The sequence below is a fragment of the Synechococcus sp. UW69 genome (assembly GCF_900474185.1).
Lineage (GTDB): Bacteria > Cyanobacteriota > Cyanobacteriia > PCC-6307 > Cyanobiaceae > Parasynechococcus.
Genome location: NZ_UCNW01000008.1, coordinates 552573 through 608190 on the forward strand (window position 1 = coordinate 552573; position 55618 = coordinate 608190).

At 60.8% G+C, this 55618-nt stretch carries 61 protein-coding genes (2 of these 61 only partly in view); 29 read left to right on the plus strand and 32 right to left on the minus strand.

The window, feature by feature from the left end; all coding sequences use genetic code 11:
• The 3 genes from DXY29_RS06695 to DXY29_RS06705 form a co-directional block, all read left to right on the plus strand.
• On the plus strand, window positions 1-2 hold a 2-nt sliver of the coding sequence (locus DXY29_RS06695; protein ID WP_115023920.1) for a Tab2/Atab2 family RNA-binding protein. The gene continues 880 nt to the left of window position 1, outside the view; only 2 of the gene's 882 nt are visible here; its start codon lies beyond the left edge, outside the window; its stop codon straddles the left edge of the window (only 2 of its three bases are visible, at window positions 1-2).
• 11 nt (window positions 3-13) lie between these two features.
• A complete protein-coding gene (gene pgeF, locus DXY29_RS06700) occupies window positions 14-802 on the plus strand; it encodes a peptidoglycan editing factor PgeF (protein ID WP_115023921.1) in 789 nt (262 codons plus the stop codon).
• Window positions 803-885: 83 nt separating this feature from the next.
• Window positions 886-1482, plus strand: coding sequence for a hypothetical protein (locus tag DXY29_RS06705; protein WP_115023924.1), 597 nt, complete (start codon window positions 886-888; stop codon window positions 1480-1482).
• A gap of 19 nt (window positions 1483-1501) precedes the next feature.
• Here the strand turns inward: DXY29_RS06705 and DXY29_RS06710 are convergent, their stop codons facing one another.
• The 6 genes from DXY29_RS06710 to hemH are packed head-to-tail and all read right to left on the minus strand — an operon-like array spanning window position 1502 to window position 7993.
• The gene (locus DXY29_RS06710; protein WP_115023926.1) at window positions 1502-3169 is read right to left on the minus strand and encodes an NAD(P)/FAD-dependent oxidoreductase; all 1668 of its coding nucleotides are present in this window, start codon (window positions 3167-3169) and stop codon (window positions 1502-1504) included.
• Window positions 3170-3191: 22 nt separating this feature from the next.
• The gene (locus DXY29_RS06715) at window positions 3192-4379 is read right to left on the minus strand and encodes an amino acid ABC transporter substrate-binding protein (protein ID WP_244279336.1); all 1188 of its coding nucleotides are present in this window, start codon (window positions 4377-4379) and stop codon (window positions 3192-3194) included.
• A 33-nt stretch (window positions 4380-4412) separates the two neighbouring features.
• Window positions 4413-4637, minus strand: a complete 225-nt coding sequence (locus tag DXY29_RS06720; protein ID WP_115023929.1) for a GIVxVP protein — start codon at window positions 4635-4637, stop codon at window positions 4413-4415.
• Window positions 4630-4977 carry a nuclease gene (locus tag DXY29_RS06725; protein WP_115023931.1) on the minus strand — a complete coding sequence of 116 codons (348 nt, stop codon included), beginning with the start codon at window positions 4975-4977 and terminating at the stop codon, window positions 4630-4632. Before DXY29_RS06725 ends, DXY29_RS06720 begins: the two co-directional genes overlap by 8 nt.
• On the minus strand, window positions 4974-6761 hold the full coding sequence (ilvB, locus tag DXY29_RS06730; RefSeq protein WP_115023932.1) for a biosynthetic-type acetolactate synthase large subunit: 1788 nt from the start codon (window positions 6759-6761) through the stop codon (window positions 4974-4976). The genes DXY29_RS06725 and ilvB overlap by 4 nt, the downstream gene beginning before the upstream one ends.
• A 56-nt stretch (window positions 6762-6817) precedes the next feature.
• Entirely contained in the window at window positions 6818-7993 is a 1176-nt protein-coding gene (hemH, locus tag DXY29_RS06735; protein ID WP_115023934.1) for a ferrochelatase, read from the minus strand.
• Window positions 7994-8065: 72 nt separating this feature from the next.
• Here hemH and DXY29_RS06740 point away from each other — a divergent pair, with 72 nt between their 5' ends.
• From DXY29_RS06740 to cobO, 3 genes are read left to right on the plus strand one after another with little or no spacing between them, the layout of a single operon-like run.
• Window positions 8066-9217: a site-specific integrase gene (locus tag DXY29_RS06740; protein WP_115023935.1), complete on the plus strand. Its 1152-nt coding sequence runs from the start codon at window positions 8066-8068 to the stop codon at window positions 9215-9217.
• 25 nt (window positions 9218-9242) lie between these two features.
• Window positions 9243-9875 carry a class I SAM-dependent methyltransferase gene (locus DXY29_RS06745; protein WP_115023937.1) on the plus strand — a complete coding sequence of 211 codons (633 nt, stop codon included), beginning with the start codon at window positions 9243-9245 and terminating at the stop codon, window positions 9873-9875.
• A gap of 23 nt (window positions 9876-9898) precedes the next feature.
• On the plus strand, window positions 9899-10564 hold the full coding sequence (cobO, locus tag DXY29_RS06750; RefSeq protein ID WP_115023938.1) for a cob(I)yrinic acid a,c-diamide adenosyltransferase: 666 nt from the start codon (window positions 9899-9901) through the stop codon (window positions 10562-10564).
• 18 nt (window positions 10565-10582) lie between these two features.
• On the opposite strand, the gene DXY29_RS06755 is transcribed toward cobO, so the two are convergent.
• On the minus strand, window positions 10583-10777 hold the full coding sequence (locus DXY29_RS06755; RefSeq protein ID WP_115023940.1) for a hypothetical protein: 195 nt from the start codon (window positions 10775-10777) through the stop codon (window positions 10583-10585).
• A gap of 83 nt (window positions 10778-10860) precedes the next feature.
• Here DXY29_RS06755 and pyrH point away from each other — a divergent pair, with 83 nt between their 5' ends.
• The 3 genes from pyrH to DXY29_RS06770 are packed head-to-tail and all read left to right on the plus strand — an operon-like array spanning window position 10861 to window position 13306.
• Window positions 10861-11574 (plus strand): UMP kinase, encoded by a 714-nt coding sequence (gene pyrH / locus DXY29_RS06760; RefSeq protein ID WP_115023942.1) that lies wholly within the window; start codon window positions 10861-10863, stop codon window positions 11572-11574.
• A gap of 41 nt (window positions 11575-11615) precedes the next feature.
• Window positions 11616-12164, plus strand: a complete 549-nt coding sequence (gene frr / locus DXY29_RS06765) for a ribosome recycling factor (protein WP_115023943.1) — start codon at window positions 11616-11618, stop codon at window positions 12162-12164.
• Window positions 12161-13306, plus strand: a complete 1146-nt coding sequence (locus DXY29_RS06770) for an NAD(P)/FAD-dependent oxidoreductase (protein WP_115023945.1) — start codon at window positions 12161-12163, stop codon at window positions 13304-13306. Before frr ends, DXY29_RS06770 begins: the two co-directional genes overlap by 4 nt.
• On the opposite strand, the gene DXY29_RS06775 is transcribed toward DXY29_RS06770, so the two are convergent.
• The 7 genes from DXY29_RS06775 to DXY29_RS06805 form a co-directional block, all read right to left on the minus strand.
• Window positions 13303-14781, minus strand: coding sequence for a deoxyribodipyrimidine photo-lyase (locus tag DXY29_RS06775; RefSeq protein WP_115023947.1), 1479 nt, complete (start codon window positions 14779-14781; stop codon window positions 13303-13305). The genes DXY29_RS06770 and DXY29_RS06775 overlap by 4 nt on opposite strands.
• Window positions 14782-14834: 53 nt before the next feature.
• Complete coding sequence (locus DXY29_RS06780; protein ID WP_115024333.1) at window positions 14835-16223, minus strand: MFS transporter; 1389 nt, start codon at window positions 16221-16223, stop codon at window positions 14835-14837.
• Between the two features lie 58 nt (window positions 16224-16281).
• Window positions 16282-16665, minus strand: a complete 384-nt coding sequence (locus tag DXY29_RS06785; RefSeq protein WP_115023948.1) for a Crp/Fnr family transcriptional regulator — start codon at window positions 16663-16665, stop codon at window positions 16282-16284.
• 100 nt (window positions 16666-16765) lie between these two features.
• Window positions 16766-17938 (minus strand): transaldolase, encoded by a 1173-nt coding sequence (locus DXY29_RS06790; protein ID WP_115023950.1) that lies wholly within the window; start codon window positions 17936-17938, stop codon window positions 16766-16768.
• Window positions 17939-17986: 48 nt separating this feature from the next.
• Entirely contained in the window at window positions 17987-19792 is a 1806-nt protein-coding gene (locus DXY29_RS06795; RefSeq protein ID WP_115023952.1) for a penicillin-binding protein 2, read from the minus strand.
• Entirely contained in the window at window positions 19792-20280 is a 489-nt protein-coding gene (locus DXY29_RS06800) for a hypothetical protein (RefSeq protein ID WP_115023954.1), read from the minus strand. Before DXY29_RS06800 ends, DXY29_RS06795 begins: the two co-directional genes overlap by 1 nt.
• A gap of 3 nt (window positions 20281-20283) precedes the next feature.
• On the minus strand, window positions 20284-21546 hold the full coding sequence (locus DXY29_RS06805) for a CPBP family intramembrane glutamic endopeptidase (RefSeq protein ID WP_115023955.1): 1263 nt from the start codon (window positions 21544-21546) through the stop codon (window positions 20284-20286).
• A gap of 81 nt (window positions 21547-21627) precedes the next feature.
• Between DXY29_RS06805 and DXY29_RS06810 the strand changes: the two genes are divergently transcribed.
• Complete coding sequence (locus tag DXY29_RS06810) at window positions 21628-22956, plus strand: histidine phosphatase family protein (protein ID WP_115023957.1); 1329 nt, start codon at window positions 21628-21630, stop codon at window positions 22954-22956.
• Between the two features lie 4 nt (window positions 22957-22960).
• A complete protein-coding gene (locus DXY29_RS06815) occupies window positions 22961-24226 on the plus strand; it encodes a dihydroorotase (protein WP_115024336.1) in 1266 nt (421 codons plus the stop codon).
• On the opposite strand, the gene lepB is transcribed toward DXY29_RS06815, so the two are convergent.
• Window positions 24216-24881 (minus strand): signal peptidase I, encoded by a 666-nt coding sequence (gene lepB / locus DXY29_RS06820; RefSeq protein WP_115024334.1) that lies wholly within the window; start codon window positions 24879-24881, stop codon window positions 24216-24218. The genes DXY29_RS06815 and lepB overlap by 11 nt on opposite strands.
• Before the next feature lie 78 nt (window positions 24882-24959).
• On the opposite strand from lepB, the gene DXY29_RS06825 reads away from it, so the two are divergent.
• Entirely contained in the window at window positions 24960-26465 is a 1506-nt protein-coding gene (locus DXY29_RS06825) for a hypothetical protein (protein WP_115023958.1), read from the plus strand.
• On the opposite strand, the gene DXY29_RS06830 is transcribed toward DXY29_RS06825, so the two are convergent.
• The 4 genes from DXY29_RS06830 to DXY29_RS06845 form a co-directional block, all read right to left on the minus strand.
• A complete protein-coding gene (locus tag DXY29_RS06830; protein WP_115023960.1) occupies window positions 26428-26790 on the minus strand; it encodes an arsenate reductase family protein in 363 nt (120 codons plus the stop codon). The two genes, DXY29_RS06825 and DXY29_RS06830, sit on opposite strands and share 38 nt — an antisense overlap.
• A gap of 3 nt (window positions 26791-26793) precedes the next feature.
• Window positions 26794-27153, minus strand: coding sequence for a 2Fe-2S iron-sulfur cluster-binding protein (locus DXY29_RS06835; protein WP_115023962.1), 360 nt, complete (start codon window positions 27151-27153; stop codon window positions 26794-26796).
• Between the two features lie 69 nt (window positions 27154-27222).
• Window positions 27223-27732, minus strand: coding sequence for an inorganic diphosphatase (locus DXY29_RS06840; protein ID WP_115023963.1), 510 nt, complete (start codon window positions 27730-27732; stop codon window positions 27223-27225).
• Window positions 27733-28021: 289 nt separating this feature from the next.
• Entirely contained in the window at window positions 28022-28426 is a 405-nt protein-coding gene (locus DXY29_RS06845) for a resolvase (RefSeq protein ID WP_226398787.1), read from the minus strand.
• 207 nt (window positions 28427-28633) lie between these two features.
• Between DXY29_RS06845 and DXY29_RS06850 the strand changes: the two genes are divergently transcribed.
• The 4 genes from DXY29_RS06850 to DXY29_RS06865 all read left to right on the plus strand — a co-directional run bounded on the left by DXY29_RS06850 (window position 28634) and on the right by DXY29_RS06865 (window position 33321).
• Window positions 28634-30415 (plus strand): proline--tRNA ligase, encoded by a 1782-nt coding sequence (locus DXY29_RS06850; RefSeq protein ID WP_115023966.1) that lies wholly within the window; start codon window positions 28634-28636, stop codon window positions 30413-30415.
• Between the two features lie 24 nt (window positions 30416-30439).
• The gene (psb27, locus tag DXY29_RS06855) at window positions 30440-30865 is read left to right on the plus strand and encodes a photosystem II protein Psb27 (protein WP_115023968.1); all 426 of its coding nucleotides are present in this window, start codon (window positions 30440-30442) and stop codon (window positions 30863-30865) included.
• A gap of 81 nt (window positions 30866-30946) precedes the next feature.
• Window positions 30947-32266 (plus strand): adenylosuccinate synthase, encoded by a 1320-nt coding sequence (locus DXY29_RS06860; protein WP_170952146.1) that lies wholly within the window; start codon window positions 30947-30949, stop codon window positions 32264-32266.
• A gap of 41 nt (window positions 32267-32307) precedes the next feature.
• Window positions 32308-33321 carry an adenosine kinase gene (locus tag DXY29_RS06865; RefSeq protein ID WP_115023969.1) on the plus strand — a complete coding sequence of 338 codons (1014 nt, stop codon included), beginning with the start codon at window positions 32308-32310 and terminating at the stop codon, window positions 33319-33321.
• Here DXY29_RS06865 and cutA read toward each other — a convergent pair.
• Together cutA and DXY29_RS06875 are read right to left on the minus strand one after the other, a co-directional pair.
• Entirely contained in the window at window positions 33290-33616 is a 327-nt protein-coding gene (cutA, locus tag DXY29_RS06870; RefSeq protein ID WP_115023971.1) for a divalent-cation tolerance protein CutA, read from the minus strand. The genes DXY29_RS06865 and cutA overlap by 32 nt on opposite strands.
• Window positions 33617-33626: 10 nt before the next feature.
• The gene (locus DXY29_RS06875; RefSeq protein ID WP_115023973.1) at window positions 33627-34418 is read right to left on the minus strand and encodes a precorrin-6A/cobalt-precorrin-6A reductase; all 792 of its coding nucleotides are present in this window, start codon (window positions 34416-34418) and stop codon (window positions 33627-33629) included.
• Window positions 34419-34447: 29 nt separating this feature from the next.
• Here DXY29_RS06875 and DXY29_RS06880 point away from each other — a divergent pair, with 29 nt between their 5' ends.
• Window positions 34448-34906: a single-stranded DNA-binding protein gene (locus DXY29_RS06880; protein ID WP_115023974.1), complete on the plus strand. Its 459-nt coding sequence runs from the start codon at window positions 34448-34450 to the stop codon at window positions 34904-34906.
• 29 nt (window positions 34907-34935) lie between these two features.
• Here DXY29_RS06880 and DXY29_RS06885 read toward each other — a convergent pair whose 3' ends face one another.
• Window positions 34936-35124 carry a hypothetical protein gene (locus tag DXY29_RS06885; protein ID WP_115023976.1) on the minus strand — a complete coding sequence of 63 codons (189 nt, stop codon included), beginning with the start codon at window positions 35122-35124 and terminating at the stop codon, window positions 34936-34938.
• A gap of 69 nt (window positions 35125-35193) precedes the next feature.
• Between DXY29_RS06885 and DXY29_RS06890 the strand changes: the two genes are divergently transcribed.
• The 3 genes from DXY29_RS06890 to DXY29_RS06900 are packed head-to-tail and all read left to right on the plus strand — an operon-like array spanning window position 35194 to window position 37683.
• Entirely contained in the window at window positions 35194-35736 is a 543-nt protein-coding gene (locus DXY29_RS06890) for a DUF2854 domain-containing protein (protein WP_115023977.1), read from the plus strand.
• A gap of 3 nt (window positions 35737-35739) precedes the next feature.
• Window positions 35740-36621, plus strand: coding sequence for an acetylglutamate kinase (gene argB, locus DXY29_RS06895; protein ID WP_115023979.1), 882 nt, complete (start codon window positions 35740-35742; stop codon window positions 36619-36621).
• A gap of 3 nt (window positions 36622-36624) precedes the next feature.
• A complete protein-coding gene (locus DXY29_RS06900; RefSeq protein WP_115023981.1) occupies window positions 36625-37683 on the plus strand; it encodes a DUF3153 domain-containing protein in 1059 nt (352 codons plus the stop codon).
• Here the strand turns inward: DXY29_RS06900 and priA are convergent, their stop codons facing one another.
• Window positions 37684-39930, minus strand: coding sequence for a primosomal protein N' (priA, locus tag DXY29_RS06905; protein ID WP_115023982.1), 2247 nt, complete (start codon window positions 39928-39930; stop codon window positions 37684-37686). It abuts the gene before it with no gap.
• Window positions 39931-40234: 304 nt separating this feature from the next.
• Here priA and rpoD point away from each other — a divergent pair, with 304 nt between their 5' ends.
• On the plus strand, window positions 40235-41608 hold the full coding sequence (gene rpoD / locus DXY29_RS06910) for an RNA polymerase sigma factor RpoD (protein ID WP_115023984.1): 1374 nt from the start codon (window positions 40235-40237) through the stop codon (window positions 41606-41608).
• Window positions 41609-41806: 198 nt separating this feature from the next.
• Here the strand turns inward: rpoD and DXY29_RS06915 are convergent, their stop codons facing one another.
• Window positions 41807-42274, minus strand: a complete 468-nt coding sequence (locus tag DXY29_RS06915; protein ID WP_115023986.1) for a hypothetical protein — start codon at window positions 42272-42274, stop codon at window positions 41807-41809.
• Between the two features lie 138 nt (window positions 42275-42412).
• On the opposite strand from DXY29_RS06915, the gene hemC reads away from it, so the two are divergent.
• Entirely contained in the window at window positions 42413-43366 is a 954-nt protein-coding gene (gene hemC / locus DXY29_RS06920; protein WP_115023987.1) for a hydroxymethylbilane synthase, read from the plus strand.
• Here the strand turns inward: hemC and DXY29_RS06925 are convergent, their stop codons facing one another.
• Window positions 43367-43888, minus strand: coding sequence for a L,D-transpeptidase (locus tag DXY29_RS06925; protein ID WP_226422972.1), 522 nt, complete (start codon window positions 43886-43888; stop codon window positions 43367-43369).
• A gap of 133 nt (window positions 43889-44021) precedes the next feature.
• Here DXY29_RS06925 and DXY29_RS06930 point away from each other — a divergent pair, with 133 nt between their 5' ends.
• The gene (locus DXY29_RS06930) at window positions 44022-44900 is read left to right on the plus strand and encodes a hypothetical protein (RefSeq protein WP_115023990.1); all 879 of its coding nucleotides are present in this window, start codon (window positions 44022-44024) and stop codon (window positions 44898-44900) included.
• A gap of 57 nt (window positions 44901-44957) precedes the next feature.
• On the opposite strand, the gene DXY29_RS06935 is transcribed toward DXY29_RS06930, so the two are convergent.
• The 3 genes from DXY29_RS06935 to DXY29_RS06945 form a co-directional block, all read right to left on the minus strand.
• Entirely contained in the window at window positions 44958-45545 is a 588-nt protein-coding gene (locus tag DXY29_RS06935) for an inorganic diphosphatase (RefSeq protein ID WP_115023992.1), read from the minus strand.
• Window positions 45546-45592: 47 nt separating this feature from the next.
• Entirely contained in the window at window positions 45593-47116 is a 1524-nt protein-coding gene (locus tag DXY29_RS06940) for a carboxypeptidase M32 (protein WP_115023994.1), read from the minus strand.
• 196 nt (window positions 47117-47312) lie between these two features.
• Complete coding sequence (locus DXY29_RS06945) at window positions 47313-47720, minus strand: thiol-disulfide oxidoreductase DCC family protein (RefSeq protein ID WP_115023995.1); 408 nt, start codon at window positions 47718-47720, stop codon at window positions 47313-47315.
• 52 nt (window positions 47721-47772) lie between these two features.
• On the opposite strand from DXY29_RS06945, the gene DXY29_RS06950 reads away from it, so the two are divergent.
• Genes DXY29_RS06950 through DXY29_RS06970 form a run of 5 tightly spaced genes read left to right on the plus strand, consistent with a single transcriptional unit; the run spans window position 47773 to window position 50259 of the window.
• Window positions 47773-48390 carry a secondary thiamine-phosphate synthase enzyme YjbQ gene (locus tag DXY29_RS06950; protein ID WP_115023996.1) on the plus strand — a complete coding sequence of 206 codons (618 nt, stop codon included), beginning with the start codon at window positions 47773-47775 and terminating at the stop codon, window positions 48388-48390.
• An 11-nt stretch (window positions 48391-48401) separates the two neighbouring features.
• Complete coding sequence (locus DXY29_RS06955) at window positions 48402-48611, plus strand: hypothetical protein (protein WP_115023998.1); 210 nt, start codon at window positions 48402-48404, stop codon at window positions 48609-48611.
• A 43-nt stretch (window positions 48612-48654) separates the two neighbouring features.
• Entirely contained in the window at window positions 48655-48945 is a 291-nt protein-coding gene (locus DXY29_RS06960) for a 4a-hydroxytetrahydrobiopterin dehydratase (RefSeq protein ID WP_115023999.1), read from the plus strand.
• 19 nt (window positions 48946-48964) lie between these two features.
• Window positions 48965-50059, plus strand: a complete 1095-nt coding sequence (locus DXY29_RS06965; RefSeq protein WP_115024001.1) for a GTP-binding protein — start codon at window positions 48965-48967, stop codon at window positions 50057-50059.
• 17 nt (window positions 50060-50076) lie between these two features.
• The gene (locus tag DXY29_RS06970; protein ID WP_115024002.1) at window positions 50077-50259 is read left to right on the plus strand and encodes a hypothetical protein; all 183 of its coding nucleotides are present in this window, start codon (window positions 50077-50079) and stop codon (window positions 50257-50259) included.
• An 87-nt stretch (window positions 50260-50346) separates the two neighbouring features.
• Here DXY29_RS06970 and DXY29_RS06975 read toward each other — a convergent pair whose 3' ends face one another.
• A complete protein-coding gene (locus DXY29_RS06975) occupies window positions 50347-51414 on the minus strand; it encodes an ABC transporter ATP-binding protein (protein WP_115024339.1) in 1068 nt (355 codons plus the stop codon).
• 252 nt (window positions 51415-51666) lie between these two features.
• Here DXY29_RS06975 and DXY29_RS06980 point away from each other — a divergent pair, with 252 nt between their 5' ends.
• A complete protein-coding gene (locus DXY29_RS06980; protein WP_371411073.1) occupies window positions 51667-53229 on the plus strand; it encodes an ABC transporter permease in 1563 nt (520 codons plus the stop codon).
• Here the strand turns inward: DXY29_RS06980 and DXY29_RS06985 are convergent.
• The 3 genes in view from DXY29_RS06985 to larC are tightly spaced (at most 34 nt apart) and all read right to left on the minus strand, a layout consistent with a single transcriptional unit that may run on beyond the window.
• Complete coding sequence (locus DXY29_RS06985) at window positions 53206-54177, minus strand: metallophosphoesterase (protein WP_115024341.1); 972 nt, start codon at window positions 54175-54177, stop codon at window positions 53206-53208. The genes DXY29_RS06980 and DXY29_RS06985 overlap by 24 nt on opposite strands.
• A gap of 34 nt (window positions 54178-54211) precedes the next feature.
• Window positions 54212-55126 (minus strand): lysylphosphatidylglycerol synthase domain-containing protein, encoded by a 915-nt coding sequence (locus tag DXY29_RS06990; protein ID WP_115024004.1) that lies wholly within the window; start codon window positions 55124-55126, stop codon window positions 54212-54214.
• A protein-coding gene (larC, locus tag DXY29_RS06995; protein ID WP_115024005.1) for a nickel pincer cofactor biosynthesis protein LarC crosses the window boundary here: on the minus strand, window positions 55126-55618 show its final stretch. The gene runs 716 nt beyond the window's last position; 493 of the gene's 1209 nt are visible here — the last part of the coding sequence; its start codon lies beyond the right edge, outside the window; the stop codon is at window positions 55126-55128. Before larC ends, DXY29_RS06990 begins: the two co-directional genes overlap by 1 nt.

Sequence of the window (55618 nt, forward strand, 5' to 3'; positions counted from 1 at the left end):
GATCGCAAGGCTGATGCACGACGGGCCTTTTGATCGACCAGACAGCAGCTTCAACACGTTGAAGAACTGGACCTGGATCGGTTGTTACGGGGGCTACTACCTCCAGAGCGATCTGCTGCACGAGCACGGCTTTGAGCACGGCTTCTTCACCCGGCGCTGGCAGGGCCGCGGACCCGACCAACTGGCGGGCTACATCAGTGCGGGCATCAGCGTCCATCGTCCCCAGCAGGTCCATAGCGGAATCGTTCTGAAGGCCAGCGAAGCTCGTCAGGATCCCTGGCCCGAGGCCGACGGCCTGGTGAGTGATCGCGGAGGCCAGAGCCTCTGGGTGTGCGGTGCGGACTGCACGCCAGTTCTGATTGCCGATCCCGGCACCGGGCATGCCGCTGCCTGTCATGCCGGCTGGCGTGGGGTGGCCGCTGGAATCCTGATGTCGGCCCTCGATCAGCTGTTGGAGCTGGGAGCCCGTCGAGAGGATCTGGTCATTGCCCTGGGCCCTGCCGTGAGCGGCAAGCGCTATCAGGTGGGAGAAGACGTGGTGGAGGCCATCACTGCCGCGATTCCAAGGGATGCTGATCTCCAGGAGAGCGAAGCCCTCCTGCCGGATGAGCAGCCTGGAAGGCATCGCCTGGACATCCGCGCCGCTGCCAGGGTGCAACTCCAGAGCGCAGGAATCGCCGGCGAACGGATCGCCCACTGCCCGCTCTGCACCGTCAGTGAACCCGAGCTGTTCCATTCCTGGCGACGGGATCAGGTAAAAGCCGTGCAATGGAGCGGAATCGTGGCGCAAGCCCCAACCTGAGCCACGCCAATCACGGCTAAAGGGCTAAGGCTGACGAATTTCCAACCACGAGCCAATTTGAAGAAAGCATTTCAGCTTTCACGATGTTCCAATCGATCCTTCGCCTGGGTTTGGCGAGTGCAGTCTCCCTCGCCCCCCTGATCGCTTGTGCCGGTGCCGCTGATGCCAAGCCTTCGGTGATGTCGGAAACCATCAGGGTGAGCGAAGTCAAGGCTGCTCAGGAGGCCTGGTGTGAGGCCCTCATCACCATCAGCAAAACCCACGATGAAGGAGGTCTGGCCCAATCCAAACCCCTGGCCGGAGAGATCATCGATGCGGCCTACGGCTACCAGTTCGGTCCTGTGGCCTTCAAGCCGACCTGGGCCAAGGGTGACGTCACCTTCCGCGACACTCGCAGTGGCGCTGTGTCCTATTTCGTCGGGGACGATCCCGCCTTTGGCGACTCCGGCTTTGCCATTGGCACCCCCGGCACCACGCGCAGCCCCTGGGTGAAATGTAAGCCTGAAATTTTCGTGATTCAGAGCTTTGGGAACACCGCCAATGCCATGGGCTGGGTGCATCTGGAAGCGGCCGATGGCACCACCAGCAAGGTCGATAAAACCTTCGGTTACGTGCGTGATGACGAAGGTGCTCTACGGATCGTGGTGCATCACTCCTCCACCCCCTTTGCCGGGTATTAATCGCCTGGACGGGTGAGGGTCAACGGGACTGGCGGCCGGTCCCCAGGATTTGAATGGCTAGGGCTTCAGCGGCCCGAATGCCATCGATTCCTGCGGAAAGGATGCCACCGGCGTATCCCGCCCCCTCACCCGCCGGCACCAGCCCTCTCACATTGAGCGATTCCAGCGCGTCATCCCTGGGTATGCGAACGGGCGATGACGTGCGGGTTTCGACGCCCGTCAGTACGGCATCGGGGTGGTCGTAGCCCTTCAGCTTGCGGGCAAAGGCTGGCAGCGCCTCCCGCAAGGCCTCAACAATGGGAACCGGCAGCAGATCGTTCAGGTCGGCCGGATGCACACCCGGTTGATAGGACGCTGGGATAGCACCAAGACGTGTTGACGGACGGTCAGCAAGGAAATCCTCCAGCCGCTGTGCCGGCGCGGCATAGCTTCTGCCTCCCAGTCGAAAGGCACGCTCTTCGAGCTCACGTTGAAGGGCAATCCCCGCCAACGGATCCCCGGGAAAACGTTCAAACGGTGCAAGGTCGTCTGCCTCCAAGGCCACGACCAAACCACTGTTGGCGTTGCGTTCGTTGCGGGAATGCTGGCTCATGCCGTTGGTCACGACCCTGCCCTCTTCTGAGGTCGCACCCACGACAAATCCACCGGGACACATGCAGAAGCTGTAGACGCAGCGTCCGTTCTCTGCATGGTGGACCAACTTGTACTCAGCGGCCCCGAGGCGAGGATGGCCGGCCGCCTCCCCCCATCGGGCTGCATCGATCAGGTGCTGTGGATGCTCAATCCGCACGCCGACCGAAAACGGTTTGCGCTGCAGTTGCACGCCGATCTCTTCCAGCATTTCAAAGCAGTCCCGCGCCGAATGCCCCGGGGCCAACACCAGATGGCGGCAGGGGATCTCCGTGCCATCCGCCAGCACCAATCCCTCAAGTTGATGCGGCTTGTCACCGGTGCTGGCACTGAGCTGGAGACGTGTCATGCGACTGTCGAACCGCACCTCGCCTCCCAGGGCTTCAATGCGCGCCCGTAGACCGCGCACCACGGTGGCGAGCTTGAACGTGCCGATATGGGGCCGATGCAGCGTCAAGATCTCCTCGCTGGCGCCACAAGCCACCAGCTCCTCCAGCACCTTGCGCCCGTAGTGCTCAGGATCGCTCACCTGGCTGTAAAGCTTGCCGTCCGAAAAGGTGCCAGCGCCTCCCTCACCGAATTGGGCGTTGGATTCCGGGTTGAAGGGGCTGGTTCCCCGCCAGAAGCCGAAGGTCTGCAGGGTGCGCTGCTTCACCGACTGCCCCCGTTCCAGCAACAGCGGCTGGAAACCCATCTGCGCCAAGAGCAGGGCAGCGAAATAGCCGCAGGGGCCTGCGCCCACCACCACCGGCCGATCAACCGAATTCAACGGGAAGCCCTCAGGGGCATCGCCGACAGGCCAGTAACGAGTATCCGGTGCAAGACGAACGCGTCCTTTATTGCCGATGCGCCGCAACAAGGCAGCTTCACCCTTCACCTGCACATCCACGCTGTAAATCAGCTGAATCCGATCGCGGCGACGCGCATCGACACTGCGCTTCACCAGGGTCTGGCCTAGGAGTTGATCCGGCGGAATCCGCAGGCGCTTGAGCACCGCCTCCCGCAGGGCCTCCTCCCCATGATCCAGGGGCAGCTTCAACTCACTCAGGCGCAGCATCTCGAGGTCGTATCCCCAGACCTCATTCGATCAGACCGGCAATGGCCTGACCTGACGGAGCCTGGCCGGCACGAAATCGGGAATCACTGGCAACTGCCTGAAGACGCAGGCGCTCACCGCGGCGCCGCTGATCGAAGGCCTCGCAAATCGGGACTGCCTCCTGATCGGGATCGAGCCAACCCATGGCATCGTTGGTTCCATCATCGGACAGCTGCAGCGGTGCTGCATCCGCCAGAGCCAACAGCCTCGCCGTATCGAAGCCGGCACCGGCGAGCAGAGAGGGAGCCGTGCCGGTGTGCTGCTGGAAATTCTCCTGGAAGTCAGACCAGGCGTCCCCACGCGCTGGGTGCTGCAGGCCAAGCTGTTGCCAAGGAACCTCGGGAGCATCCTGCAGACCTTCAGCCTCAGTGAGCCAGATCCAGTTCGGCGTTCGCGGTGCCCCACCACCGAAGCGTCCCTGCTGCTGCTCAGCCCGCAGCTGTTGCGAGAGAGGGCCATCGGGGGCATCAGCCACCACAACAGTGGGCACCCACGACCAAGCCATGTCGTCCTTGAACCGTTGCAGACGCCGGTCGTTGCTGGGATCCACCCGCTGAACCGGCTCGGCTTCGTAGCTCTCAACAATGCCGCCAGCGGCCTGGAACAGTTCGACAAAACCCTTGGAGCTTGTGGACTCCAGGGCTGACGGGGCCTCCACCACCATGGCCCGTCCCCAGCCGGCCTCCATCGCCGCCGCCACCATCGCTTTCAGATCCTCCTGTTGGGAGGGAACCAGCGGCCAGAGCCGTTCACGGCCTTCGAGGCCACGCAAGGTGTCCAGAGACTGCCCCCGCTGAAAGGGCAACAGCACGGTGAGATCCCGCTCAACCGCCAAAGCAGCAAAGGTCCGCAAATCCGCGGATGGGGGTGCCACCAGCAGCTTGAGTTCGCTGGAAGGCATCAACTGCGCCTCAGGCGCCTCGCCGGAGTTCAGTCCATGCCAGGCCACCGGGGGGAAAGACTCACCACAGGCCTCCACCGAAGACTGGCCGAGACGAAAGCCCTGCAAGAAGTCCTGCCGCAATGCAGCATCGCGATGGCCCATCGGCAGCAGCACCGCCAGCCGTGGGCGACTGAAGCCACTGGCGACCATGGATTGGCAGCCAATCAACGTCGCTGCAACAACAGACCATGACAGCCAAGGCCAGCATCGCCACTCAGGCTTCGACATGGAATCGGAGGGAAGCAACCCGATTCCCGAAAGTTAGGGAGAGGGATCGGAGTCGTCTGGTTTTGTCACAGAGGTCTCAGACCCGCCTCCCAACTGGGACAACCAACCGGCCAATAGCAAGCCAACGCCGAGTCCGATGGCCAGGGGGCGATTTTCGGCGGCGGCTCCCTGACCCCACACGGCCGTTGCCAGAAAAGCACCGCCCAACAGAAGGCAAGGCACCAGCACAATGCCTCGGGCGACTCTGTTATCAGCCATCGACCCCACAGCTGTTGACAGCCAAACCTGCGGCAATCAAGCCACTGCTGAGGTCACGCTCGGCACCGATTGGCGTCACCCGAGCCATGAGCTGACCCTCGCTGGAACCGACCGGTCGGAGATTGACCCTGCGCCGGCGCGGCAGTTCTTTACGCAACCAGGCGGTCGCTTCGGCTTCGTGGCTCAGATCAACGGATGTGCAGGCCAGGGAAACGGTGTAGGTGCGGTTGTGATCGCCGACCTGAAGCAGGGAGCTGCTGCGCACCTGAAGCACCTCAGCGGCCTGAACCGGAACTGCCCAAAGCAGCAGCAGCAATCCGGTTAAGACAAGTCGAATCAAGGGGTCGTGGCATTGAGAACCGGCATAGGGGCCGGGAGGCCCACCATTTCAGCATTGCTTTTGCCGGGGGGAACCATCGGATAACAGTTCTCACCGCGGCGCACATGGATATCAATCAGCATCGGGCCGGGGGCCTTCAAAGCGGCCTCCAGGTCAACGCGCAAGGTCTCCCGCTCGCGGATGTGCACACCGTCCACACCGAAAGAGCGGGCGAGAGCAACGAAGTCCGGCATGCCATTGAGCATGTCGGAAGCTGAATAGCGCTCGTCGTAGAAACTCTCCTGCCATTGGCGCACCATGCCCTGCCAATGGTTGTTGACGATCACCACCTTCACCGGGAGGCTGTAGGCCGCCAGTGTTCCCAGCTCCTGAATGTTCATCAGGATGCTGGCGTCACCGGCAATGCACACCACTTGACGATCGGGGCAAGCCACCTGGGCGCCCATCGCGGCCGGCATGCCGAAACCCATGGTGCCGAGACCAGCACTGCTGATCCAGCCGCGGGGACCATTGCGTAGGTACTGGGCGGCCCACATCTGATGCTGCCCCACATCCGTGGTGACGATGGCATTTGGAGCCAGGTCGCGAACAGCCAGCAGCACCTCCTGGGGATACAGGGGACCCTCCGCAGGAGGAACGGTGAGTGGATAGGTCTGTTTCCACTCGGCAATGCGCGCAAGCCAGGGAGCGGTGCGTGGTTGCACCTGCTGTTGCAGGCTCAGCTCCACCAACCGCGCCACGCTCAGGCCCAGATCACCCAGCACCGCCACCTCAGGACGACGGGTCTTGCCAATCTCAGCCGGATCAATCTCAAAGTGGATCACCTGGGCCCGAGGGGCAAAGGTATCGAGCTTGCCGGTGACCCGATCATCAAAGCGGGCGCCGACGGCAATCAGAAGATCGCATTCGGTGACGGCGAAATTGGCGTAGGCCGTACCGTGCATTCCGAGCATCCCTACGGATAAGGAGTCGTTCTCATCGAAGACACCCTTGCCCATCAAGGTGCTGGTTACGGGGATCTGGAAGCGCTCTGCGATGACGCGAAGGCTGTCGTGAGCACCAGCAGAGATCGCACCACCCCCCACGTACAGCAGGGGGCGCTCCGCCTCCATGATCAGCTCAAGAGCTGACAGGATCGGCTCATCCCGCGGTGGCTGCGGCTTGCGAAAGCCCTGGGGAACAATCGACCCAGGCTCAACGGGCACATAGTCGAACATCTCCTGACCGACATCCTTCGGGACGTCGATCAGGACCGGACCCGGACGACCACTCGCTGCGATCAGAAAGGCCTGGGCAACGATGGACGCAAGATCGGCTGGATCCCGCACCACCCAGGAATGCTTCACGATCGGCAGGGTGATGCCAAAGATGTCGGTCTCCTGGAAGGCATCGGTGCCGATCGCCGGACGGGGCACCTGACCGGTGATCACCACCATGGGCACCGAGTCCATCTGGGCGGTGGCGATGCCAGTCACCAAGTTGGTGGCACCGGGACCGGATGTGCCAAAGCAAACGCCCACCTTGCCGGTGGCGCGGGCATAGGCATCGGCAGCATGGGTTCCAGCCTGCTCATGTCGCACCAGGATGTGCTTGACCCACCCCTCGCTCTCGGCGATATGGAGAGCGTCGTAAATGGGAAGAATCGCCCCGCCGGGGTAGCCGAAGATCGTGTCGACGCCGTGACGTCGCAGTGCATCCATAAGGGCTGTGGCCCCGGACATTCTCTGCCCACCGTTACCGGCCTGCTGCCCAGTGACGGCCGAGGACGCGGAGGTGAGAGTCACAGGGGCGACAGGTCAATGACCCTCAAGATTAAGGGCCGGAAGCGCCCCTGGCTCAATCAGAGCAATCCGAGGGCATGAAGCGGCCCTTGACCACTGATCAACTCGAGCAGAAAAGCCGAAAAACCAACCATTGCCAGACGGCCGTTCCAGACTTCTGAACTGTTGTTCCAACCCCATTCCCACTTCTCCTGGGGATACAGCTTCACCTTGGTGGGCAGTTCCGCCGCCGCATCCAGGCTCACTTCAGGACCCTTCAGGCTGGTCGCCACGAGATCAGCCAGCCCTTCGATGAAGGGAACATAGGTATCGAGAGCCCGCACGCGGCGGAAATTCACCACACCAGCTTCAGTGGCCAACTCCCGGTATTCGATATCGATTTCCTCGAGCGTCTCGATGTGTTCGCTGACGAAGCTGATCGGCACCACCACGAGATCATTGGTCTTGGCTTTGCCTAATTCTTCAAGCGCCTCCTCCGTGTAGGGCTTCAGCCATTCAACCGGGCCCACACGGCTTTGATAGGCCAGGGTGAAGGGGTTGTCGTGGCCCATCTGAACGGACAGTTCCTTCATGATCAAACCCGTGCAGGCTTCGATCTCTTTTTGATAGGGGTCGCCAGCCTCTTCCACGTAGCTCTTCGGCACACCGTGGGCGCTGAAGAACACATGGGCTTTGCCGGGATCATCGCTATTGCGGACTTCTTCAGCGATCAGCTCGGCCATAGCTTTCACATAGCCCGGGTGATCGAACCAACTGCGGATGCAGCGAATCGGCAGCTTCTCAAAGGAGGGATCTGCCTGGCGCAGGCGCTGCAGCTCACGGAAACTGGAGCCACTCGTGCTGATCGAGAAGTGGGGATAGAGGGGGAGCACCACCACCTCATCCATGCCGTCAGCCTTGATGTCCGCTACAGCGGATTCCGTGAACGGGTGCCAGTAGCGCATGGCCACATAGCTGGTGGCATCGATACCGCGCTGCCGCAACATGCTCTGAAGTTCTCGGGCCTGCTGCTCTGTGATCCGGCGCAGCGGTGATCCGCCACCGATGGAGCGATAGGCCTCCTGCGACTTGCCACTGCGCAGGGTGCTGATCAACCAGGCCAGTGGCTTCTGCAGCGCCGGGCTAGGCAGCCGAATGATCTCAGGATCGGCGAACAGGTTGTAGAGGAAAGGCCCAACATCCTGGATACGCTCCGGGCCACCCAAGTTCAACAGGACGACACCGACGCGAGACATACCGAGCAGAACGGTTTTAGGGGGTTGAGCGTAGCGGCCATCGACGCGATCCTTGACGTCGACGACACATTTATGGAGCTCAAAAGTGCGCTGGAGACCGCCAATGCGCAGCTGGCGGAACGGGGGACACGACTGCGCATCGAACAGCGGGGTCGACGGCTGAACCTGCGCGGGGCTCTGCCTCTACGCGGGGATCCGAACCGCAGCAGCTTGCAACGGATCAGTCTGGGGCTGACGGCAGATCCAGCCGGGCTGAGTCAAGCCCTCAGCACCGCAGCCCTAGTGCAACTGCAATTGGAGCAGCGCAGTTTTGATTGGACGCTCTGGTCGGCCCCAACGTCAAGCAAAGCCAAGAGCCAATCCATTGGAATTCAGGCCGCACTCAAGAGCTTCGAAACAGCATTTTTTACCGACCCGCGTCGACGTCGCTCCCCAGCGAGCAGCCGCACCACCTGGACAAGCGCCTATCTGCCCTACCTGCGGCGCCTGGCCCATCAGAGCGGTAATCAGCAGCTGGAGCCAGCGCTACTGATGCAGACGTTGACCAGCTACGACGACGGCAGCCGCAGCCGCCAGCAGTGCGCCACGGCCCTGGCGGCCCTTGCCCGGCATCTGGAGCTGCCCTTACCGGAGGACTGGCGCCAAGAGGCCGGCGGCTATGGCCTGCACCGGGCCCGCTTCCGCCAACTGCCCACCGACCCACAGATCCTGGAGGCCGCAGGCCGCATTCCCAATCCCCAGTGGCGCCTGGCCTATGCCTTGATGGCCACCTACGGCCTGCGCAACCACGAGGTGTTCTTCTGCGATTGCTCCTCCCTGGCACCGGGTGGCGATCAGGTGTTGCGGGTGCTGCCGACCACCAAAACCGGTGAACACCAGAGTTGGCCATTCCACCCCGACTGGGTCGAACGCTTCGGCCTGCAGGAGCTGGCGGAGAATCCGGCCGCCCTGCCGGCGATCCAGACCGATCTGCGCCGCACCACCCTGCAGCAGGTGGGACGGCGTGTGAGTGAACAGTTCCGCCGCTATGACCTGCCGATTACGCCCTACGACCTGCGCCATGCCTGGGCCGTGCGCACCATCCATGTCGGCCTGCCGGACACCGTCGCCGCCAGGATGATGGGCCACTCGGTGGCGATCCACACCCGCACCTATCACCACTGGATCACCCGGCGTGACCAGCAGCAGGCGGTGGATGCAGCCCTCGCCCGTCAACCGGCCTGACCACACACCTGACTGAATTAAGACGATGACGTCGTTTCTAAGGCCACTGGCCTACCGCTACCGCTGGATCTACGACGCGGTAACGGCGGTGTCATCCCTGAGTGTGGGAGGGGTGGACCGCCTGCGGGGTCTAGGGCTTGATGCCTTGCAAGCCCAGCTCAAGCCCGGAGCTGCAGTGCTTGATCTCTGCTGCGGCAGCGGCGAAGCAGCAGCTCCTTGGCTGGCGGCAGGCTATGCCGTGACCGGCCTGGATATCTCTCCTCGCGCCCTGGATCTCGCTGCCCAACGGCACCCAGGCCTACGGAGAGTGGAGGGGCTGGCCGAAGATCCGCCGCTGGCCGATGGCAGCTTCAACGCGATCCAGATGAGCGTGGCCCTGCACGAATTTCCCCGCAGCGATCGGGAGCAGGTGCTGCGCAGTGCCCTGCGGCTGCTGAAACCCGGCGGCTGGTTGGTGGTGGTGGATCTGCACCCGGCTGGGCCCTGGCTGAAGCTCCCCCAACAACTGTTTTGCGCCCTGTTTGAAACCGACACCGCTACCGCCATGCTGGAAGACGACCTCCCCGCTCAACTGGAGCAACTTGGGTTCAGCGGAGTGACCCAGGAGCTGCTGGCGGGACGGGCCCTGCAGCGCATCACCGCCACTCGCCCTCGATAAGTTCCAATCAACACCCCCCTTCCATGAGCAACCACGACCTCGATCAATCCGCCGCGGAACTGGGCATGGGGGGCAAACTCGCCCCCGAAGCGGACGACGCCGGCTATCGCAAACGGATGGAACGGCGGCAACAGGTGCAGAAACAGCGGGTGGAGGAGCGAAACAAGGAAAAAGGCTTGGTGCTGGTGTTCACCGGCCAGGGCAAGGGCAAAACCACCGCGGGCCTGGGGCTGGTGCTGCGCACCTTGGGCCATGGGGAACGGGTGGCAATTGTTCAGTTCATCAAGGGGGGCTGGGAGCCCGGCGAGGCGCGGGCGCTGAAAAGCTTCGGCGAACAGGTGAGCTGGCATGCCCTCGGGGAGGGCTTCACCTGGGAGACGCAGGACCGGGAGCGGGATCAACAGCTGGTGGAGGCGGCTTGGCAGACAGCCCTCGGCTATCTCCGCGATGCCAGCGTGAAACTGGTGCTGCTTGATGAGCTCAATGTTGCCCTGAAGCTCGGCTACATCGAGGCCGACTCCGTGATTGCAGGATTGAACGAACGACCGGAGCTCACCCACGTGGCGGTGACCGGCCGTGGAGCACCGGCAGCACTAGTGGAGCGAGCCGATCTAGTGACCGAGATGACCCTGGTGCACCACCCCTTCCGCGAGCAGGGGGTGAAGGCCCAGGCGGGCATCGAGTTTTGAAGGGCTGTTCAGCCCACCTCAGGCCGCTTCAGCAGCCTCGAGATCGTCCTGCAGACAACGGGTGGCCGCGATGAGCACGGAGAGTCCACTCACCAACAGGGCGCGATGCACCACGGGTTCCCGCCAGCAGTCGGGATCATGGCTGGCTCGTTCCAGAGCCGAGAGGGTGAGACGGGCCATCACACCGCTCTGGGTGGCATCGGTCTCTGGCATCAAGCGGCCGCAGTTCACCCATCCAAGCGGCGATCTGAGGACTGTGCCAGTGCTTGCTACTGTCAGAAGGATCTGGACCGTTGATGACCTACACACGCGTCCTGCTGAAACTCAGCGGCGAAGCTCTGATGGGATCTCAGGGCTACGGAATTGACCCCGCCATTGTTCAGTCAATCGCTTCCGACGTCGCCAAGGTGGTTGCCAATGGCACTCAGTTGGCCATTGTCGTGGGCGGTGGCAACATTTTCCGCGGGCTCAAGGGTTCTGCAGCAGGCATGGAACGGGCCACAGCCGACTATGTCGGCATGTTGGCCACGGTGATGAATGCCATCACCCTCCAAGACGGCCTAGAGAGAGCCGGCGTGCCCACCAGGGTGCAGACCGCCATCGCCATGCAGGAAGTGGCGGAGCCCTACATCCGCCGTAAAGCCATCCGGCACCTAGAAAAAAACCGGGTGGTGGTGTTCGGCGCGGGTTGCGGCAATCCTTTCTTCACCACCGACACCACAGCCGCCCTCAGGGCTGCTGAGATCAACGCCGATGTGGTGTTCAAAGCCACCAAAGTGGATGGGGTCTACGACAAAGATCCTGCCAAACATGCCGATGCCGTTAAACACGAGCACCTCAACTATCAGGATGTGCTTAGCGGTGAACTTGGCGTAATGGACAGCACAGCCATCGCCCTCTGCAAAGACAACAACATCCCGATTGTTGTTTTCAACCTGTTCGAACCTGGCAACATCGGCAGAGCCGTGGCCGGGGAACCGATCGGGTCCCGCATCGGCGCCCCCGCCTAACAACACACCCCCCAGCACGCACGCCTCCACCCCCAGCAACCATGTCGACCCAGGACCTCGAAGCCAGCATGCGCAAGTCGTTGGAGGCCACCCAGCGCAACTTCAACACCATCCGCACCGGCAGGGCCAATTCCTCGCTTCTGGATCGAATCAGCGTGGAGTATTACGGCGCCGAAACTCCGCTGAAATCGCTTGCCACCCTGTCGACACCGGATTCACAAACGATCCAGATCCAACCGTTCGACATCAGCGCCCTCGCCTCGATCGAGAAGGCAATCGCCATGAGTGAACTTGGCTTCACTCCCAACAACGACGGCAAAATCATCCGGATCAACGTGCCGCCCCTCACAGAGGAGCGCCGCAAGGAGTTCTGCAAGCTGGCGTCCAAGTACGCCGAGGAAGGCAAGGTGGCCCTGCGCAATCTGCGGCGCGACGCGATCGACAAGATCAAGAAGCAGGAGAAGGATGGAGACTTCTCTGAAGACCAGAGCCGCGATGAGCAGGACAGCGTTCAGAAAACGCTCGACAAGTTCATCAGCGAACTTGAGAAGCACCTGGCCACCAAGGAAGCCGACATCCTCAAGGTGTGAGCAACGGAGTGGATCGGACCCGCGATGTTCTGATCATCGGGTCCGGTGCAGCCGGTGGTGCCGCAGCGGCCCATCTAGCGGCAGCTGGTCATGACGTGCTGGTGCTGGAGCGCGACGACGAGCCAAGGATCAAACCCTGCGGTGGTGGTATGGCTGCTTCGGTGCAGGAGTGGTTCCCGTTTTCCCTGGAACCCGCGGTGGAACAGGTGATCCGCCGCGTTGACTTCAGTTGGTGCCTGAAAGATCCGGTGGTGGCTGAGCTGCCGGGGGATGCGCCGTTCTGGATCGTGCGCCGGGAAACGCTGGATCAACTACTCGCGGATCAGGCGATTAAGGCTGGAGCCGAACGCCTTACAGGCGTTGAGGTCAATGACATCCGTCGTCATGAAGACGTCTGGCACGTAACGGCAACCAATGGTCGCCGTTGGAACGCTCGGGCCGTGGTGATCGCCGATGGTTCTGGCTCGCCCTGGCCCCAACGACTCAGTCTTGGTGCCAAACAACCCCAGATGGCCAGCACCATGTCTGTACGGCTGGAGGGGCAAGGCAACCTGGCCGATGGAACCACCCGCTTTGAATTCGGCCTGGTGAAGCAGGGCTTTGCCTGGGCATTCCCAATTGCCGGTGGCGTGAACATTGGCGTGGGCAGCTTCATCGGCAGGCAGGACGCTGACCCAGAGCAGGTGCTGGCTCAGTTGCTGCCGGATCTGGGCTTCGCTGCCGATGCTGGCATTCGTCAGCGCGGCCAACTGCGGGTGTGGAACGGCCATCACCGCCTCGATGGCGACGGCATTGTTGTGGTGGGCGATGCAGCCTCACTATCCGACCCCTTTTTGGCGGAAGGCCTGCGCCCGGCGTTAATGAGTGGCTGCGAAGCAGCACGGCATCTGAGCCATTGGCTCAACGGGGAGAGCAAGGATCTGCGGGGCTACAGCCGCGCCATGCGGGAGCGCTGGGGGGAGTCGATGGCTTGGGGCCGGCGCATTTCACAGGTTTTTTACAGATTTCCAGGAGTGGGCTATCAACTCGGCATCAAGCGGCCGACAGCACCACAAAGGATCGCTCAAATACTCTCCGGGGAGATGGGCTATGGAGACATCGCCCAACGGGTGATTAAACGGCTACTTCTGCAGCGCAACTAGAGACCGAGGCTGAGCTGCTGGCTGCCGTTGTCGGGTTGCTGAGGTTTGCGCCGGCGGCGGGTGGTTACCGGTTTTAAGCCCGCCTTGCGGGAGCCATGCTTACGCTGAATCGCATCGGCATGGCGCTCAAAACCGGCTGAGCGGCGAATCTCCCAGATCCGGTCTTTGGCCTGCTGCATCGATGCGGTCACATCCACGATCGGGCACGGCCTGCCGCCGCCGAGCATCCAGGGCTCATGGATGTGAATCGTGGGCACGTCCTTCAGTTCCGGGCACCACTGCCGGATGAACAGCCCCTGCGGGTCGTGGTCCACGCCCTGCTTGATCGGGTTGTAGATCCGAATCGTGTTGATCGAGGTGCTGCCCGACTGCATCTGGCACTGGCTCCAGTGAATCCCCGGTTCGTAATCAACAAACTGGCGCGCCAGATGCAGGCCACTGTCCCGCCAGGGAAGCCAGAGGTTGTAGCTGGCAAACGACATCAACATCGCCCGCATGCGGAAATTGATCCAGCCGTGGGCCCGCAGAGCGCGCATGCAGGCATCGACAAAAGGAACACCGGTGCGGCCTTCCCTCCAGGCCGTCAAACGCTCGGCATCCGCCTCGCGAATGCCCCGCATGAACGGATGGAAATCGCTGAATTCAATCGCCGGTTGATCCTCCAGCTTTTGGATGAAGTGGCAGTGCCAGTGCAGCCGTGATTCAAAGCTGCTGACGCCGCGGCCGCTATGGCTGCGGCTGGTCTGCAGCACCTCCCGCATCGAAAGGCAGCCCCAGGTGAGATACGTCGACAGGCGCGAACAACCCGTGAACGCCGTGTTGGGACTCGACATGGCCCGTTGATAGCGCGGCGCTCGGTGCTGCAGAAAATCGCTCAACTCCCCCAGGCCAAAGCTCCGTCCGCCGTGCTGACGCTGCGGACACCGATCCGAAAGCAGGTCTGAACAGGGGCGCTCGGGGATCACGCCGGGATCAATGCCCTCCAGTGGTTGCAACGTGGCCGGAGCTGAAGTGATCGGCTCCGCCATCTGCGCCTCCCAGCGCTTGGCCCAGCCATTGCGGCTGCGCATCCGGCGCATCACGCCGAACTGCGGAATTTCACTCCACTGAATGCCGTTCGCTCGTGCCCAGACCCCCACACGTTTGTCGCGCTGATAGGACCAGCCGTTACCGGTTTCCTCATGGCTCCACAGCCCATCGATGCCGAACTGGCGCCGGGCCCGCTCCAGCACCTGCACCACTTCACCTGAGCGCACCACCAACGGTTGGCCCAAATCCGTCAGGGCCTGGCGCAACTCCAGCAGGGACTCTCGACAGAAGAGCCACTGCCGCTCGGAGGCATCGGGCTGTTGCCACCAGTCCGGCTCCACCACATACAACGGCAGCACCAGCCCCCGCTCCGCAGCAGCCGTCAAGGGCCGGTGATCAACGATGCGCAGATCACGCTTGAACCAAACGATCTGCAGCGCTGCCATTCACTGCAATTCAAGGAAGCCGGTTCTAGTGGATCCGGCCCTTCATCCAACGTTCAATCCACCGCCATCTCGATCACGTCGCTGAAGCGAGTTTTCACCGTGTTGCGGAAACCGACCACATCCAAACGGCGCGTCATCAATGCAGCTCCCAGGAAACAGACCATCTGCAGGGCAAACACACCGCTATAAGCACCGAACAGATCCCCGCCATTCCAGGCCCGGAACAAGGTGAGCAGCCCGCCGCCACTGATGGTGGCCAGGCCGCAGGAATAGGCATAGCCCGCACCCCAGATGCCAAGAAGAAAGCCCGTGCGCCCGGGTTGCACAAAACTGAACATCAAGGTGAGGCAGGCATTCATGCACACCCCAAGCGACAAACCAAACAAGGCAACAGCAGCCCGCAACAGGGGGATCGACTGCTCAGCCCCGGCCCACAAGATCAGCATCAAGGCCAGTGCGGCCAGCACCGCACCCACCCGGGCGGTGCGGATGTTGCCGACGCGCTCAATCAACCAGAAACCACTGACCCCCAAGCCACCGAAGAAGCCCAGTGCGATCAATACATTCAGCGATGTGGTGGCGCAGACACTCATGCCAAAGACAGCGGCGCCGTAGGGCTCAAGCACCGCATCGTTGAGGAACATGCTGAAGGTGAACAGGCAGAGCACTCCGAGGAAACGACCGGCCTGGGGGATGGACCGCAGTTTCAAGAGCAATTGGGGCAAGGCCAACCGCTGTGGAACATCGGGGGGGGGCGACCCCACAGGCGCCATCAAGCCTGTGATGCGGCGTTCCACGCCGAACACCGACGCCACCCCCAGCCCCAGCAGCACCAACGGCGTCACCAACGACAACCGCTGCAGTCCAGCCAGAACAGCAGTGCGGCTGGCATCGGCCGCGCAGGCACTGCCGAACACCTGATTCACCAGAACACTTCCCAGCAACACCCCCATAAGACGCATCCCCCACACCACCGACAGCACCCTCGGCCGCTCGGCTTCCGTGGTGCGATCAGCGATCAAGGCCGAAAACGCTGTTCCACCAGCGGCAATGGCCGTGCCAATCGCCACAAACACGAGGATCAGCAGGCCAATCAGCAGCCCATTGAGCTCACCGCCGGAGGCCTCCATGCTGGTGGCCAACCGCAGCACCAGCTGACAGGCCACACCGAACAACAAAGCAATCGCCAACGAGCTGATGACGATGAAAGGCGTACGCCGCAGCCGGCTGGGGGGGATCCGATCAGAGCGATGGCCGAACCAGGCGCGGGTGAACCCCATCAGCTGCTGACCACCTACGGCCAAGGCCGCCAGCACCGCCGGCAACTGGATGTCTTGAATCAGGAGACGGTTCAGCAGGCCAAGGATCAGGACACCAAGAATCCCAAGACTGAGCTGGAACAAGCCCAGTTGCAAAGCCAGACGCAGGGGATGGCTTTGCAACGAGCCAAACAAAAACTTGCAGGATTATGCCCTTTTCGCATAAAAAGCGGCCCGGAGCTCATCCGTCGGCCAACTTGATGTCCCGCAAACGGGCATCGATCGACGCGAGAAGCTGCACCGCAAACATCGGTGTCTCCTGAACCGCAAACAGAAACTTGTCGCGGTTCATGGCAATCAGCCGGCAATCACTGGTGGCCGTGGCTGTGCTCAGACGCTCATGGTCCTCTATCACGAGGGCACCTGCGCCAAAAACATGGCCAACAGGGATGTCTTCATGCCCTTCATGGCCTGTCGAATCGATCCAGGTGAGACGCACGGATCCTTCCAATAACCCATACATGCAGGTTCCGGTTTCCCCAGTGCGAAACAGAATCTGCCCCTGCTTCAGATGGATCACTTCGGCCTTGCTTGCCAAAGCGCGCATGGTGTCTAGCGCATGCATTGGAATGAATCGTTGACCGAAAAATCAAACGTGAATGAAAGGAGAAGCGATGCAAGCTTCTCCTCAGCAACAGATCAGACGACGGACTTAGACGGCGAACTCAGACGGAGGTCAGTGCCAGAGCAGCGCCAAAGCCTTGGCGCACGTCTTCCTGGGAGATCAAACCATCATGATCTTGATCCAGCGCATCGAAGATGGCATCACTACCAAGCCATTCATCGCGGGTAATCGACCCATCACCGTTCATGTCGTTGAGCATGAAGATCTCGGAGACAGCGTGGCGGAAGGCGGAGCCACCCTCCAGTTCAGCAAGACGATGGGCCAGCTGATGCTCCAGGGTTTCAATCGCCTTGCTGAAACCTTTGATGCCCTCAGTGAGTTTGTCGGTGGCCATCCGGTCGTCATGCATCAACGCATCGAACTTGGCGCGATCAACGTGGATCTTGTCCTCACCCCCGCTGGAATGGGCCGCATCCAACTTCTGGGTTAGGGCTGCATCACTTTCGCGGAGCTGATCCAGCAACTTGGGTGAAATCGTGAGCAGATCACAACCGGCCAGCTCCGTGATCTCATCGATGTTGCGGAAGCTCGCCCCCATCACCTCCGTGCTGTAGCCGTGGGTCTTGTAGTAGTTAAAAATCCGAGTCACAGAAATCACCCCGGGATCTTCCGGCCCGGGGTAAGAATCGCGCCCGGTTTCAGCCTTGTACCAATCCAGGATACGCCCGACGAAGGGGGAAATCAGGGTGACGCCAGCTTCAGCGCAGGCCACCGCCTGCCCGAAGCCAAACAGCAAGGTGAGATTGCAGTGAATCCCCTCTTTTTCCAGCACCTCGGCAGCTTTGATGCCTTCCCAGGTGGAGGCGATTTTGATCAAAACGCGATCGTTGCTGATGCCGGCATCGTTGTACAAACGAATCAACTTGCGCCCTTTTTCAATCGTGGCGTCGGTATCGAAACTCAAGCGAGCATCCACCTCCGTTGACACACGACGGGGAACGATCTTGAGAATCTCCTTACCGAAGATCACACTGATTTCATCCAGGGCTTCCCGCACCACGTCTTCCACCGGTGCATCGCTGCCCATCAGCTTGCGCGACGACCGCAAAGCCTCATCAATCAGGCTCTGATAGGCCGGAATCTGGGCGGCCGCAAGGATTAGTGACGGGTTGGTGGTGGCATCCCGAGGGGTGAACTTACGGATCGCCTCCAGATCACCCGTGTCGGCAACGACCACGGTCATTTGTGAAAGCTGATCGAGCAGGCTGGCCATGATGTACGACGGCTCTATACCCGTAACGTAGCGGCGCTTTTTGATGCGTCAGCTGTTCAAAAGCTTGTTCAATTCAGCAGGTTTTGAGGGTGCAATGCGCTCCACAACCAGCAGGGCATCAATGATTTGTTTGGCGACCGGAACGGCCACGGTGGATCCATAGGCGTTTTCACCTTGGGGCTCATCCACCACCACAAACACCACATAACGGGGATCCTCAATCGGCAAGGTCGCCACAAAACTGCAGATTTTCGCGCCTGGGAGATAAATCCCATTCAGGGCTTTTTGGGCCGTCCCTGTTTTGCCACCAATCCGATACCCGGGTGTTTTCACACCTTTGCCACTACCAAGATCCACCACCGACTCCATCCACTGGAGCACCGTGCGAGTGACCTCTGGCTTCAGCAGCTGCTGACCACTCGGTGCCGCCGCCGGAGCCAAAGCATCACCCGAGCGAAATCCGCGAGTGATATGAGGGCTGATCAACTTGCCGCCGTTGGCCAACATCGCGTGAAGCTGCACCAGCTTGAGCGGAGTGAGTGAAAAACCCTGGCCAAATGCCGTTGTGGCCGGCTCAATCGGTTGGCTAGTGAACTGCTGCTTGCTCTTGAGTTGGCCGGCCACCGCACCAGGGAGGTCGGTGTCAGGACGCTGATTGATACCGAGCCGCTGCATCCAGTTCCAGTAGGCGTCATCGTTAAGACGGCTCATGGCCTGGACCATGCCGACATTGCTCGACACCTGCAGCACGGTGGCGAAATCCACCAGGCCATTGGCCCGCTTGTCGTGGTTAAAAATCGGCCAACCACCAATGGTGAGCTGGCCGACGTCATTCACCCGATCCGTCGGCTCGATGGCGCCATCCTGGAGCGCCAGAGCCAGATTGATCGGCTTGAACGTTGATCCCGGTTCGTAGAGATCCTGAACGGACCATTCCCGAAACCGCCCGGTGGGGAAATCCCAGTAACGATTGGGGTCATACGTGGGTGTCGATGCCAGCACCAACAGCTCACCATTGGTGGCATCCATCACGATCGCGGCGCCCTTTTGCGCTTTCCACTTCGTGACCTGCTCAGCCAGGGCGGTCATAGCCACCTGCTGGAGCCTGGAATCCAGCGTCAACTGCAAACGCAAGTCGTCGCCGTAGAAGGCCCCCGGGGAGAGATTGGCCGGCAAAGGGGTGCCATCGGCTCCTCGACGGAGATATCGGGTCTGCTCATGACGGGCCAGATCGCCATCACGGCTCTGCTCAAGGCCCGCTTGGGGTTGCCGCTCAACATTGAGGAAACCGACAACATTGGCGAACAACGATGCCTGGGGATAAACGCGCTGGGGATAGGGCTCCAGATCCAGGCCACTGATTCCGAGAGCACCGATGCGATCAGCGGTCTCAGGAGCAAGCTCTTCGGCAAGTTTGATCCCGGACGCCTGCGTTCCCATCGCTTCTAGAAGCTCGGACGCGGGGCGGGCCAACGGATCAGCCAACACCGCTGCGACATCCTCAACAGGGCGGACAGCATTGGGGGCATCTCCAGGCATGTTGAAGTAACGGGGATGGGCCCAAAGCCGAAATCGCTTTTCATCCATTGCGACCAGGCGGCCGGTGCGATCGACGATCGGGCGCCGCTGCCCCAGAGGCTGGGTGCGCTGCGTCTGCAGTTGACGGGCACGCTGCTCCAAGGCTGGAGCTTGCACCAACTGCAGCCATGCCATGCGACCGATCAGGCCCAGCAGCCCTGCCGCCAAAATCCAGAAAATGATCAACAACCGCTTCGGCGGAACCTGCGTCAGAGGAACAACCCGTGCGCGGGAACGTCGCGAACGAACAGGTCGACCCCCTGACAACCGCGTCATCAGTAGCCCGACCGAATGGGCTGATCTCCCAGCTCCTGAAACGAAACCATCGGAGAGGGAGTGGTCGGCTGGAGCGAATGCAGAGCGGGGCGATCGAGATGCACCAGGTTGGCCACCTGGGTGGGCACAAGAGTGTTCGGTTGTTGGGAACGTTGCAGCAGGTGCTGTTCCATAACAGCAGTTGATTCCGTCAATCGGTGCGCCTGGGTGTTGGTCGCCTCCAGAAGGCGGAAAGCCAGGGTCCAGCGATGCTGCCAGTGCAACGTCAGGCCCGCCAGAACAGCAACCGCCGCGATCAACCCCAGCAGAGTGCCGTCCATCAAGCGATGGAGTCCCCCCAGGAGAGGGGATCGTCGTGCAATCCGTCCAGAGGACAGGGACCCTTGAATCAGCTCAAATGCTGTGGTCGATGCACGCTGTTCCGGAGCGGCAACCACCGGGATCACAGGCGAATAGGCCAGTGAACCACCTGTGGAAAGGCGGGGCAAGGCTCAGAGCAGCAACAGATTCAGGAACGTGACTGCATTCCAAAGGCCATGCATCAGCACTGACGGCCACAGCCGTCCGCTGCGGAGCCGCACCAACCCCAGCCCAACCCCGAGCACGGTGAGGGGTGCCAGCTCTCCAACACTGATATGGGCCATGGCAAACAACAGGCCACTGAGCAAGACACCCGCAAGGGGGCCAAGCCGGGCTGCCAGAACTGGGAGCAGAGCACCGCGAAAAATGGTCTCTTCGAACAGCGGAGCCAGCACAACGGCTGTCAGAGCGAGCAAGCCGAGAGCAATCGGATCATGGCTGCCCAGCACCAACTCCAGCAGCGGGTTGCTCCCCCCTGGATCCCCCACCAAGCGCACGAGTAACCATCCCGTGAGCATCACCAGGGGGGTCACCATCAACCAACCCGCCACTGCATCCAGCAGAGCGGAGAGCAAAGGCCGCAGCCGCCACTGCATCCAGCCCGATGGTGGCGCACTCTGCTTCGGCAGGGCCCGCAACTGCCGCCAGAGGATCAGCAGGCTTGGCAGAGCCATCACGCCGTAGTTGATCACCACGCCCACGGCTTCACGGCGGGGACTGGCGAGCCCGGCCGTGAGTGCACCGACCAAGGGGAACGCCACCAATGGGACGCCAACGGCACTGATGACGACAAAGCCTCCCGCCACCAGAAGGGCCATATCGATCAAAGTCAGGTCCGGCCCCTGAACCGCTGGCCAGGCCATCAGACGGCCCCGCACCAACCGCCAGGCCTGGCCGATCAGCAGCAGACCACCGATCAGGGCGGTCACCAGGGGCAGCACCGTGCTGAACGCCAAACGCAACGCCGCTTGGCCCGCCGCTGCACCATCAATGCAGAGCCCCGGATCAGACGTGCTGACTTCGCACCGCAGCTGCTGGAGCAGGGGATCTTCGGGTTCGCTTTCACGGTCTGCAGAGGCAGGAGTCTGGCCCTGCAAGAGCAGGAGCATCCGTTGCTGCCGCTCACTGCGATCCTCGGATGAAATCCCCTCCAGGGCTTTGAGCAGCGCATCCCGCGGCGACTCCCCCAGCAAGACTTCTCTCAACGAGGACGGCACCGCTGGCTCCGCCAGGAGCGTCAGCTCCTGCTGCTGAAGGCTCAGGGCCGGAGCCACCGATGGTCTGGACAAACTGTCAACCAAGCCCGACAGCCAGATAAAACCGGCCAGGGCCAGTGATAGGGCCGCCAGAAGCCCCTTCCAGCGCGGGGAAACCGGTCGTGGGGAACTGGGCACCAGCTGGCGTCAACTCCCCACGATTGTCCCCCCGAAAGGCCGTTTCCATACGATGGCCGCGCCCTGACGCTGCGCTGAACCGTGCCCCTTCGTCTTCTTTTGGTCCGCCACGGTCTCAGCAGTTTCAACAAGGAGCGGCGCATCCAGGGTCGGGATGATCTTTCGAACCTCAGTGATGAGGGTCATGAACAGGCAAGGGCCCTGGGCCGCTCGCTGCAGGAGGTGAGCTTCCACGCCATCTACAGCTCGCCGTTGCAACGGGCTGCCGCCACAACCGCAAGCCTGCTGGAGGCTCATGCCGGTCAGGCACCGGATGTTCTGCTCGATGACGGCCTGCTGGAAGTGGATCTGGAACCCTGGTCCGGTCAAACCATCGATGAGCTCATCGAAGGGTCACCAGAGGCTTACAGCATCTGGAAACAGCAACCGATGAGGTTGGAACTTCAACGTCGGGACGGTTCGTCTTACAAGCCCCTGGCGGAGCTGATGGAGCAGGCACGTGGATTCATCACCAACCTGCTGCAGCGCCATCCCGTCGATGGCAATGACACGGTGCTGGTGGTGGCCCACAACGCCATCCTGCGCTGCCTGATGCTGGTGTTGCTTGGAGAACCAGACAATGGTTTTCGACGGCTCCGCGTCGACAACACCTCCCTCTCGATCTTCAACCTCCATCCCGGCGTTGATCGCCCCCAGGTGCAGATCGAATGCCTGAACAGCACCACACACCTGCAACCTCTGCCGGAGAAGGGCAAGAACGCCAGGCTGATCCTGGTGCGGCACGGCGAGACCGACTGGAACAAGGCAGGCCGCTTCCAGGGACAAATCGACATTCCGCTTAACAGCAACGGTCGCCGTCAAGCCGCGGCCGCCCGCGATTTCCTCAAAGACATCCCCATCGATCGGGCCTGGAGCAGCACCCTGTCGCGGCCAACGGAAACGGCCCAGATCATTCTCGAGGCGCATCCCGATGTGCCCTTGACCCAAATCGATGGACTGGTGGAGATCGGACACGGACTGTGGGAAGGCAAGCTCGAATCCGAGATCAGAGACGGCTGGTCGGAGCTTCTGGACACCTGGAAGCGTGCTCCAGAAACCGTGCAGATGCCTGAGGGGGAAACCATCCAGGACGTGTGGGCCCGTTCCGTCCGGAGCTGGGGAGAGATCGCTGGTGAGCTGAAGCCTGAGGAAACGGTGCTGGTGGTGGCCCACGACGCCGTCAACAAGACAATTCTGTGCGACCTGCTTGGCCTAACTCCGGCCGACATCTGGGCCGTCAAACAGGGCAACGGTGGCGTCACGGTGGTCGACATTGCCGCCGATCCAGGCCAGCCTGCAGTGGTGACCTGCCTCAACCTCACCTCCCATTTCGGAAGCGTGATTGACCGAACGGCAGCAGGCGCTCTCTGACGTCATGAACGACACCTTGCTGCTGGATCCGGTGCGCATCCTGCGTGGCCCCGGACACACGGTTCAGCTCGGTGCAGTTCTGATCGATCAGGGGGTGCTGGTCGGCTTTGACGACGACGCCCGGCAGCAGGCCCTGGGCCTGGGCATCAAGGCCAGCCCAGCATCGGATCAACTGGTCGCCCCCTGCCTTGTTGATCCCCATTCCATCCTTGAGACCCCCTTCAGTGGGGACCAGGAAACAGCCGTGAGCCTGCGGCACTGTGCCGCCGCAGGGGGCTACGGCCAGATTGCCCTGCTTCCCCGCAGCAACAACTGGCGCGATTGCCCGGAGCAGCTCCAGGGATTCAGCCTCGATCAGAATCAAGCAGCAACGGTTCGCCTGCACCTTTGGGGAGGCTTCAGCCGGGGCGGCAAGGCAGATGAACTTGCCCCCCATGGCGATCTGCTCGAACACGGTGCCATCGGGCTGGCAGACGATGTCGCCATGGTTCCAACCCCGTTGCTGGAACGGGGACTGCTGCTCGGAGAGATGGGGGGATGCCCAGTGCTCGTGGCACCCCGCGATCCCGCACTGCAGGGGGAGGGTCTGGTGCGGGAAGGCGTGGAAACACTGCGGGCCGGATGGCCAGCGGATCCGATCACCAGCGAGACCCTTCCGCTCAGCCAGTTGCTGTTGCTGCATCAACGCCATCCGGAACGACAACTGCGACTCATGAATCTGTCCACGGCAGCAGCGGTTGTTCAACTCGCCAGCTGCGAGTTCCCTCCCCTGAGCAGCGTGAGCTGGTGGCATCTCCTGAACGACCGCAGCATGCTGGCCAGCAGCGATCCAGGCTGGCGCGTCTGCCCCTCCCTCGGGGGTCCGGAGGATCGTGACCAGTTGATCCAGGCCGTTCAACAGCGAATCATTACTGCCGTGGCTGTCCATGCTGTGCCTCTGGATGCCGAGGACATGCTGTTGCCGGGTGACCAGCGTCCGGCAGGCCTCAGCGGCCACCATCTGGTGCTGCCAGCGCTTTGGAAGGCTCTGGTGCAATCGGGCCGCTGGACCGTTGAAGATCTTTGGCAAGCCCTCAGCTTTGGGCCGTCGGCCCTGATCGATCAGCCCCCTGAACAGCTTGAGCAGGGCAGCCGGCGCTGGCTGCTGTTCGATCCCGAGCAACGCTGGTCGGTCGAGAGAAGCACGCCTGGAGCTCCGCGCGCTGCCAACATTCCCTGGCTGGGACGTGAACTTCAGGGCAGTGTTGTGGCCTGCGGACTCAGTTGCTGAGCGGACCGATCCGCGCAGGCGGCCAGAAGCGGAAGACAGCACGCCCGATGATCTGATCGTCGGGCAGGAACGGCCCCCCGGGCCAACGACGTGCATCCTGGCTGTTGCGACGGTTGTCACCCAAAACGACAACGTTGCCTTCGGGGACGACGGCATACAGACCTTTGCAGCCGATCATTCCATCGCGATCCGAACAGAAGTTGGTGACGTAAGGCTCTTTGAAGGCTGTGCCGTTGATGCTCACAGCGCCACGACTGTTGACCTCAACAACATCGCCAGGAACACCGACCACCCGTTTAATCCAGGCCTCACATTCGGGGTAGCGCTGCACCAGGACCCGATCGACAACCCAACTGATGCCTGGGAAGGTGACGATGCCGCACTTCAGTGGATTCGGTTGCCCCGACTCCAGTTTCCAGACGGGATCAAACGCACTTGGGGAATTGAACACGACGATCTCACCACGCTGGGGAGGGCGGGACCGATACGAAAGTTTCTCAACGATCAACTTGTCGCCAACCTGCAGGCCAGGAAGCATCGATCCCGATGGGATGTAACGCGCTTCAAAGGCGAATTGCCGAAGCAAGAGATACAGCGAGACCGTGAACAGAAACGGGGCCCAGAACTCCCAAATCGCGCTCACTCTGCCCTTCACATCAGAAGGCCCTTTCTCCGCGTTCAATGTGGGCAGGCTCAATCTTTCGACCCACGATAGGGGGAGCCTGCAGGCCCCATGATCCGTCCACGCTGGCAAGCACTCAAGCCCCATCGAGGCCTGCTCAGCTGGCGCCGGTGGGACCAGGCCATTGCCGTCATCGCCGCAATCAATCTCAGCTGGGTCGCTCTTGACCTCACCTACATCCCCCTGCGCACGTTCTGGCTTCAACGCAATCTTTATCCGGTTCCATCGCTGCCCCTGGTGGTCCCTCTGCCCTGGCTACCGGACATCACCCCACTTCTGGACCCCTTAAAGGGCATCGAACCCCATCGCGACACAGAGGCTTATCTCAAGGCATACAGCGCCCTGGATCAAGCACTCCTGAAAAACGGTTCGCGCACACCTGAAAGCAGCGATCTGCTGAAGCAGCAGGCGGCTCTAACCACGGGGCTAATGGACAGCAACCCGTTCATCAGTTCAGGCAATGCCGGTGCGCTTGAGAAATTCAAGAACCGACTCCGAGCACGCACCGGCCTGGAATCAGCTCGCGCATCGGCCAACCTTCTACTGAGCCCCGAGCATCTCGAGAAATCCCCCTGGAGCCAGGAGCGTCAGTTCTGGAGCCAGCAGATCGTGCCCCTGGTGGAAAGCAATTACTGGCGAAGCATCGACGAAAACGGACGCCCCAGCGATCTGAGCTGGCGCATCGACACTCCGTTTCAACTCCTGTTCCTCCTCGACATCCTTCTGCGGACCCTGCGCCTGAAACAGCGCTACCCCGCGATCCGCTGGCGCGACGCCCTGTTACGTCGCTGGATCGACCTGCCACTGCTGCTTCCATTTGCGCGCTGGCTCAGGGTGATCCCTGTCACAGAGCGCCTTTGCGGAGCAGGGCTGCTGCAATTGGAACCTCTTCGTGCGGTCATCAGCCGCGGCGTGGTGGCCCTGTTGGCGGTGGAACTGTTTGAGGTCATCGCCATCCGACTCGTCGACACACTCCAGCAATTGATCCGATCTCCGCAATTGCCAGAGAGGGTGCGGGGACTGTGCAGTTACCAAAGCAGTGATCTAAATGATGAGCGGGAGGTGGTCGAGCTGCTGCGGTTATGGGTGCCACTGCTGCTGACCCGTGTTGGCCCAGCCATGCGCCCGCAACTGCAAGGCTTGATCAGCCATCTGGTGCAGCAGAGTTTGGACCGGAACGTGGTGCCTGACGCCTTACGGCGGCTCCCCGGACTGCAAAACGCCGAATCGGAATTCAGCCGCCAGATGGCGGAAAGCATGGTGACCTCCGTCCTCGACCTCTCGAAGGGAGCCGGCAACCGCATCGGTCAGCGCGACCCTGTCCTCGAATCCCTGGGATCAGAGGCCCTCGATCGACTGTGGGAGGAACTTGCACACATGCTGGAACAAGGCCCTGTATTGACTCGAAGTCAGGATTTGCTCGTGGCCCTGCTGGAAGACATCAAACGATCGAGCTTCCGCCAAATCCGTGACCAAGGAGATGTCGATGCTCTGATCAGCGAATTGGATGGATTGAATTTCAGCCCTGGAGCGTCGACTCCCAGAGATCAGGCTTAAAGCCGATCAGAAACGTGGAGGAATCCACCACCACAAAAGGGCGTTTGATCAGTTTTCCGTCGGCAGCCAGAGCATCAAGAGCCTCGTCATCGGTGAGGGCCTTCACCGATGCAGCTCCCATGGCTCGATAGCTCTGGCCACTGGTGTTGAACAACAGCTTCCGCTCACCAAAACATTGATAAGCCGCCGACAGCAGCTCCCTAGACGGTGGGTTCAGGGTGATGTCGTGGACGTCGTGGGCGATTCCTCGCTCAGACAGCCATGCCAACGCCTTCCGACAGGTGCTGCAGCGGTTGTAGCTGTAGACCTGGAGAATTCCCGCCAAGACTCAGCGGCCAAACAGGGATTTGATCGCACCAACGAGGCTGTTGGAGCCGCGGCCAACACCTTCGGCCGGACGGGTGCGAACCGTCACATCACCGTTCACAGTGGTGCGGCAGCTCAAGCGGAAGTTCGCAGGCCGGTCAGCCAGGTACACCTCTTCCACGTCGCTGCGGGGTGAAAGGTTGCCCTGACCTTCAACCACCTCCATCACACAGGTGCCGCACTGACCAACGCCACTGCAGTTGTTGAGGTTGTTGAGGCTCTTGTAGGGGTTGATCCCTGCATCAAGTGCAGCTTTTCGCAGATTCGCGCCCTCGATGCAGCCAACCTGCTGGTCTTCCTGCTCGAATCGGATGGTGGGCACAGTTTCGGCGAATCTCAATGCGCACCAACCTACAAGCAACTGGCCGAATCAAGCGGACCTTTTCTGAGATCAGTTGGCCGCTTTGATACAGAAATCCAGTAATGGCTGGACCGCATCGATGTCGCGCCAACCATCAATCGACACAACTCCTCCTTGCAGCGTGCGGTATGTCCTGAAAAATTCAGCGACCTCCTCAAGCTGTGATGCCGCAATCTGGCGAATGCTACGGATCTCGTCTTGACGGGGATCCGCATCGGGAACACACAAGATCTTCCCGTCGTAGACATCCAGGTCATACAGATCCAAAACCCCGATAGGGCGGGCCTTGATCAGACAGCCCGCAAAAGTGGGCTCGGCCATGATGACCATGGCATCAAGGGGAGATCCATCGTCCGCCTGCGTGTTGGGAATGAAGCCGTAATCGAACGGGTAACGCACCGAGGAGTGCATCACCCTGTCCAGCACCATGACGCCAGCCTCAGCCAGATATTCGTATTTATTTCTGCTTCCTGCCGGAATCTCCACGATGAGATTCACCAATCCTTGCGAAGGAGACGGGGGGAGCTGATGGAGATCCATTCCGATGCGAGGCGGTTGGGATCAGTCGCGGAGAGGAGAAGGGTCGATCCGTGATCACAGCCACCAAAGGAGCACTGAAGCTGACAACAGCAATCAGCAGTCCAGTTAAGGCCGTCAAAGAGGCGCTACGACTAAACGGCTCATCCGTCTCAGACGACGCGATGGCGTCATCGCCAGACGGGAGGAAAGCATCTGAGGCCATAGAACGGGGAGTCACAAGGGCTCCCTCTTCTCATCACAACGTTGATCAATTCATTCTGTCACTGCCCAAAGACAGATGCATGGATCATTAAGCAGCTGGACGATCTTGCTGGTCGAGACGTGCACTTAGATCAGAAGGGGGCTGCACGCTGCCTTCGAGATGGGTGCGAATCAGACGGAGCTCTTCAAGGATTGATCCCAGAATCTGTTGCGTCGCCGTTGACGGAGAATTCAACACCTCAACAGTGACTTCCTTGATGCGCAGAACGTCCTTGGCGAAGCGTGCAACTTCGTTGGGATGGAACATCAGCGGATCTTTCTGATCGCTGCGGTATTCCGGATTCAGCTTGCGGGGATTGAAGGGAGGATTGAGGTTGCGAGGGTCTGTGTTGGTGTAGCGATAGACCGATGCGCGAGAACGATTGAGAGATTTCTGAACGTCGTCAATGCCCACCAAGGCCTCAGGTTGCGCGGAAGCTTGGGCTGAATCCATGGAAAGTTCTGCCTGTTGTTGAACGTGTGACGCCACAGATTCAACGGACCGAGGAAACATGAGACGGGCCTAGGACAGGCTGGAATGAGCTGGACGGTAGCAGCCGAGACTCAGGGCGCACAGTGGAATCCCAGCAAAACGGACACTTCTGCGATCGGCATGCTTCCGGAGCGGTGATAGCTTCCAAATCTCGTTTTCTTGCGATCGATGCGCGTCTCCCGCCTGCTGCTGGTGACGCTTCGGGATGTTCCCGCCGAAGCGGAGATCACCTCGCATCAGTTGCTTCTGCGTGCTGGGTACATCCGTCGCATTGGATCAGGGATTTACGCCTATCTACCTCTGATGTGGAGGGTGCTTCAAAAAATCACAGCCGTGGTGCGTGAGGAGATGAACCGCGCCGGCGCCCAGGAGACCCTGCTTCCACAGCTGCACCCTGCAGAGCTCTGGCAGAAAAGCGGTCGCTGGCAGGGCTACACAGCTGGCGAGGGAATCATGTTTCACCTCGAAGACCGGCAAGGCAGAGAGCTGGGGCTTGGACCAACCCACGAAGAAGTCATCACGAACCTGGCAGGTGAGCTGTTGAGGTCGTACCGGCAGCTTCCGGTGAACCTTTATCAAATCCAGACCAAATTCCGAGACGAGATCCGTCCTCGCTTCGGTCTGATGCGAGGTCGAGAATTCATCATGAAAGACGCCTACTCCTTTCATGCCAGCGAAGCGGACCTTCGCGAGACCTACGGGTTGATGGATCAGGCCTATCGCCGCATTTTTGAACGTTGCGGACTCGATGCCGTCCCTGTCGATGCCGACAGCGGAGCGATCGGAGGTGCTGCCTCCCAGGAGTTCATGGTGACGGCGGATGCCGGGGAAGACCTGATCCTGATCAGCGATGACGGGCAATACGCGGCCAATCAGGAGAAGGCTGTTTCGATTGCCCCAGCGGCATCGCCCCTACCCGAAGGCCCTGAGGAGTGCATCCCGACCCCTGGCTTGGGGAGCATCGAGAGCCTCTGCGACGCCAAAGGCTGGGATCCAAGCCAAGTGGTGAAGGTGCTGCTTTGTGTGGCGGCCTTGGACGACGACACGCTCCAACCCCTGCTGATCAGCCTTCGTGGTGACCAGGACCTGAACCCCACCAAAGTCGTCAACGCCGTCAGCGGCATCCTGGGCAAGGGCGTCCTCGATTGCCGTTCGATCACGCCAGACGACCAAAACCGCCAACAAATCGATCCAATCCCCTTCGGATCCATCGGGCCTGACTTGTCCGATGACGTCCTGCAGGGAGCGAAGACCTGGGAGCCAACCTTCCTGCGTCTGGCAGACGAAACAGCCCTTGAGTTGGGCCATTTTGTCTGTGGTGCCAATACGCCTGATCAGCACCGTTTCAACACCAGCTGGGCCGCCCTCAAGCAACAGCCAACAAGGTTGGATCTGCGCAATGCAAGGGCGGGCGACGCCTGTCGACACAACCCGGAATCACGGCTGACTGAAAAACGTGGCATCGAAGTCGGCCACATTTTTCAGTTGGGCCGGAAATATTCCGAAGCCATGGATAGTCGCTTCACCAACGAGAACGGCAAGACCGAAACGTTCTGGATGGGTTGCTATGGGATCGGCGTTTCCAGGCTGGCGCAGGCTGCCGTCGAACAGCATCACGATGACGGTGGCATCTGCTGGCCACCCACAATCGCCCCATTCGAAGCGATTGTGGTCGTCGCCAACATCCAGGACGAGACCCAGGCCCAGCTGGGGGAAACGCTCTATGAGCAACTTCAGAAGGCAGGGGTCGACGTGCTCATCGACGACCGAAAGGAACGAGCGGGCGTCAAATTCAAAGACGCGGATTTGATCGGTATTCCCTGGCGGATCGTGGTGGGACGGGACGCAACCGATGGCGTCGTTGAGCTTGTTCAGCGCAGCAACCGAGAGGTACAGAAGCTTCCCCACGCAGAGGCCTTGTCTTGCCTGATCAAGGCACTCCACCCCTAAAGTCAGCAGATTCTCAAGGGTTTCATGCTCTCCGCACTGACACGCCTGCTTCGCCCCTTGAGCCGGGCTGCTGTAGCCCTCGGCCTGGGCTTATGCCTTTTTCTAACCGCCTGCAGTGGTGATGCTGAAGCCCGTTTGAGCGGCAATTACGTGGAAGACACCGTGGCGGTCTCCCGCACGTTGCGAACGGTGATCGACCTGCCCCAGGACGATCCAACCCACGCCGAAGCCGAAGCGGACGCTCGGTCACTGATCAACGACTACATGTCCCGCTACCGGCCTCAGCCGCGCGTGAACGGACTCAGCTCCTTCACAACAATGCAGACCGCACTGAACTCTCTGGCGGGTCACTACACCTCCTATGCCAACCGTCCCCTTCCTGAGGCACTCCATGACCGGATCGCCAAGGAATTAAGCAAAGCCGAGAAGTCTGTGGTCCGGGGCAGCTGAGCCCCTGGACACACGCTTTGACGAGGCCACCCGAGATCTGAGATACTCGCGGATTGTGCAGATCTGCGGCTTCGGGCCGCCGTGTTCTTGGCCAACGTTGTCGTCATCGGAGCGCAGTGGGGTGACGAGGGAAAAGGAAAGATCACCGATCTCCTCAGCCGCTCGGCCGATGTGGTGGTGCGCTATCAGGGTGGTGTGAATGCAGGCCACACGATCGTCGTTGACGAACGTGTCCTGAAATTGCACCTCATTCCCTCTGGAATCCTCTATCCCGACACGATCTGCCTGATTGGGTCAGGAACGGTCGTGGATCCCAAGGTGATGCTTGGTGAGCTCGACATGCTCATCGCCAATGACATCGATATTTCGGGCCTGCGCTTGGCATCCACGGCTCACGTGACGATGCCGTACCACCGCCTGCTCGATCAGGCCATGGAGAAGCAACGCGGAGCGCGTCGGATCGGAACAACTGGCCGCGGAATCGGCCCCACCTATGCGGACAAGTCGCAGCGCAGCGGCATCCGCGTGATCGACCTGCTGGACGAACAACGGCTGAGGGAACGCCTTGAGGGGCCTCTGCAGGAAAAGAACGAACTTCTTGAAACCATCTACGGCGTTGCTCCTCTGAACGCCGAGGATGTCATCAAGGAATATCTGGAATACGGGAAGCGCCTCGCACCCCACGTTGTGGAGTGCACCCAGGCCATTCACCAGGCTGCCAGGGATCGCAAAAACATCCTGTTCGAAGGAGCCCAGGGCACGCTGTTGGACCTGGACCATGGCACCTACCCCTACGTCACCTCGTCCAATCCCGTCTCCGGAGGGGCCTGCATCGGTGCGGGCGTCGGTCCGACTCTGATTGACCGTGTTATCGGCGTCGCCAAGGCCTACACCACCCGTGTGGGTGAGGGCCCCTTCCCAACGGAACTGAGCGGGAGCCTGAATGATCAGCTCACCGAACGCGGTGGGGAATTCGGAACCACCACTGGCCGGCGGCGGCGCTGCGGTTGGTTTGACGGTGTGATCGGTCGCTATGCCGTGCAGGTGAACGGCTTGGACTGTCTGGCCGTGACCAAGCTGGATGTTCTGGATGAACTCGACGAGATCCAGGTTTGCGTGGCCTATGAGCTCAACGGCGAGCGGATCGAGCACTTCCCTAGCAGTGCCGAGGACTTCGCCCAGTGCAAGCCCATCTTCAAAACACTGCCTGGCTGGCAATGCTCAACCGAGGAATGCCGCAGTCTTGAGGATCTCCCCAAACCGGCCATGGATTACCTGCGCTTCCTCGCGGATTTGATGGAAGTGCCGATCGCCATCGTCTCGCTTGGTGCCAGCCGTGATCAGACCATCGTTGTGGAAGATCCGATCCATGGCCCGAAACGCGCGTTGTTGAGCGCCTGAGCCTCTGAGGTTCATACTTCGGGGCTGTCTTCACAGCACCGATGTCGCCTGAGACCCGTTTCCCCAGCACCTGCAATCTCGATGTCGTTGGCATCGGCAACGCGATCGTGGACGTTCTGGTTCAGACGGACGACAGCTTCATCTCTGACAACGGCCTCCAGAAAGGAGGCATGGCGTTAATCGATGAACAACAGGCCGAGACCCTCTACAAGGCGAGCGGTCCTGGCCTTGAGACCTCCGGTGGATCTGTCGCCAACACCATGGTCGGGATCGCCCAGCTCGGCGGTCGCGCTGGTTTCATCGGTCGTGTCCGTGACGACCAGCTCGGCACCATTTTCAGCCACGACATCCGAGCCGTTGGTGCACGCTTTGAAACCCCAGCCGCCACCAGCGGAGCCACAACAGCGCGCTGCCTGATTTACGTCACGCCCGACGCGGAGCGGACCATGTGCACCTTCCTGGGAGCCTCCACCCAGCTGGAGCCGGAGGATCTCGATCTGTCGATGGTCAAGCAGGCCAAGGTGCTCTATCTGGAGGGGTACCTCTGGGACAGCCCAGCCGCCAAGCGAGCCTTCATCGCCGCCGCAGAAGCCTGCCGAGAATCAGGAGGACAAGTGGCCCTCTCCCTATCGGATGGCTTCTGCGTGGATCGGCATAGGGAGAGTTTCCTCGAGCTGGTCAATGGCCATGTGGATGTGCTGTTCGCCAACGATGTCGAGATTCAGTCGCTCTACGAAACCGAGGATTTCGATCAGGCCCTCGACCGGGTCCGCGGCTGCTGCTCGGTGATCGCGATCACCCGTGGAGCCCAGGGATCCGTCGTGCTGAGTGGAGACGAACGCTGGGATATCGGCATCTTCGGCCTGGGCGACCTGGTGGACACCACAGGAGCAGGCGACCTCTATGCCGGGGGATTCCTGCATGCCTTCACCCAGGGCGAGTCCCTCGAACGCTGTGGTCAGCTCGGTGCTCTCTGCGCTGGTCAAATCGTGACGCAACTGGGGGCACGCTCCCAGGTCTCCCTCAAGCAGCTGGCGGCGACGCATCTGAACTGAGCTCAGCCAGGGCCCAAGCCCCATAGGCCGGTGAAGCCGTCACCGGCCAGCTCAACCACTCGGGTGTGTCATAGCTGTGCAGTTCTGACACAGCCAAGCGAACCGCCTCCAGATGCTGGGCGGAGGTCTTCATCAGCAGTTGGACCTCATCAGAATGCTCCAGCGCCCCCTCCCAGCGGTAGAAAGACTGAACGGGGTGAATGGAGACACACGCCACAAGATGGCGCTCCAGCAAGACCTCAGCCAGCTGTTGGGCGCGCTCGGCGTCCGCTTCCGTGGTGAGGGCAAGCACCATCCCACTCGCTTCAATCTCGCTCAAGCCGATCCAAAAGGCTGCTTACATCCTCGACACAAGCCATGCCATCGGGGGGGGATGGACGGCGCAACAGCACCAAGTTCAGCCCCAGCTCTGTTGTGAGTTGATGCCAGAGCTGTTCCGTCACACCACCAGACTGGCGGCACAACACCACGCTGATGCCCCAGCGTTGGCAGAGGGCTCGTTCGATCGCCCCCGGCACCTCCCCCTGCAGGGGACGCACCACGGCGAGGTGATCCGGAGCCAAACCCGCCCGCAGGGCTGCGCGCAATCCATCAGGGGACGGAAGTGCACGGCCATAGGGGATGGCCCCAGCGCGGCGTACAGCAGCAGCCATCGCCGGAAGATGGCGACCCCCAATAGCCAGCAGCAGGTGCTGGCCCTGGAACGGCTGCACTGCCAATGCCTTGGCATCAGCCACCAGGGAGGCAGCTCCAAGCGGTTCGCGGCGACGCTCATAACGCAGCAGCGGTTGGTCCACCGAAGCACAGGCGGTGATCAGGGAATGGCTGATCTGAGCTGCAAAGGGATGCGTGGCATCCACCACCCAACGAAAAGGCCCGGCCTGGTGCAGAGCGTCAATGATTCCGCCAACACCTTGCAGGGCACCGATCGAGATCCGCTCAAGCGGCAGTCCCGCGTAAGCCTTCGCCGCACTTGAGGTCACCACGCTCACGCTCACACGCCAATTGCAGCGGGAGAGCTCCTGCACCAAGCGCGGCCCCTCACCGGTTCCAGCCAGCAACAGGACACGACGCTGGTCATTCGCGGGCCCTTGCATCAGGATGTGCGCCGACACCAGCTCAAGCCATGAACCATTGCGTGCTCGAAGTGGAGGTGATCGACGCACCGACGGTTCGATACACCCAAGACAACCAGACTCCCATTGCGGAGATGGCCGTGCGCTTTGACCCCCTGCGGGAGGGTGATCCGCCAGGCGAATTGAAGGTGGTTGGCTGGGGCAACCTGGCCCAGGAGCTACAGAACCGTGTGCAGACAGGGCAGCGGCTGCTGATTGAAGGCCGGCTGCGGATGAACACCATGCCCCGAGGCGATGGCATGAAGGAGAAACGGGCTGAATTCACCCTGGCTCGGCTCCATCCGATCGGCGCTTCAGCCACGGGTGCTCCCCCCGCCGGCAACCCCTCAGCCCCGGCCCCAGTCCGACAGGCCCCCGCAGCTGCGGCGACGAAAGTGGCGAAAGAGCCAGAACCAGCCAGCTGGAATGCTGCGCCCCTGGTTCCCGACACCGACGACATTCCGTTCTGAATCAGAGGATGTTCTCGGTTCGGAGCGGTTCAACGATCGGCTTCGTCCTGCAGCTCTGAAGCTCGGGTGATCAGTTGCCCGAGCTCTCGCTCGAGGGCCGCCAGGTCAAGCCGGAGCTCGGGCCAACGGCCGCCATCAATCTGCTGCAACAACCAGCTGCGATCGCGATCGAGCTGCTGGAGCAGATCGTCCATGCCGGTCGACGATGGATCAGGCATCTAGCTCGAGGCAGTGGATCTCCATCCTGATGGCCTAGAGGTCAAAATGACGATCAAGCCAAGGCCTTCATGAAGGATTTCTTCTCCCCCGGCAGCCTCGTCACCATCGCCGGAGGCGTGCTGACAGTGATCGGTGCCACCGCTTACGCGACGGGAAGCGCCAACCTCAGCCTGCCCACAATTTTCTATGGAATTCCCATCTTGTTGGGGGGACTGGCCCTGAAATCCTCGGAGCTGCCACCCGCTATCCGGGTGACACCCATCAAGACCTTTCAAAAAGAACGGGAAGCAGCAGCCCCTGAACTGGGCAAGCTTCTCGGGGATGTGACGCGCTGGCGCTACGGCCAGAAGGCCCATCTGGAGTCGTCACTCGAAGCGCTCAAGCTCTGGGATGAGGACACCCCGCCGCAGTTGGAGGAGATCGAAGAGCTGCATTCCGACGCTGGCTATGGCCTTCGGCTGCGTTTTCTGCTTGGAGCCGTTCCCCTCGAACGCTGGCAAGAGCGGCAGGAGCGTCTCGGGCGTTTCTTCGCGAAGGGAATGCGAGCGGAACTCAAGGAACTGGATGAGCAGCGGTTGGATGTTGTTCTGCTTCCCGCGGGTGAGGCATAAGCCATGGCCCAGTCAACCCAGAACAACGATGACGCCCTCAGGGTGTCGGTGCTCAGCGAAGCCCTTCCTTATATCCAGCGTTTCGCCGGACGGCGCATCGTGATCAAGTACGGCGGAGCGGCCATGGCCCATTCCGAACTGCGTGCTGCCGTCTTTCGCGATCTGGCTCTGCTTGCCTGTGTTGGGGTCCAACCCGTCGTGGTTCATGGCGGCGGGCCGGAAATCAACCAGTGGCTGCAGCGTCTGGAAATTCCAGCCGAATTCCGCGACGGATTGCGCGTCACTGACGCCGACACCATGGATGTGGTGGAGATGGTGCTGGTGGGTCGCGTCAACAAACAGATCGTGAATGGGCTCAATCAGCTCGGCACCCGTGCCGTTGGCTTGAGCGGAAGTGACGGAAGCCTGGTCGAGGCTCGCCCCTGGGGGGATGGCAGCCATGGGCTGGTGGGAGACGTTGCCCGCGTCAATCCCGATGTGCTGGAACCGCTGCTGGAGAAGGGCTACGTGCCCGTCATTTCCAGCGTTGCCGCAACCCCCGATGACGGGCGCGCCCACAACATCAATGCCGACACAGTGGCGGGAGAACTGGCGGCGGCCCTGGAGGCCGAAAAACTGATCCTGCTGACCGACACCCCCGGCATCCTCAAGGACCGAAACGATGCTGACTCCTTGATCCGCAAACTGCGCCTCTCAGAGGCGAGACAATTGATCGAAGACGGCGTCGTCGCAGGTGGCATGACCCCAAAAACGGAATGCTGCATCCGCGCCTTGGCGCAAGGCGTGGCAGCCGCCCACATCATTGACGGCAGGGTTCCCCACGCCCTGTTGCTCGAAGTCTTTACGGACGCTGGCATCGGCACCATGGTTGTGGGACGCGGCTGAAGGGTGAGCGAAAAAGACTCAGGACTGGACCTTTCCGAAGCGGAAGCAGCCCTCGAGCGTGGGGACTATGGACAGTGCCTGGATCTGCTCCTCCCCCTAGCGGAAAGCCACCCGCCCAACAGTCCCGAGGGGCCCCGGCTGCGTTACTTGATGATCACCGCCTGGATGGGGCAGGGGCAGGACGACAAGGCCATCGCCACCTGTCGTCTGCTCAGTCGCTGCCGAGATCCCAAGTTGCGCCAGCAAGCGCAACAACTACTCGAGATTCTCGAGGCCCCCAGCCTGGATCGTCCGGAACGCTGGTCGATGACGATGCCGCAACTGGAGATGAATGCCTCCGGCAGCGGGCAGCCGAGCACCATGCGACGGCGGCGCTCCCGGCGCCCCGAACCACCGCCTCCGCCACCGACGGGGCCGACGCGACCACCGGCGGCAGGATTCGCCGTGCTGGTCCTGGCAGTTCTGCTGGGGATCACTCTGCTGTTGAGTGGCTGCGTAAGGATCCAGGCCGATCTCGAGCTTCGCGGTCCGGATCGACTGGCCCTCACCTGGGACGTGCAGAGCACCCAGGAACGCTCCCTGCCCTGGCAAGACCAGTTTGAACGCGATTTGGAACGGGAGGTGTCCGGGCTGAAGATCAAGCAGTCGGGGCCTGGACACCAGCACATCAGTAGCGGCATTGCGTCATCGCATGATCTGGCGCAACAGATGGCCGCTGTGGTTGAGGTGGCTGGCCGCGCGGCAGGAATCTCTCTCCCTGCACCGGTGCTCAAGCTCGAGGAACGCAACTGGCTGCTGGGGGTGCAGCAGCACTTGCAACTGATCGTCGACCTCAGCGATTTGCCCGAGATTCCTGGGCTGGACCTGCATCTAAGCCTCAACCATGGGCGGATTCAAAGCACAGCGCATTCCGGAACAACCACCGAGATCAACTGGCGGGGCTGGCGCTGGAATCCTCTCGGCCTTGGTGGGCTGGTGATTCTGATGCTGCTGACGTGCAGCATGCTCCTGCAGGTCGTGCGGCGGAAGCTGGGCTTTGGCTTCCCGGAACTGCCCTCTTGATCAAAGCTGCTGCGGATCAGGATCCACGGTGAGCGCCACACCCCTGGGCAAGCCCTCCCAAAGGTCCTGCCCGGGAGGCAACGGAAGAGAGGAGCCCGACGGTCCATGCAAGAGCAGCTGCCATCGGCTCCGTCCTGCCACGCGGGCGACCGGAGCAGGGGCAGGCCCCAGCAGCCACCAACTCTGGCTCTGACACATCGGCCGGATCCGCTCAGCAAGCACCGCTGCCGCCGTTGCTGTTTTGCTGGGGGAATCTCCAGACAGACGCAACAGACAAGCGCGACTGAAGGGCACCAAGCCGGCCTCCTTCCGAAGAGCCACTTCCTGAGCAAGGAACGCCTCATAACGTCCATCCACCAGGTGTTGGATCACCGGATGCTCCGGGGTGTACGTCTGGACCAGCACCTGTCCCGGTCGCTCGCCCCGGCCAGCTCGGCCCGCCAACTGCAACAACAACTGCAGCGCCTGCTCACCTGCGCGGAGGTCGGGGCGATGCAGAAGCCCATCCGCCGCGAGCACCGCCGCCAGGGTGACCCGCGGCAGATCCATACCCTTGGCCAGCATCTGCGTTCCGATCAAGACATCCGCCTCCCCGGCGGCAAAGCGGTCCAGCAAGCGTCGATGACCATCACGCCCCCCGGTGGAGTCCCGATCGAAACGGAGCAAGCGAAGGCCTTCAAGTTCCTGGGAAAGGAGTTCCAAGACCTTCTGCGTCCCCGCTCCAAAGGGCTTGAATGCCGTGGAACCACAGTGACTGCAGCGGCTCTCCAGCTCCTCACGATGGTCACACCAATGGCATCGCAGCCACTGGCGTCCACCTTGTCCACGGTGGACGGTGAGAGCCACATCGCAATGGGGGCACATCACCACCTCGCCGCAACTGCGGCAGCTCAAAAAAGGGCTGTATCCCCGACGTGGCACCAAAACCACCGCCTGTTCGCCCTGCTCCGGCAGCGCCGCAAGACGGTCCATCAAGGCACGACTCACCAGACGTTTGTGCCCTTCAGCCAGCTCATGGCGCATGTCAATCACATGCACGGGAGGTAGGGCCTGCCGCGAAATGCGCTGGGTCAAACGCACCAAGGTCAAGGCACCATCGGAGCCAGATTGAACCCAACTCTCAAGCGACGGTGTGGCACTGCCCAGCACAAGCCGTGCTTTTTGCATCACGACCCGATCCAAGGCCAAGTCGCGGGCGTGATAGCAGGGCATCGGAGCGTCTTGCTTGTAGGAGCTGTCGTGCTCCTCATCAAGAACGATCAATCCAAGCGGCTTCAGAGGAACAAACACGGCGGAGCGAGTTCCAACAACCACCAATGGCTGTTCCGCGGAAAGACAGCGGCGCCAGGTCCGGACCCGCTCAGCGTCACCACAACCGCTGTGGTATTCAACGACGCGCGAGCCGAAGCGTTTACGGCAGCGATCGACGAGTTGGGGAATCAAACCGATCTCGGGGGTCAGCAACAAGACATGGCGGCCCCGCTCCAGCTCCTGGGCCGCGAGTTGGAGGTACACCTCGGTCTTGCCGGAACCCGTAATTCCCCACAGCAACAGCCCACGCCCGGGAGAAAGCTGTTGGTAGGCATCGACCACGGCATGCTGCTCAGCGGTCAAGGCCTGGGGATGCTCCCGGAGATCAGCACCCCCAGCGACCTTGTCCTCCGCCAGCCGACGCTCACGCACCAGGTAACCCTGTTGAACCAGGGGGGGCAGCAAATGAGCACCAAATCCACTAGCCACAAGATCCCGTTGCCAGACGCCACCGCCTTGGGCCTTCAACCAAGCCAGAAGTTCCCGCTGGCGGGGGCTGGGTTGATCAGCGTCATCGAGGGGATCACAGCCCTGCACCCACCACATCTGACGTCCTCCCGCCAGCGAGCGCTGACCGGCCTGACCAATCCATCCCGCCGGCAGAGCCGCCTTCAACGTGCGAAAGGCGCTCAGGTGGCAGCGGTCCGCCACCCCCTCCAACCAGCCGTACCAATCAGGGTCAACAGCAGCCCGCTGTAGGAGTGCTTCCACCGGCTGCAGTTCTGGGGGTTCATCCGCTCCCCACTCCCGCTGCGCGACCACCAACCCATGCATGGCACGACCTCTCAGGCGCACCCGCACCAGGTCTCCTGGCATCAATCCCATGGACGGATCAGCGGAGTAGGTGAAGGACCGCCCCTCACGCCCGGCCTCAAGCCAGACATCAACGCAGCGCCTTGGATGCGACAGGACCTTGCAAACTTCGGAAGACTTCATTAACGTGAACAGGTTGGTCGTTTTCTGCCAACCCTGCGCTCGATCCAGAGGGAAGACACAGAGTCTGAAGTCAAGGTCTTGTCCTTGCCACTTTGACCGGTCTGAGACCACCCCGGGCAGCACAGACAATTAGTCCAAGCGTTTCGTCGACTCGCGGACACCACCATCAGCCCATGATCTCCGTCTCAGCGTCAGCTGCGTCGTTCTCTTCCGTTGTGACAGAAGATCAGGCTTTTTGGGCCTGAGCCCTTGGTGTGATGTTGCCGCTTTTGCGTCCCCCCTTCATCCGACTTCGACTTTCACCATGACCCCAGCTGCCACCAAAGCTGCCAAGCCGGACATCGTTCTTCTGGCCAATGCTGACGGCACAGTGAAGGAAGTCTCGAGCAAAGAATCCAAAAAAGCCCCCGCGCGCCGCCGAGCCAGCAAGTCAAGCGCGAAGGACCTGAGCGCCGCGGCAGATGAACTGCTCGCAGCAGCGGATCAGGCCAAGTCTTCCGGAACAACGAAGAAAGCAGCAGCCAAAACCGCCAAGGCAAAAACCACCACAAAGACCACAAAGAAAGCAGCAACCGCCAAGAAGACCACCACCAAGGCATCAACAGCTAAAAAATCGACCGCCAAGGCAGCTACAGCTCAACCAACAGCTGAAGAGAAGGCCAAAACAGCCGCTGCCGAGAAGGAAGCCAAGGCCAAAGCCCTGGCGAGCATCAAAATCGGCCCCAAAGGCGTTTACACCGAAGACTCCATTCGGGTCTATCTGCAGGAAATCGGACGGATCCGCCTTCTGCGTCCCGACGAAGAGATCGAACTCGCTCGCAAAATCGCGGATCTCCTCTACCTCGAAGAGCTGGCGTCTCAATTTGAAAGCGACAACGGCCGGGAACCCGACAAAAAAGAGTGGGCCGCGTTGGTTGAGATGCCGCTCATCCGCTTCCGCCGTCGCTTAATGCTGGGCCGACGAGCCAAGGAAAAAATGGTGCAATCCAACTTGCGCCTCGTTGTCTCGATTGCCAAGAAGTACATGAATCGGGGCCTGAGTTTTCAGGATCTGATTCAGGAGGGCAGCCTTGGCCTGATTCGAGCAGCTGAAAAGTTCGACCACGAAAAGGGCTACAAGTTCTCTACCTACGCCACCTGGTGGATTCGTCAGGCAATCACGCGAGCCATCGCGGACCAGAGCCGGACCATTCGCCTACCGGTTCACCTCTACGAAACGATCTCCAGGATCAAGAAAACCACCAAGGTTCTCTCCCAGGAATTCGGTCGTAAGCCAACGGAAGAGGAAATCGCTGAATCGATGGAAATGACCATCGAGAAACTGCGGTTCATCGCCAAGAGTGCCCAGCTGCCGATCTCGCTCGAGACCCCCATCGGCAAAGAAGAGGATTCCCGTCTGGGCGATTTCATCGAAGCAGACATCGAGAACCCCGAACAAGACGTCGCCAAGAACCTGCTACGTGAAGACCTCGAGGGAGTTTTGGCAACCCTCAGCCCCCGCGAGCGCGATGTGCTTCGACTCCGCTACGGATTGGACGACGGACGCATGAAAACCCTTGAGGAAATCGGCCAGATTTTCGACGTGACCCGCGAAAGGATCCGTCAGATCGAAGCCAAGGCCCTGCGCAAGCTGCGCCATCCCAACCGCAATGGGGTGCTCAAGGAATACATCAAGTAGGTCACGAACCCGAGGCTGTCATCGAACAGTCTTGGGAGTAATACATAAGTACATTCCCCCTAGCTCAAAGCCCCGATGGGCTCCTATAACGATCTTGAGGGAATTGAGACGCCCTCCTCACACGGAAGAGATCAAACCTCAGTCTGAGACTGGGGTTTTCCTTTGGGAGAAAATAAAAATTCGGTGCATCAGTGTGGATTACGAAGGGCTTTCGAAGGTCTCCGTAAATTCCTGAAAGGCACGCTTCAAGCGCTCCACCGGTGTCTCCTCAAGAGGACATTCCTGACGCGTCTCCAAGGCATAGGCCTGAAGCAGACGTGGATCGGGCTCAAGCACAGAGGCGACTGCCGCCTTGAACAGCACAAGGTTGTGCTGGGACGTAAGCCCCGCCAGATAAGGCTGAAGCACCCAGCTCAGCTGACCATCCTCCGGGGGTTTTACAGCCGAGCGAACCAGACGCGGCCGGAGCAACTGATAGGCGTGATCACCATCACGATCGGTGGTGTGCCGAAGCCGCGCCATCAAGACGTCACCACTGCACAACAGGATCAAACGAATGCATCCCTCGGCCACCAAGGGGAGCATGGTCTCCTGCTCCTGGGGTTCAGGGGCAACCGAGCCGATCGCTCCCACCTGACGAACGCCATTCACAACGGGGCCTGGCATGAGGGTCCTACGCGGCACACGAATGTTACGCGTTCTTCACATAGGCGGCCTTCTCTTTCGAAGCTTCACAACCTCAAGGCTGCCAATCAATTGAGACCTGCCCAAAAGCGTAGGCTGGGCGGCTGATTCGCCTTGTACATGGCCCTCACCGAACTGCGCATCGCCTCACGACGCAGCCAGCTGGCCATGGTGCAGACCAATTGGGTCAAAGCGGAACTGGAAAAAGCGCATCCAGGCTTAAAAATCACCGTGGAAGCCATGGCGACCCAGGGCGACAAAATCCTGGACGTTGCCCTGGCCAAGATCGGCGACAAAGGCCTGTTCACGAAAGAACTGGAAGCCCAGATGTTGGTGGATCGTGCGGACATCGCCGTCCACTCCCTGAAAGACCTTCCCACCAACCTTCCTGAGGGGCTGATGCTCGGCATCATCACCGAGCGGGAAGACCCGGCTGACGCACTTGTCGTGAATGCCAAAAACCAGGCCTACAAGCTCGACACGCTTCCTGAAGGATCTGTGGTGGGAACCAGCTCCCTGCGGCGCCTGGCCCAGCTGCGTCACCACTACCCCCACCTGATCTTCAAGGACGTGCGGGGGAACGTGATCACCCGGCTGGAGAAGCTGGACAGCGGCGATTACGACTGCCTGATCCTCGCTGCAGCAGGTCTTGGCCGCCTGGGCTTTGCCGATCGGATCCACCAACTGATCCCCGGCGACATCTCCCTGCACGCCGTTGGCCAGGGAGCACTGGGCATTGAATGCGTGGAGGGCAAGCCTGAAGTTATGGAGGCAATCAAGGTGCTGGAGCACATGCCCACCTCCCAGCGCTGCCTGGCCGAACGCGCTTTTCTGCGGGAACTGGAGGGCGGCTGTCAGGTTCCCATCGGCGTGAACACCCGCTTCGAAGGCGATCAACTGATCCTCATCGGCATGGTGGCCAGCCTCGACGGCAAACGCTTGATCCGCGACCAAGCCAGCGGCCCCGCCAGCGACCCCGAGGCCATCGGCCTCTCCCTCGCCCACACCCTCAAAGATCAGGGCGCAGGAGAGATCCTTAAAGAGATCTTCGACACCGTTCGCCCCGAAGCCTGATCAACTGCGAATCTCAAGGCGTGTTCCCACATCCACGGCTTCAAACAGCTGCCGGATGTGGCTGTTGAGCATGCGCACGCAGCCAAGGCTCACGGCAGCACGGATCTGAACCCAATGCGGCCACGCCGTTCCATGGATTCCAAATTCGCCGCGCCCATTGCGGTGAAAAGCCATGTAGCGATCGCCGATGGGGCTGCTGGGTCCGCGTAACTCGCGCCGCTGGCCCGACTTGTTCGTCACATAGATGGGATCAACTTTCTTGGTGAGAATGGCGAACTCCCCCTTGGGGGTGGGCGTCTTGGGATCTCCGATCGCTACCGGCCACGATCCAAGCCGCTGGCCACCCCGGACAAGAGAGATCTGTCGCTTGCTGAGGTCGAGAACGATGCGCGACTCCCGCGGAACACGCTGCAAAGCCACTTCAGCGGCGTCAGCGGAAAGCGACGGCAGCAGGGATCCAGCCAACACACCGCCCAAGAGCACTGGAAACAACGACCACTTCATGAGACGCGCAAGACCCATTGGTCTCAACGTATTCATCGCTGCGCGAAAAAACCGCAGTGCCCAGTGACCAAGCCAATCTCTTCAGATTCTTTTCGGTCTCAAGCGTGAGACCTGCGATCCAGCGGTACTCTTCTCCAACCCTCTTTCCTGCGTGTTGACCTCCACGGCGATCGCACCGGCACGGCCAACCCTTCTCGAAGGCAATGCCCTCAGCCAGGAGGTCCAGTCGATCAGTTTTCGCTTCTCCGACCTCCTCAGCAACCGCAGAACCTTCCTTGCCGCTGCCTGGACGCTGCGTCGACGGGGGATCATTTGCCTACGGGAAGCCGCAACTCCTGAACTGATCGCATCGATCAACAGGGATGTTGGCGAGCTGCTCGAAGAAATCGAATCAGGAAATCACGGTCGCCTCGCCTCCCTGGCCTATCTCAATCTTCCCGATCACCGTGTGCTGAAGGGCTACAACCAGTTCCGCGATGCGGATCGGGCCGTCATCAACTACCGGGTCAAACGCCCCGATGGCCGCAGCGGCAGCGATGCGGGAATGATCGACATCTTTCATCCCGAGCGCCTCTCAGAAAGCCTGAACTCCAGCATCCGAGAGTGTCTTCAGGAATCCATGATTCAGAGGTTGCTTCTGGCAAGCAGCTTCAATCGTCTGCGGGTGAAGTGCCGCAATCTCTACATCAACAGGGGTGTTCAGGACACGCGCAGCTACCACTGCGATGGACGCTCCCTGAAGTTCAAATCCTTCGTTTACCTCAGTGATGTGCAATCGCTGGCCGATGGGCCCTATTGCTTTGTGCCCAAGTCCCAACGCCGACGACGGCTCTGGTGGCGCAATGCCAGCTACAACAAACGCCACGGTCTGGGACCATTTGAATTCAGTCAGCTGCAAGGGGCTGAAGCCATCGCCTTGTATGCCAAGGCAGGAGACATGGTGCTCTCATCGCAGCGCGGCGCCCACTGCGGTCACCCGCAACACCCCCAGGCACGCCGTGCCGTCCTGGTGAACATGTTCCAGCGCTGAGACATGAAAAAAGGCGGGGAAATCCCCCGCCCGATCACCAGCCGAAAACTGGCTTGTTCAGTCCACCAGCTTGGGATCGATCTCAGCCATATAACGGGCCTCACAGCTCTTGATGATCTCAATGGCTTTTTCGGTTCCAAAGAAACCGTTCACAGTGCAGGTGCCAGGCTTCTTCAGATCCTTGTAGTGCTCCCAGTAATAGGTGGTCTCTTTCTTCCAGTGATCACCGAGATCTTCCCAGCTCTTGATGTGATCCATGCGCTTGTCATCAGCAAGAACAGCGATCACCTTGTCGTCAACTTCGCCACCGTCGTCGAAAGTCATGATCCCGATGATGCGGGCTTCCACAATCGAACCAGGAATCAAGGGCTCAGTGACACCAACAATCTCGATGTCGAGAGGATCACCGTCTTCATCCCAGGTGCGGGGAATGCATCCGTAGGCGAAGGGGTAAGCCAGAGAGGAGTAACCGACGCGGTCAAGCTTGAGATGGCCTGTTTCAGTGATCAGCTCGTACTTGTTGATCGTGTTGGAGTTGAGCTCCACGATCGTGTTGAGACGAAGTTCGGCTTCATCAGCGAAGGCCGGCAGCACGTGCAGCAGGTTGGGCATGCTGCGGCTGGGTGCCTGATCGAGGTTGGCCATAAACGGCGATGGACAGCGCGGCGCATCCTACGGGCCGCCTCGGCCAATCAAACCTGTAGAGGCTGGGACGCCTGGTGCAAGCGATCAAGTTTGCTCTCCAAGTAGCCAAGGAAGGCTTCGGTGCTCAAGGGGCGACCGCTGACTTTTTCAACCAATTGCTCCGCATTCACACTGCGTCCCAGCGGGTGCACATGCTCACGGAGCCAATCCAATAGGGGCGAAACATCACCGCGATGGACATGATCTTCTGGAGCACCGATGGCCTCCGTCATCGCTTCACTCAATTGCGCACTAATCAGGTGCCCCAACAGGTACGACGGGAAATAGCCAAACAGGCCTTCGCTCCAATGCACATCCTGAAGACATCCCTCCGCATCATTCATGGGGCGAACCCCCAAGAGCTCCCCATAACGCGTGTTCCACTCGCCGGGAAGATCCTTCACAGCCAAGCCCTTCTCGAGCAATGCGATCTCGAGATCAGTGCGGATCAGGATGTGTAAGCCGTAGCTGAGTTCATCAGCTTCAACGCGGTTCAAGCCGGGCGAGATGGGATTCATGGCCTGCCACATGTCCTGGGCACAGGTGAAGGGAGCTCCAGCCTGAGCAAAACGAGTCCACCACTGCTCCGCGAACGGACGACTCCGGGCAACGCGGTTCTCCCAGAACAACGACTGACTTTCATGAACGGCCATCGAGGTGGCCTGACCCAGCGGCCAGGCAAACCACTGATGGCTCTGGTCCGGGAGCCCTTGTTCATAGAGGGAGTGTCCCCATTCATGGGCGGTGGCCAGGAAGCACGACAACGGCTGACCGGGCACCACACGCGTGGTGATCCTGTAATCCGCCGGTCCCAACGTGATGGAGAAGGGGTGGGGAGAGCGGGCCATACAGGTGATGGCGGAGTTGCGGCCCCAGGCCTGCAGGAGCCCGTCACAGAGATGCTGCTGGCTTGACTCCTCGAGATCCCAGTCCGCTGATCGTGGGCGTGGGCGGGTGGATGCCTGAGCGACCAATTGCGGCAACCGTTGCCTTAACGGAGCAAACAGAGCCTCGAGACGCTCAAGCCGAAGGTCCGGTTCGAAGGGTTGAGCCAGGGTTTCCCAGCACGATCGAAGCTCGTCCAGCTGGTTGGCCTGCTCCTGGCGCAGGTCAATCAACGTCTGAAGCGCCGGTGCAAAAAGACTGAAATCAGACGCTGCTCGAGCCTGCTGCCACAGGTTGTACCCCTTGGCTTTGGCCGTCGCCAATGCAGCGACCAGGGCTGGATCGAGAGCCTGCTGCCTGCACAGGTCCTGCTCCAGCAAATCCAAATTGCGGCCCTGCTCGGGGCATCGTTCACCGGAGTTCCAATGCTCACGAGCTACGGCCAGCAGATCCGCATAGACCGCGGAGCTCTGACGTGCATGAAGCTGGGTCGCCAGAAGCGTGAGCTGCTCACCTCGCCAGGGTGCACCACCAGAGGGCATGCGGGTGTTCTGGTCCCAATACAGGGTGCTCTGAATCGAACCCAGCAGCTGTGTTTCACGCAAATGGGCTCCTAGCTGCCCCCAAGCCATTGCGGCAGAAGCCATCTCGCTCTCCTTTCAATCAATTTAACGACTCTGGGGGTGGCATCGAAGCTGCGATGCAGGGCATGGTGTAGCAGTTCAGTCTTCCTGCATCGATGCGCCGACTGATGCTGCGCGCAGCCTTTGGGCTCGCCCTTCCCATGGCTCTTTGGCCGCTCAAACTGATCTATCGACAGCCGTCGACCATCCAGTAAGCCGGTCAGTTCAAGTCACATCGGCCTCGGCACAGGGTCTCCAAATCCGCTCGCCCCGTGATCTGAAGCCGCCGGGACGCCCAAATCCCATAGATCCAATCGACCACGCCGCCGATCAACGGCCAGCGGGTCGGTGCGTACAGCCACCCCAGACCAATCAGGCGGTACGCCTCGCGGAAGACGGCCACATCCCGGAGCACCTCACCGGAGCCCGCAATGGCATGAATGCGGCCCATGGCCAACCGGTAGCTGATGCCGGCATGGGCCTCAGGGTCGTAATCCGCAGCATCGATATCGACAAATTCCAGCCGGCCCAGAGAGTCACGCCGCTGCAGAAAACGAACTTCACGAACGCACAACGGACAGCCCCCGTCAAAAAGCAGCGTCAGTTCGGGGGCAGAGGGACTGGCCATTGGGTCAGACGGAGCTGAAGCACGCAAAGTAAGAAGAGAACGCTGGAGAGCGGTGGGAGTTCAGCAGATCCTGCATCAGATCTCAGTCCAAACCCCTGGGAAGGGCTTCACCCGCCTGGACGGTCGGTTGAACACCTGGATCCGCAACACAGGCCTTGACCAGGGCGTACTGCACCTCACGTGCCTGCACACGAGCGCAAGCCTCACGATCAACGAGAACGCTGATCCACGGGTGCTGCAAGACCTTGAGGCATGGATGGCGGATGCCGTTCCGGAACACCGCCGGTATCTCCATGACGACGAAGGAGCGGATGACATGCCGGCCCATATCCGAACAGCACTCACCAGCCAGACCCTCAGCCTGAGCGTCAGTGGTGGACAGCTGTTGCTGGGCACCTGGCAAGCCGTGTACCTCTGGGAGCACCGCAGCGCTGCTCACAACAGAACGATCGCCTGCCACCTTTTCGGCGAACCATCCAGCGTCACGGCACCTCGTCCCACGACGCAGAACGCCTCAGCCAAGCCTCAAACCCTGTTGAGTCTTCGCAATGCGGAACGGATCAATCAAGCCATTCAGGTACGACATGACCCCAATGCCTGGGAAACAGACAACGGCATCGATACAGACACCGATCTGATGATTGATCGATTGCATGACTTAAGCGATTGAGGATCAGCTCCATGACATTCGGACAGGTTCGTCGGATTGTTGTCATCAGCGTTTTGATCGTCCTGTTCTGGGTTTGGATCGATCCAGCGTTTGGGGTCGTACTCGGAATCATTTCTATGGCGGTGCTGAGCGTTGCCAACCTCCATCCCAAGCCGCGTTGGGTCCGAAAATTTTGGGCTTATTGCATTGATCTGGGGCAGCACGACAGAGAGCTCCCTTAGGGGCCACGATCCGGCCACGATGGAGGGGTGAATCAGAGATCGCATGCCGATGGAACGTCTCGACGCCACCCAGATGTCGGCGCTCGCCACAGAACTACCCAACTGGAGAGTGCAGGGGGAACGGCTGCACCGCGATCTGCAATTCAAGAGCTTCGTGGAGGCGTTTGGATTCATGGCACAGGTGGCCCTCCTGGCCGAATCCAAAAATCACCATCCGAACTGGAGCAATGTCTACAACCGCGTGTCGATCGATCTAACCACCCATGATCTCGGTGGCCTCAGCAGGCTCGATGTGGAACTGGCCACCGCAATCGACGGACTGTTGCCAGCATGAGTGCTGAGGGTCCTTGCGCATGACCACTGCACCAGCCACCTCCAACGTCCCCGTCACCATTCTCAGCGGCTTCCTCGGAGCAGGGAAGACCACGCTGCTGAACCACATCCTGACCAATCAGCAGGGGGTGAAGACTGCGGTGCTGGTGAACGAATTCGGCGAAATCGGAATCGACAACGATCTGATCGTCACCACCGATGAAGACATGGTGGAGCTAAGCAACGGTTGCATCTGCTGCTCGATCAACGACGAACTGATGGAGGCAGTGGAACGGGTCATGGAACGCCCTGAACCTCTCGACTACATCGTCGTCGAAACCACTGGTCTGGCCGATCCCCTGCCGGTTGCGATGACTTTTCTCGGCAGTGAACTGCGCGATCAGACCCGCCTTGATTCGATCATCACGTTGATCGATGCAGAAAACTTCGATGAAGTCGTGCTCGAGACGGAAGTTGGCCGAGCCCAGGTGATTTATGGCGACATCCTGCTGCTGAACAAGTGTGATCTCGTCTCCGAAGAGCGGCTTGAGGCCGTTGAGCAGAAACTCAGAGACGTCAAGAACGATGCCCGCATCCTGCGATCGGTGAAAGGGGATGTCCCCCTGGCCTTGCTGCTCAGTGTCGGCCTGTTCGAATCCGACAAGGTGAGTGCCCCCGCCGAGGATCCGAGCCTGAATCACAGCGACCACGAGCACGACCACGACCACGGTCACGAACACGGGCACGACCATGGGCACGGGCACAATCATCACCACGACCACAGCCATCACCATGACCACAGCCATGGTGATCACGCGGACCATCAGGCGATCGAGGGATTCACCTCCGTGTCGTTCCAGAGTGATGGACCTTTCTCCTTGCGCAAGTTCCAGAACTTCCTCGACAACCAAATGCCCCAGGAGGTGTTCAGAGCCAAGGGAATCCTCTGGTTCAACGAAAGCGAACGACGCCATGTGTTCCATCTGGCAGGCAAACGGTTTTCGATCGACGACACCGACTGGACCGGTGATCGCAAGAACCAATTGGTGCTGATTGGCCGTGACATCGACCACAAGACCCTGCGGGAGCAACTCCAGGCTTGTGTGGCACCTGATGCGGGAAAAGGTTTCAGCTGATTCAGCAGAACCCATGAATGCTGCTTATTGTGCGTGCCATGGAAGACACCTCAATGGTCGAACCCTTGTTGCTCGGAACAGTCTTTGTTCTTGCAAGTTTGTTGTTGTGGCTTCTGGCTGACTCCGATGACGACAACGGTGGAGGCGGCCTGCGACAGCCTGTCCTTGTACCGATTCCTGTCCGTCATCACCAACGCTGAACACGTCGACAGCTCTCACTTAATCCCCCACTGAGATGGGGGATTTTTTATGGCAATGCGCGGCCACCGGTACGGCCGCTCCTCGGCTCAGCTCACGTCGGCATGCGGAAGCAACGTGACTCTGGCCCCATCCCGGAACGTGAGCCGGCAACGGGTTTGTGGAGGATGCTCCTGATCAATCGGACAGTGGGCACGCACCAATACATCGGCGATTCGGATTCGGTATTCCCATGCATCGCCCAGAAATTCACGCCCCAGAACACTGGCCTCTCCTTCGGCATCAGCGATGACATTGATGTCGTGAGGGTCTACCAGAACACAACAATCACCGGATGCTCGGCGGTCTGCCAACACCATGGGCTTCGCTTCATCCAGATCGCCCAGCAGACAGGACAACTGCCCTCGCTCCCGCGACTGAACGGGAATCAAGTTGCGTTGAAGCACGAAGGACCCCACAAACGGCGTCGCCGGTGATCGCACAATGTCTTGTGGAGAGGCGCATTGATGCAAAACGCCATCCCTCATGACAGCGACGCGATCGCAGATCGCCAAGGCTTCTCCCGGATCATGGGTGACGATCACGCCGCTGGCGCCACAGGCGTCCAGCACAGAAGCGAGCTCACTTCGCAGTCGCAGCCTCACCTCCACATCCAGACTGGAGAAGGGCTCATCCAGGAGCACAACCCTTGGAGCTGGGGCCAGGGCTCGCGCCAAGGCCAGCCGTTGACGCTGACCACCGGACAGCTGGTGCGGATAGCGCTGCTCCAATCCATGCAACCCCAGCAACTCAAACAGCCAGGCCACCCGCTCAGGGTTGGGGTGCCGCTGGGGCAGACCAAAACTGGCGTTCTGCCAGGCATTCAGATGAGGAAACAGCGCATAGTCCTGAAAGACCATGCCAACACCCCTGCGTTCTGGCTCCATCCATGCCCCTTCCCCAGCCACGGTGCGCTGGGCCAGCTTCACCGTGCCCCGCTGAGGGCGTTCAAAGCCAGCAATCAAGCGCAGCAGGGTGGTTTTACCGCAACCGGAGGGGCCGAGTAAACCCAGCAGCTCCCCTTGCGCCACTTGAAGATCGACCCCCTGAAGGGTCCAGCCCTCGGAAGCATTGCCGTAGCAATGCCAGACACCGTTCAACTCAACCGTCGGCTCCATCGGGAGCAGCTGTTCCACAGATCCAAGCAGCTTGGGAACGGACAGAGCATATGAGTGTGCCAAATGATCGATCCTGGCGTGCGTTTTGCACGTCCTGGGCTGACCAACCATCAACGCCTTGTCCGCCAACGGACGCACTGATCGCTGGGATGAATGGTTTGCTGATCGTCTGCCTGACCCACCCCCTTTATCGCCAGACTCATTCCAGGGCAATGTCGCAACGACGGTGTCCGGCCCATCGCTCAATTGACGTTGCTGACCAACCGGATTGTTCCAAGCCCGAGCCGGCTGGCCCTCTTTCTGATCGCTTCGATCACAGCCCTGATTGCCATCTGGCCGGTGCTGACGTTGGTGCAGGAGGCCATCAAAACCCTGCAGAGCGGCTTCACCGATCTTGGCCCCGATGGGATGCGCCAGGTGCTGGGCACGATCAAGCTGCTCCTAGGAACAGCCACATTGGGCACCGTGCTGGGCACGACCAATGGATGGCTGCTGTGCAACTGCCGTTTTCCTGGCCGCCAATGGCTGCGGATTGCCCAGCTGATTCCGCTTGCAACACCGGCCTATCTGCTCTCAGCAACACTGATCGATCTGGGGAGTCGCCACAGCTGGACCATTCACGGCATGGGCTGGGGCATCACTGTCATGGCCTTGACGACCTACCCCTATGTGTTTCTGCTGAGCACAGAAAATTTCTCCGTCAGCGGCCGGCGTCAGCTGGAGGCGTGTCGCAGCCTGGGGGTCGGCCCGTGGTCAGCCTTCGGTCGCGTTGCCTTGCCGATCGCTCTTCCCGCGATCGGGGCCGGTGTCGCCCTGATGGGGATGGAAGTTGTCAATGAGCTCGGTGCTGTTCAGCTCCTCGGGATACCAAGCCTCTCCGCAGGCATCCTCGAAACCTGGCAATCCGACGGCAATCCTTCTGGAGCCATCAGCTTGGCCTTGATCACGTTGGTGATCGTGCTGGGTTTGGTGATCTGTGAACGCAGCCTGCGCAGCCGCAGTCGGCGCTGGTGTGATGGGGTAGCCGGTGGAGATTCAACGGCCTGGCCCCTGAATGGAACACGGGCAGTGGTGGCTCAACTGCTGGCGATCATCCCTCCTGTGTTGAGCCTGGGAACCCCACTGCTGTGGGCCGCCACAAACCTGGATCAGCTCCAAAACGGCTGGAACGACGATCTGATCAGCCTGAGTGGGCGCAGTCTCCTACTGGCCCTGGCTGCCGCCGTTATGGCGGTTGCGGCAGCTCTGGTGCTGGCCATCGCCAAACGCTGGTCTGATGCCCGATGGCTGAAAAGCCTCACCTTCCTGGCGGGAACGGGCTACGCAATCCCCGGCACCGTTCTGGCTCTAGCCCTGCTGCTCACCGGAGCCCCCTGGCAGGTCGCCCCGTTGCTTCTGCTCCTATGGGGATACAGCGTCCGTTTTCTGGCAGTAGCAAAAGGGGGGTTAGACGCTGCACTCGAGCGGATCAGCCCAAGCCTCGATGAAGCGGCCACGGGGATGGGTTCCCCGTGGCAAAGCGTGCTCCAACGGGTGCACTTGCCTCTGCTGCGCGGGCCTATCACCGTCGGCTTGTTGCTGGTCTTTGTCGACACAGTGAAAGAGCTTCCCCTCACCTTTGCCCTGCGGCCGTTCGACTTCGACACCCTCTCAGTGCGGGTGTTCCAATACGCCGGCGATGAACGGTTGGCCGAAGCACTGTTGCCGGCCCTGATGATCCTCGTGCTGGGGCTGATCGCCGCAATGGCTCTGGTGCCGACGCTGGATCACGCCTCCAGCAGGGACGGGTCGTCATCCCCGCAGCAACCTCTCTGAGGAATTGCGCTGGAGCTCCCCGGCACGGGTGTTGAGACGGAGAGGGAGTGTCGACCAGGACAGCGGCTGTCCCGTTGAAACGGCATAGGTGGTTTCTTTGATGTCACCCCTCAACCCATCCATCTCCAACAACGTGAAGGTCTGCTGAGCTGAAGTTCCACCGTCCAGCAAGCGCCGGGGGCCACTGCCCAGCGCTCCGAGCTGGATGAGATCGAGCTGGCCACGGCGACCGGAGAACCAAGCGTGATGGTGACCACTGATGTAGCCCTGCACTCCGGCGTTCTCCATCAGGGCCTGGAGCGCGCTCCCCCGGTCCAATACCTCACCAGGGCGATCCTTACCCTGACCAACACCGACCAGGGGCAGATGACCAACCACGAACCGTGCACGAGCGGTTTGTGCCTTCGTACTGGCCAACTGTTGTTGTGCCCAAACCAGCTGGTCCTCAGGAACACGGGCTGAGCTGGCATCCCAGACCAGCCAGAAGATCCCGTCCTGCAGCACCGTGTAACGAAATGGGAACTGAGAGGCATCCACAAACGCCAATCCCAAGCGTGAACGGATCGGGGTCCAGAACCGGGAAACAGCGGCACGATCAGCCGGAAAACCCGGTGAACCGTCATGGTTCCCGATCGCCGGCAGCAGCGGGATGCCGGCCGTCTGAAGCAGCCGTAGAACCGACGTTTCGAACCCCCGCCACATCGCATCGAGCTGCAGCCCCGTGAGGCCTCGCATCTGGCCCGCGACCATGTCCCCTGCACACACGACCAGATCCGGCTGAAGGGCAATCAGCTGGTCCAGCCCCTGATGAACGGCAGGGATGTAGCTGGTGGCTCCATAACTGCTGTTGAGATCACTGATCAAGCCGACACGTAGCGCCGCCCGCCTGGCAGCGCTCAAGGGCAGGGCCACGGCACTGAGACCGGTGCCAAGCACCAGCTGCAGCATCCGGCGACGACTCAGCACCACAACAGCCAGGGGGTCAGCATGAACGTTTCAAACGTTGCTCCACCAGCCGATCCGCCACAAGTGCCGCGCTGGCAACAACATCCGCAAGGGTGGACAAGAGCCGATAACTGAGCACGACGGCCAGCAACTGCGCTTCCGGCACGGCAGGACCCAACCGAAGCAACAAGGTGGCTTCAAAGACCCCCAGACCACCAGGGGCACCGGGGACCACCAGCCCAACGGCATAGGCCAGTCCAAATGCTGCGAGCCAGGTGAATGGCGCCGGGCTGCGAATGCCAAAGGCCTGCACGCTGCACCAGAACCCGGCAAAGCGGCAGAGCACAAACAGCAGCTGAAGCGTGAGTGGCCACCAGGGGTAGCCGCCGCGACCGCTCCCCTCACTCTCCAGTGGCCCGCCGCCAGCGGACTGCAACTGCGCCGCCTTCGAACGCTCCAGCCGACGCAGGAGCGGCTCCCGCCACCGCGGAATCATCAGGAGCGCTGGCAAGGGAGCGAGCAGTGCGAGGCCCTGCTGCCATCCACCAGCAACCACAACAAGAACGGAAGCCGCCACGATCAGGAGCGGATCAAGAATCACACCGGCCAGGGCCGGTCCACCGCCAATCACCGGGCGCAGCACCCGGACCCGCTCCACCAGATGCCAGATTCCACCTGGCAGGTACTTCAGCAGGTTGCTGCGCACAAACAGCGGCACCACCGCGAGGCCTTGGGGAGGGTGCTTCAACCAGACCAGCAGGTCGCGCCAGGCCAGACCATTGATCAGGATGCTGAGCCAAGTCAGGCCCAGACCCAACAACAGCCACCACCAACCATTGGCCACCAGGCTCAGCTGGCGAAGCTGGTCAGCCTGCTGGGCCATGGCCACAGCGATGAAGACCAGGCTGGCCAGCGTGATCCAGAGCTTGGGTTGGCGAAGGATTTTGCCCATCAGATCCAGTCTTCCGTGCTGACAAACGGTGCAGCAGCTGCGGCAGCCCTCAGCTCATCAAGACCACACCCAGTGCTGGCCTGAAGAGCCTCCAGGGCATCAGCTTCGGCTTTGACAGTGCAACGACCATCCGGGCGTCGCACTTGTTTGGCGGCGAGGGGACCCCAGGGGGTGTCGAGCACACCATGGCGCCTCGGTAACACCCAGCGTCCCTGGCGCCGCTCCCGCAAACCAATGCTGCTGCCAGCACTGAGCCAAAGCCGGCGCATCTCGTCGGCATCACCATCCCGCACCAACGCAGTGATGGCCTGACCACTGCGGCCCTTTTTCATCAACAACGGCTGCACCGCCACATCAATCGCCCCCGCATCTCGCAACCGATTGGCCAATGCAGCAACCTCCTCAGGGGTGGCGTCATCAATCCAGGCTTCCTGAACGACCAGCGACTCCCAGCGGGGACCTGCAACTGCATCCACCGACGGAGTGTTGAGC

Coding starts and splice junctions, on each gene's coding strand:
- DXY29_RS06975 (WP_115024339.1), bottom strand. CDS start 51,414: ATGGAGCCGACGGTTGAGTTGAACGGTGTCTGGCATTGCTACGGCAAT.
- hemH (WP_115023934.1), bottom strand. CDS start 7,993: ATGTCTCGCGTCGGTGTCGTCCTGTTGAACTTGGGTGGCCCGGAGCGT.
- DXY29_RS06755 (WP_115023940.1), bottom strand. CDS start 10,777: ATGCCAGAGACCGATGCCACCCAGAGCGGTGTGATGGCCCGTCTCACC.
- DXY29_RS06935 (WP_115023992.1), bottom strand. CDS start 45,545: ATGGCCAACCTCGATCAGGCACCCAGCCGCAGCATGCCCAACCTGCTG.
- hemC (WP_115023987.1), top strand. CDS start 42,413: ATGGCCCTCACCGAACTGCGCATCGCCTCACGACGCAGCCAGCTGGCC.
- DXY29_RS06955 (WP_115023998.1), top strand. CDS start 48,402: ATGACATTCGGACAGGTTCGTCGGATTGTTGTCATCAGCGTTTTGATC.
- DXY29_RS06850 (WP_115023966.1), top strand. CDS start 28,634: ATGCGCGTCTCCCGCCTGCTGCTGGTGACGCTTCGGGATGTTCCCGCC.
- DXY29_RS06875 (WP_115023973.1), bottom strand. CDS start 34,418: ATGCAAGGGCCCGCGAATGACCAGCGTCGTGTCCTGTTGCTGGCTGGA.
- DXY29_RS06845 (WP_226398787.1), bottom strand. CDS start 28,426: ATGGATTCAGCCCAAGCTTCCGCGCAACCTGAGGCCTTGGTGGGCATT.
- DXY29_RS06880 (WP_115023974.1), top strand. CDS start 34,448: ATGAACCATTGCGTGCTCGAAGTGGAGGTGATCGACGCACCGACGGTT.
- DXY29_RS06970 (WP_115024002.1), top strand. CDS start 50,077: ATGCTGCTTATTGTGCGTGCCATGGAAGACACCTCAATGGTCGAACCC.
- DXY29_RS06705 (WP_115023924.1), top strand. CDS start 886: ATGTTCCAATCGATCCTTCGCCTGGGTTTGGCGAGTGCAGTCTCCCTC.
- DXY29_RS06890 (WP_115023977.1), top strand. CDS start 35,194: ATGAAGGATTTCTTCTCCCCCGGCAGCCTCGTCACCATCGCCGGAGGC.
- DXY29_RS06925 (WP_226422972.1), bottom strand. CDS start 43,888: ATGGGTCTTGCGCGTCTCATGAAGTGGTCGTTGTTTCCAGTGCTCTTG.
- DXY29_RS06715 (WP_244279336.1), bottom strand. CDS start 4,379: ATGTCGAAGCCTGAGTGGCGATGCTGGCCTTGGCTGTCATGGTCTGTT.
- DXY29_RS06885 (WP_115023976.1), bottom strand. CDS start 35,124: ATGCCTGATCCATCGTCGACCGGCATGGACGATCTGCTCCAGCAGCTC.
- DXY29_RS06945 (WP_115023995.1), bottom strand. CDS start 47,720: ATGGCCAGTCCCTCTGCCCCCGAACTGACGCTGCTTTTTGACGGGGGC.
- DXY29_RS06790 (WP_115023950.1), bottom strand. CDS start 17,938: ATGGCCAGCCTGCTCGATCAGCTTTCACAAATGACCGTGGTCGTTGCC.
- DXY29_RS06775 (WP_115023947.1), bottom strand. CDS start 14,781: ATGGCAGCGCTGCAGATCGTTTGGTTCAAGCGTGATCTGCGCATCGTT.
- psb27 (WP_115023968.1), top strand. CDS start 30,440: ATGCTCTCCGCACTGACACGCCTGCTTCGCCCCTTGAGCCGGGCTGCT.
- DXY29_RS06795 (WP_115023952.1), bottom strand. CDS start 19,792: ATGACGCGGTTGTCAGGGGGTCGACCTGTTCGTTCGCGACGTTCCCGC.
- DXY29_RS06915 (WP_115023986.1), bottom strand. CDS start 42,274: ATGCCAGGCCCCGTTGTGAATGGCGTTCGTCAGGTGGGAGCGATCGGC.
- rpoD (WP_115023984.1), top strand. CDS start 40,235: ATGACCCCAGCTGCCACCAAAGCTGCCAAGCCGGACATCGTTCTTCTG.
- DXY29_RS06985 (WP_115024341.1), bottom strand. CDS start 54,177: ATGCTGCAGCTGGTGCTTGGCACCGGTCTCAGTGCCGTGGCCCTGCCC.
- DXY29_RS06720 (WP_115023929.1), bottom strand. CDS start 4,637: ATGGCTGATAACAGAGTCGCCCGAGGCATTGTGCTGGTGCCTTGCCTT.
- priA (WP_115023982.1), bottom strand. CDS start 39,930: ATGAAGTCTTCCGAAGTTTGCAAGGTCCTGTCGCATCCAAGGCGCTGC.
- DXY29_RS06865 (WP_115023969.1), top strand. CDS start 32,308: ATGTCGCCTGAGACCCGTTTCCCCAGCACCTGCAATCTCGATGTCGTT.
- pgeF (WP_115023921.1), top strand. CDS start 14: ATGCACGACGGGCCTTTTGATCGACCAGACAGCAGCTTCAACACGTTG.
- DXY29_RS06825 (WP_115023958.1), top strand. CDS start 24,960: ATGATCCGTCCACGCTGGCAAGCACTCAAGCCCCATCGAGGCCTGCTC.
- DXY29_RS06740 (WP_115023935.1), top strand. CDS start 8,066: ATGGAGCTCAAAAGTGCGCTGGAGACCGCCAATGCGCAGCTGGCGGAA.
- argB (WP_115023979.1), top strand. CDS start 35,740: ATGGCCCAGTCAACCCAGAACAACGATGACGCCCTCAGGGTGTCGGTG.
- DXY29_RS06710 (WP_115023926.1), bottom strand. CDS start 3,169: ATGCTGCGCCTGAGTGAGTTGAAGCTGCCCCTGGATCATGGGGAGGAG.
- cobO (WP_115023938.1), top strand. CDS start 9,899: ATGAGCAACCACGACCTCGATCAATCCGCCGCGGAACTGGGCATGGGG.
- DXY29_RS06990 (WP_115024004.1), bottom strand. CDS start 55,126: ATGGGCAAAATCCTTCGCCAACCCAAGCTCTGGATCACGCTGGCCAGC.
- cutA (WP_115023971.1), bottom strand. CDS start 33,616: ATGGTGCTTGCCCTCACCACGGAAGCGGACGCCGAGCGCGCCCAACAG.
- frr (WP_115023943.1), top strand. CDS start 11,616: ATGTCGACCCAGGACCTCGAAGCCAGCATGCGCAAGTCGTTGGAGGCC.
- DXY29_RS06745 (WP_115023937.1), top strand. CDS start 9,243: ATGACGTCGTTTCTAAGGCCACTGGCCTACCGCTACCGCTGGATCTAC.
- DXY29_RS06965 (WP_115024001.1), top strand. CDS start 48,965: ATGACCACTGCACCAGCCACCTCCAACGTCCCCGTCACCATTCTCAGC.
- DXY29_RS06785 (WP_115023948.1), bottom strand. CDS start 16,665: ATGCATGCGCTAGACACCATGCGCGCTTTGGCAAGCAAGGCCGAAGTG.
- DXY29_RS06940 (WP_115023994.1), bottom strand. CDS start 47,116: ATGGCTTCTGCCGCAATGGCTTGGGGGCAGCTAGGAGCCCATTTGCGT.
- DXY29_RS06815 (WP_115024336.1), top strand. CDS start 22,961: ATGAACGACACCTTGCTGCTGGATCCGGTGCGCATCCTGCGTGGCCCC.
- DXY29_RS06840 (WP_115023963.1), bottom strand. CDS start 27,732: ATGGATCTCCATCAGCTCCCCCCGTCTCCTTCGCAAGGATTGGTGAAT.
- pyrH (WP_115023942.1), top strand. CDS start 10,861: ATGACCTACACACGCGTCCTGCTGAAACTCAGCGGCGAAGCTCTGATG.
- DXY29_RS06960 (WP_115023999.1), top strand. CDS start 48,655: ATGCCGATGGAACGTCTCGACGCCACCCAGATGTCGGCGCTCGCCACA.